Below are 44,943 nucleotides of genomic sequence, written 5' to 3' on the forward strand. Positions count from 1 at the left end.
TGCTTGCATAGAATCTTTCCATTCATCAATAAAGAAAGAAGAAATTTATAGAAATAAATACCGAACCTTTGAAGAAGCTAATGTTGCTATTTTTAAGTATATTGAAGGTTGGTATAACAGAAGAAGACTGCACTCTTCTATTAATTACATGACTCCAGAACAATGTGAATTATTAGCTAGAAGTACAGCATAAAAAAGTTTGACTTTTTGTGTCCAAAATATTGACATAAGACCAATGATATTTCTTTTCTCTCATCGGCTGTTCCTCCAGTTCTTAAATATTTTCCTGATTATCTTAACATCTTCTTCTGTATCGGAAGATATAAATATATGTACGTTCTGAAATGCCGCTTTGATACGCTGTGCATATTCGGGTTCCGCTTCGTTTGGATTCATCGGCAACTTAATGAGTTTGATTCTACGTTGTTTACAGAGATGTTCCTTTAGTATGTCTATCTTCTCCGAGTCCGTATTCACTTGAATGGCAACCTGCTCCAGTGGGATATATACATCAAGTGGAATGCCGAATAACCTGTCAGAGCCAAGTTCAACTTTCAATCCTTTCAAATTGGCATAATAACTGATTGCAAGAGCCGGGAACAACGACAGATACTCCTGCTCACATATTCTGCACCCTTTTCCGAGAACAGTACGCTCGTTTATCTTCATACTCCAAGAATGACCGTATCTGCATTTCCACCACGCTCTCTTTGCCGAATTTCTTGAAACTTCCGTCGGCTTCAACTTATTTAATTCATAATCCCATTCTGTCAGAAGCTGCTTATCCGTCGTAGCCAAATCATTGTATCCGGCAAGTACTTCTCTCTCTGCACAAACAGGGCAGACCGTTCCTTTCACACGGGCATTGATAACCGACTTCCACTCGTTACCGCATCTCTTGCAATGCCACCATACATTTTTCCTCGACTTTGCATTGACTTCATCCGGTTGCAGAGGATAGTTTTTCTCTGACCATTCTTTGGCTATCTGTGGGTGTGTACTTTTTAGGTCATTCTTGCCTTTTATAAATATATAGCCACTGCAACAGGGGCATTTACTACCACCAGAACGAGTAGAGATAAGCGTATTCCACTCATAACCGCAGGTCTTACACTTCCACCAAGCCTTACTGTTTGCAAAGGCTGTTACCATTGTAGGCAGCAACGGAAGATTTCTGTCAGACCATTCAGCAGCAATATCGGGATACTGTGAAGCAAGGTCATTGAATCCGGCAAGGACTTTATTATGTGAGCAGTATGGACAGCCTGTGCCGTTTACCGTTCTGCTTTTAACGCTTGCTTCCCATTCGTGTCCGTGTTTACATTTCCAAATAATCTTCTTATGAGAAGCGACAGATACCTCGGTAGGCTTTAATTTGTTCTTTTTAGACCACTCCTGAGCCAACAGGGGCTTCAATGTGGCTAAATCATTGATACCCTCTATTACTCTCGCTCCTGAGCATATCGGGCATTTCTCGCCCTTTGAACGAGCTTTGACGCTCGTTTCCCACTCGTGTCCGCAAGCACCTTTCCACCACACTCTTTTATTTGAACCGAAGGTTATCTTATCCGGCGTTAGCGGTAAGTTCTTCTCTGACCATTCAGGAATAAGCTCCGGATGAACGCTTGCTAAACTGCCCGTCATAGTACAACCACCCCTTCCTTTGTGATTATCCCAATTATATTGAGAAAATCGGGATTGGTGTAGTTTGCGAATAATAAGAAAGACCTTGGGAGAAAATATCTCTCAAGGTCAATAAGTGATTCCTCAGTTAGAATTTTATCTTTCCTGTCGGGCAATAAGAGTGGTTACACTATAATAAATCATCACTAAACCCGCACTTAAAATTGCCCCGCCAATAATATCAGTAATCCAATGAACACCGGATATCAACCTGCCAATTACCATAAAAGCAGTAAATGCAATTAAAGCAAAGGCAAATGCTCTTTTCATTTTTGTATTTCTAATTCTACTGTTTAGCTGCATAACAGCTGTCGGCATAACACACATAACAAGCAAGGTTGTCGATGATGGATACGAAGCTTCAAGAAAACCGTTAATCAATACCGGGCGGTAATTGACAACATAAAATTCAAAAAACAAATATGCCGCCATTACAACAATATAGAATGCTCCCAACACCAAAATACTGGAATCGACCTTGAATAAGCTTTTTCTTTTAATAAGCTGTATAAGTCCAAGCAACGCAAATCCCAAAATAAAGCAAAGCGGTATCAGTCCTAACCAGTCCGTAACGGTATATATTGCCATATGCACACCTGTCAGGCTGTGGATAAAGCCGTTCAAGGTTGCAAATCCAACAGAAGAGTTTTGTGGCCCGATGGGCTGAACATCAATAAGGCTTATTGCCACTGTCCACAAAATAAATAACACTACCATTGCTATTCCTGAAAGCAATACTTTTTGACTTTTTTCTTTTTTCATTTTTATCAATCCTTTGCCATAATTATTTGGCTTTCGCCTGTTTACAATATAGGTGGAATGAATAAAAATGAAAAGAATTTCACCGTCACATTGGCGACACGCTTCGTATCATCGCCATTTTATCAGCATCAGAGACTTTATCGCCAAGAAAACAAAAGTGAAAAAGGCTGCATAAGGTTGAAGTGTTATCATAAATTCTATTGTAGCAACTGTGCTTAACACAATGGATATTTGATGTTTGTGTTTCAACCAAAACACTGCTTCATAATTTTGTAGAGCGAGAAGCAAAACACCTGTAAGTACAATTCCAAATACAATAATTAAATACGGTATTTTGATATACTGCGGGGTACCTGTCAGCGAAAGTAAAGATACCTCTTTTATAATCTCATCACCCTTTTGTCCAAAGAAAGGCAGAAACAGAAACATAATCAAACTGCAATCGAGTAAACCAAACACTAAGTCTCTTGTATGTTTTTCCTTTTGCTTATTATCCTCGTCAGCAATTTTAAGTATTTCTTCACCGGACAATAACTCATCTATTGACACTGAAAAAAACTTTGAAATTGCTTTTAATGACTCGATATTGGGAACTCCTCTGCCGGATTCCCACTTAGAAATTGCAGTGCGAGACACAAATAACGCTTCCGCAAGTTCTTCCTGCGTGAGTCCTTTTTCTTTCCTCAACTCTTGTAATTTTTCACTTAATTCCATAATAAACATTCCTTTTGCACTCAGATACGAATGTATCCTTTATTAGAAATGGGCAATCCCACTATGGGACTGCCCATTCATTCCGTAAATTATGCGATTTTTTAGTCTCTGCACCGTTTTTAGCACCGATTGGTGTAAATTTGGTGTTTTGTAGCAAAATATTTTTGATGGGCTCGAAACCCTTGATTTTACTGGGTTTATTAGTTCAGACTCTTCATCGTAGGGAATAATAATACGTCTCTTATTGATGATGAATCAGTTAAGAACATAATAAGTCTATCTATACCAATTCCAAGACCACCTGTTGGAGGCATTCCTGTTTCTAATGCACTCATGAATTCTTCATCAATAACATAAGCTTCATCATCGCCTAATTCTCTTGATTTAGCTTGTTGTTCAAATCTTTGTCTTTGTACTATAGGGTCATTAAGTTCTGAATATGCATTACATAATTCTCTACCAAATACAAATCCTTCGAATCTCTCAGTGAACATTTCATTTCCTCTCTTTTTCTTAGTAAGAGGTGAATTTTCTACTGGATAATCACAAACAAATGTTGGTTGAATCATCTTTTCTTCACAGAATTCTTCATATAGTCCATTTAATACTTCACCTTTAGTTACTGTATCTAATGGCTTAGGGAATTCTAAGTGCTTTTCTTTAGCTATTGTTTGAGCTTCTTCATCTGTTGCAATACTATCAAAATCTACTCCAGCATATTCTTTAACTGCATCAACCATAGTTATTCTTCTCCATGGTGGCTTAAAGTCTATTTCAGTTCCTTGATAAGTAACCTTAGTAGTACCATTAACCTTTTCACATACATATGCTACCATGTTTTCTGTTATTTCCATCATATCATTGTAATCTGCATATGCTTCATATAATTCTATTGCTGTAAATTCAGGATTATGTCTTACATCCATTCCTTCATTTCTGAAGTTTCTTCCCATTTCATATACCTTTTCAAAGCCTGCAACTATTAATCTCTTTAAATAAAGTTCAGTAGCTATTCTTAAGTACATATCCATATCTAAAGTATTATGATGTGTTATAAATGGTCTTGCTGCAGCACCACCAGCTATAGCTCCTAGAATTGGAGTTTCTACTTCTAAGAATCCTCTTTCATCTAGGAATTCTCTAATTCCTCTTATTATTTGGCTTCTCTTAATAAAAGTTTCTTTTACTTCTGGATTAGTAATTATATCTACTTCTCTTTGTCTATATCTTAAATCTGGATCTTTTAATCCATGCCATTTCTCTGGTAATGGCTTAAGTGATTTACATACTAATTCAAATTCTTTAACCTTTACTGATATCTCTCCAGTTTTTGTCTTAAAAACTGTTCCTGTTGCAGCAACTATATCTCCTATATCATATGCTTTGTATTGCTTTAAGTTATCTTCTCCAACTTCATCTATCTTAATGAATAATTGCATTTTTCCATCTCTATCATATATATCTGAGAATACAACTTTTCCTTGACCTCTTTTAGACATAATTCTACCAGCAACTGTTACAACGTTGCCTTCTAATTCTTCATAATTTGCTTTTACTTGTGCAGAAGTATGAGTTCTATTAACCTTATATACATCAAAAGGGTCTTTACCTTCCTTTTGTAATTCTGCTAATTTGTCTCTTCTTAACTGCTCTTGTTCATTATACTTAGATTCCAACTCTTCTATACTGATTTCTTCAGTTGACATTACTATACCTCCAATTATGCTCTTCTAACATCTAATATTTCAAATTTACTTGTTCCATCTGGAACTGCTATCTCTACAATATCTCCTACCTTTTTACCTATTAAACCACTTCCAACTGGTGATTCGTTTGATATCTTAAAATTCATTGGGTCAGCTTCTGCAGAACCAACTATTGTATATTCAACTTCTTCATCAAAATCATAGTCTTTTACTCTTACAACTGATCCTACTGATACTTTACCAGCTTCTATTTCTGAATCATCTACTACTGTAGCATTCTTAAGCATATTTTCTATTTGAAGTATTCTACCTTCTGTAAATGCTTGCTCATTCTTAGCTTCATCATATTCTGAGTTTTCACTTAAATCACCATATCCTAAAGCTACTTTTATCTTCTCTGTAACTTCTTTTCTTTTAGTTGTTTTAAGATATTCTAATTCTTCTTCTAATTTTTTTACACCTTCGTAAGTCATTACGTATTTTTTTGCATCGCTCATACTTTATTCCCCTTTAACAAACCTAGTTTTCTTATTTAAAATTCGTAAAATCATTTAAATAATTATAAATCAGCCACCTTAATATGTCAATAAACTATATTATTCATACTGAATTTATAATATGTTTTATTTTCTTGAAAGTTCATCTTTATAACTCATTAATAGGTCTAAAACTTCCTTGCTGCTATCTATTGTATTCATTATACCTCGAATCTCAGTACATTTAGGTAATCCCTTTATATACCAAGAGGCATGTTTCCTCATTTCTCTTACTGCCTTGTATTCACCATCATATTTAATTGCTAATTCATAATGACGCATACACATAGCTACTCTCTCTGCTGCAGATACTTCCACTAATTCTCTGCCATTTAATGCATCTTGTATATCTCTAAAAATCCATGGATTACCCATACTACCTCTTGCGACCATTATTCCATCGCAATTAGTTAGTTTAGTCAACTCTATTGCATCTTTTGGTGAAAATACATCACCATTACCTATTACTGGCATAGAAACTGTTTCTTTTACTCTTCTTATTATATCCCAATCTGCCTTACCTTCATACATCTGCTTTCTAGTTCTTCCATGAATAGCTATAGCATCAGCTCCTGCATTCTCCATCCATTTTGCAAACTCTACTGCATCTATACTATTTTCATCAAAAGCTTTTCGGAACTTAACAGTTACTGGTTTAGTAGAAACTTTCTTGAGTTTCCTTACTATCTCTGCCGCAAGTGCTGGTTCTTTCATAAGTGCAGATCCTTCACCATTTTTTACAATCTTAGGAGCAGGACATCCCATATTAACATCTATTATGCATATATCATCTCTGGCATTAAAATGTTTCTCTACTACTTCTGCCATTATCTTAGGTTCTCTACCAAATATCTGAACAGCTACAGGTTTTTCCTCTTCTGCTATTCTTAATAGTTTCTTAGTATTATCACTTTCATAATATAACGCTTTTGAACTAACCATCTCAGTATAAACCAGACCACAACCCATCTCTTTACACAAACCTCTAAAAGAAATATCTGTAACACCTGCCATAGGTGCTAAAAAAACATTGTTGTCAAAAACGAGATTGCCTATTTTCATATATTATTGCTCCTTGTTTTTATAATATAGTATCTTTAATCCTTCAAGGGTTAATTCAGGATCTACAGCATCTATTGCATCAGTTTCTTTTGCAATTAACTTAGCTAATCCTCCTGTAGCAAGAACAAATGGTTCTTCAGAACCTTTAGCCATCATCTCTTGTTTAAACTTTTTAACAATGTATTCAACCTGACCTATATATCCATATAAAATTCCAGCTTGCATACTTGATATAGTACTTTTACAAATTATGTTACTTGGATATTCTAGTTCAATTCTAGGTAACTTTGCTGCTCTCTCGAATAATGCTTCTGAAGAAATTTTTATTCCTGGGACTATACAACCGCCTAAATAATCTCCCTTTGCAGTTATAGAACAAAAAGTTGTTGCTGTTCCAAAATCTATAACTATTAATGATTTTTTGTATATCTCATATGCTGCTACTGCATTAACTATCCTGTCTGCCCCTACTTCTTTAGGATTATCATATTTTATATTTATTCCTGTCTTTATTCCTGGCCCCACTATTATTGGTTCCATCCTAAAACACTTTCTAATCATATTCTCTAAAGAATGCATAATGTTAGGCACAACAGATGATATAATTATTCCCTTTACTTCCCTAGCATCTAATTTTGAATTTGCAAATAACTGCATAATCTGAATTCCATATTCATCAGATGTCTTTTGTGCATCTGTAGATATTCTCCAGCTTGCAATGTATTTATCCCCTTTATGGACTCCTAATACTATATTAGTATTCCCAACATCCACAAGTAAAATCATAAAAGCACCACCTTAATAAAATTAAAAGCAGCCATACACAGCTGCCTTTACGTATACGTTAATTTTTACATTATAATTTTACCAACTAGGTCTATTTTGTCAAGTTATATAGTGGTATTTTTTAATTAGAAAAGACCTACTATTTCACCATTTTCTAATATATCCATTCTATTAGCAGCTGGAACCTTTGGTAATCCAGGCATTGTCATTACATTTCCTGTTAATACAACTATAAATCCAGCACCATTTGATACTCTAACTTCTTGAACAGTTATATCAAATCCAGTTGGTCTTGCCAATAATTGAGGATTATCTGATAATGAATATTGAGTTTTAGCCATACATATTGGTAATTTATCTAAATTAAATTTTTCTAATTCTGCTATTTGTTTATTTGCAGCTACACTATATTGTACTCCATCTGCACCATAGATTTCTTTTGCAATTGTAGCAATTTTATCTTTTATTGAATCTTGTTCGCTATATAATACTTTGAAGTTAGATTTTTCATTACTTAATATATCTTCTACCATATCAGCTAATTCTAATCCACCTTCGCCGCCTTTTTCCCATACTTCAGATAATGCAACTTTAACTCCAAGTTTTGCACAGAAATCTTTTATGTATGCAATTTCTTCATCGCTATCTGATAAGAATTTGTTTATTGCAACAACTACTGGCACATTATATTTTTTAATATTTTCTATTTGCTTTTCTAGATTAGTTATTCCTTTTGCTAATGCATCTACATTTGGTGTATTTAAATCTGCTTTAGCAACACCACCATGATGTTTTAATGCTCTTATTGTTGCAACTATAACAACACAATCAGGATTTAAGTTTCCATATCTACATTTTATATCTAAGAATTTTTCAGCACCAAGATCTGCACCAAATCCACCTTCGGTTATAGCTATATCTCCTAATTTTAATGCTAACTTAGTAGCTAATATTGAATTACATCCATGTGCTATATTAGCAAATGGTCCTCCATGAATTATTGCTGGTGTATTTTCTAATGTTTGAACTAAGTTTGGTTTTATTGCATCCTTCATTAATAATGCCATAGCACCTTGTACTTCTAATTGTTTTGCATATACTGGGTTTCCATCTAAATCATATGCAATTAATATATTACCCATTCTTTCTTTTAAATCAGTAAGACTTGTTGCTAAACATAATATAGCCATTATTTCTGATGCAACTGTTATCATGAATCCATCTTCTCTAACGAATCCATTTGCCTTTCCACCCATTCCAACAACTATATGTCTTAATGATCTATCATTCATATCCATAACTCTCTTGAATATAATTCTTCTAGAATCTATCCTTAAAGTATTTCCTTGGTGTATATGATTATCTATTGCTGCACATAATAAATTGTTTGCTGAAGTAATTGCATGCATATCACCAGTAAAATGTAAATTTATATCTTCCATAGGTACAACTTGTGAATATCCACCTCCAGCAGCACCACCTTTTACTCCAAATACTGGTCCTAGAGAAGGTTCTCTTAATGCAATAACTGCTTTCTTACCTTTTCTGCATAACGCTTGACCAAGACCTACAGTTACTGTAGATTTTCCTTCACCAGCTGGTGTAGGATTAATAGCTGTTACAAGCACTAACTTACCATCTTTTTTATCCTTATATTTATCCATTACATCTAAGGATATTTTGCATTTATACTTACCATATAATTCTATGTCATCATCATGTAAGTCTAATTTTTCTGCAATGTTTACTATAGGTTCCATTTTTGCTTCTTGAGCTATTTGAATATCACTTTTCATGTTGTACAACTCCCTTTTCCTCGATAAATGTATTTTTGCAATCTGTAATTTGCAATTAAAATTATATCATTATTATCAATTTTTTCAAATACCTATTATTTTGCAAAAAGCCATATTTTACAACAATATGTTTATAGTAAAATATATCCAAGATACTTGTCCACGCCTTCAAACCAAATATAATTTCCTAGAAGCGTAAAAAAAGTCTCATTTAATAAAATGAGACATTTAATTCTATGCAGCATCGAATATTTGTATAAATTCTTCTCTATCTATTTTCTCTTTTTCTAATAAAGCTTGTGCTACTGCATGTAATTTATTAATATTATCTTTTAATAATTGTTCTGCCTTAGAGTAAGCTTCATCTATGAATCTTTTAACTTCCTTATCTATCTCAGCGCCAATCTCTTCACTAAAGTTACGTCCTCTTCCAAGATCTCTTCCAAGGAATACTTCATTTTGATCAGTTCCATAAGATATAGTACCTAATGTATCACTCATACCATATTCCATTACCATACTTCTAGCTATAGCACTAGCTCTATCTATATCATTCTTGGCACCTGTACTTATATCTCCTAATATAATTTGTTCAGCAACTCTTCCACCAAGCAATCCTACCATTTCATCTTTTAACTTAGATTTAGATGCATAAGATCTATCTTCTTCTGGAAGATTCATAGTATATCCACCAGCTCTACCTCTTGGGATTATAGAGATCTCATGAACTGGATCTGCATTTGGTAGTAAATTCATTACAACTGCATGCCCTGCTTCATGATAAGCTGTTAATTTTCTTTCTTTTTCGCTTATTACCTTACTCTTCTTTTCAGGTCCTGCTATAACTCTTGTAATAGCTTCTTCCATCTCTTGCATTGATATTTCTTTTTTGTTTCTTCTTACTGCAAGTAATGCAGCTTCATTAGCTAAATTTTCTAAATCTGCTCCACTAAATCCAGGTGTTCTCTTTGCTAATACTTTTAAATCTACATCTTCTGTTAAAGGTTTCTTTCTAGTATGAACTTTTAATATCTCTTCTCTACCCTTAACATCAGGTGCACCTACCACTATCTGTCTATCAAATCTACCTGGTCTTAATAACGCAGGATCTAATATATCTGGCCTGTTAGTTGCAGCAATCATAATAATTCCTTCATTAACTCCAAATCCATCCATTTCAACAAGTAATTGATTCAATGTCTGTTCTCTTTCATCATGACCACCACCAAGTCCAGCTCCTCTTTGTCTACCTACTGCATCTATTTCATCAATAAATACTATACATTGTCCGCTTTTCTTAGCTTCTTGGAACAAATCTCTAACTCTCGATGCACCTACACCAACAAACATTTCAACAAAATCAGAACCAGATATACTAAAGAATGGTACTCCAGCTTCTCCAGATATAGCTTTAGCAAGTAAAGTTTTACCTGTTCCAGGAGGCCCTACTAATAAAACTCCTTTAGGGATTCTAGCCCCCATCTCTATATATTTAGATGGCGTCTTCAAGAAATCAACAATCTCCTCTAATTCTGCTTTTTCCTCATCAGCTCCAGCAACATCCTTAAATGTTACCTTTTGAGAATCAGGTGTAGTTAATTTTGCTTTGCTCTTACCAAAGTTCATGACACTCCTACCACTGCCACCACCTTGCGATTGTTGAGTAAAAATAAATAAAAATACCAAAAATAAAATAATTAGTATTACTATAGGTATAATACTTAACCAAGCACTAGCATTAGAAGGTGCTGAATATTGGATTGTTACATCATCCTTTGCATTATCAAACATCATGTCACTAACGACATCTGCTGGTACATAAGATGTAAATGATTTATCATCATTAGTAACACCCTCAATTATCATCTTATCCTCTTTAACTACAACTTTTTTTATTTCATCATCATTCCACATTTGTTGGAATTTACTATAAGGAATAACTTCTGACTTTCCATCTGAAAGCCACATAGCAACTCCACTCAATACCATAACTAATATTAAAACTATATATATAGCAGTATTAGTTCCTTTTTTCATTATACGGCCCCCTCTCTCTTGCATACTTTAAATTTTACCATACGTCTTTTTTTTATACAATGATTGTTGTAATTTACTATTTCTCATATACTTCTCTTTTTAATATACCTATATAAGGTAAATTTCTGTATTTCTCATCATAATCCAAACCATATCCTACTAAGAATTCATTTGGCACTTCATATCCATAATACTTAACATCTACTTGTTCAACTCTTCTAGATGGTTTATTCAATAATGTTGCTATTTCTATGCTATTAGGATTTCTCTTATTTAGAATTTGTACTAAATGGCTTAATGTTATTCCACTATCAACTATATCTTCAACTATAAGAACATTTCTACCTTCTATGTTAGTAATATCTTTTAATATTTGTACTTCTCCTGATGATTCAGTGCCATTACCATAACTTGAAACAGACATAAAATCAATATTACAATGTATTGATATGTTTCTAACCAAGTCAGCAGCAAATATTGCTGAACCTTTTAATATAACTACAACAAGCAAATCTTTTCCAGCATAATCTTTACTTATTTTTTCTCCAATTTCTTTTACTTTTTCTCCTATTGCTTCTTCTGAATATAATACTCTTTCAATATCGTTTTTCATTTTATAATTCCTTTCTGTATTCTATTTTTAAGATTCTTTTTGTCTTCTGCGTTATCTTAAACTTATCTGAAACTTTCACTCCTACAACCCAAGCTATATCATCATCAATCTGAACTATAGGAATAGTATCTCTAATATCCTTAGGTATCTTCATGTCTATAAAAATATCTTTTAACTTTTTAGTTCCTTTTAAACCTATAGGATTAATTCTATCTCCTTGTTTTCTATATCTAACAACTATAGCATTAACTATTTTATCATAATCTAAATACTTTATTAAGTTATTTTGAAAATTATATTGTTCATTATTATTATTATTCAATACATCAAAACTTATTATACCCTCAGCAAAATATAAAGTCTTTTTATCAATTTCTTCTTTTTTTATTAATATACTGTCCTTCTCAATATTGTTTTCGTCAACTCTTTTAGCGACCTTTAAATCTCCATATATATTAGTAACAACAATGTTTTTTGGCAAATCTATCTTCTTACCAGTTGACCCTTCTGCTAATTCAACTACTTGATTAACATGTATAGATTCTATATCATATTTATCTCCAGTAAGTTCCTTTATCACTTTTCTTATAACTCTCTTATATAATGACTTATGAAGTTTAAATACTTCTTCAGTTATAATATAATAATCATTTTCCTTTCTACAGAACTCCTTAAAACATTTATCCACTTGTTCTTGAATATACTCACTATCTTCTTGCAATAAGATACTCATTCTATTTATAGCCTCTACTATTTCTGCATTAAAGTTCTCTCTTATATAAGGTAATATGTCTAATCTTATTTTATTTCTATTATATATTCTTTCATAATTAGTTTTATCTATTCTAGGCTTAAGATTATTAATTGTACAATATTCTTCTATTTCCTCTCTCTTCATAAATAATATCGGTCTTATATATATACCTTCTCTTTTTACAGGTATTCCACCTAAACCTTCCAAGCCTGTTCCTCTCATTATTCTCATTAATATAGTTTCCGCTTGATCATTAGCATTATGTGCTGTTGCTACCTTATTAAATTGTTTTTTATTCATGATTTCCTTAAAGAAATTATATCTAATTTCTCTACCTCCCGTTTCGGAGGATAATCCATTATCAGCACAATACTTGTTAACATCTATTCTTTTACTATAAAACTCTATCCCTAACCTCTTACATTCTTCACCACAGAATCTCTCATCTTCATCAGCTTCTACTCCTCGTATCATATGATTAATATGTGCTGCTACCAATTTAATTTTCAATTCATCTTTTACACTATTTAATAAATGAAGCAAACACATTGAATCTGGCCCTCCAGATAAAGCTATTACAATTCCATCTCCAGAACTTATAAGATTATTTTTATATATAAAATCTAAAAATCTTTTCTTTAACATATCATTATTTCTTCCTTCTATTTTTAGTATCATAAATTATATTGTACATTTCTTAATTATAAAATTAAAGGGCTTTTAAAACTATTTAGTTTTAACGCCCTATTTTTTAATATAACATAGATACTTTAGAAACAACAACTGTCATATCATCTCGTGATATATTTCCACTTAATTCTTTTGCAGTTTTTAGTATATCTTCAGCTAATTTTTTAGGGTCCTTAGTTGAATTTAACAAATAATTTTCAATCCAAGAACTGCTTCCAAAAATTTTTTTACTAACGTCTAATATTCCATCACTAATATTAATTATCAAATCATCACTTTTCAATTTCACCTTCACAGGATCTGCTTCAAATTCATCAACCACACCAAATGGTGGCATACTTGATGATATTACCTTAACTTGTTTTCCTCTCTTAATAAAAGTAGGTGCTGCGCCAACTTTTATAAATTCACATCCACCAGTATATAAATTTAACAAACTTAAATCTAATGTAGAATATCTTTCAGTTTCCTCTAAATGCATGTTCATTATTGAATTAACCATATTTACAGAAGTTTCACAGTCAAATCCTGATTCAAAAAATCTCTCTATTATCTCAACTGTCATTCCACTTTCTAAACTAGCAATTCGTCCTGTTCCCATTCCATCACTTATTACAACCATATAGTTGCCATCTTTCGTTTTCCCAAAACTATAAGTATCTCCCATATACTCTTCTCCATCCTTTGCAGAAACAGCACCATAGGATATTACCTTATATTTAGGCATTTCTTTAAGCACTAATATATTTATATTATTTTCTACATCATATCTACATGATTCTGATGATATACACATAGGAATAGCTATCACATTATTTATTAATTCTATTATATCTTTATCAGGAACAGAATCTTTTACATTATGTTTAAATGTAATCTTTACAACTACTCTACCATTAGAATCTCTATAACAAAAAATACTCTTATACTTTATTGACTTTCTGTCAAATGCTTTTCTAATTATTCTTTCAAAATCACCACATATCATTAATTCTCGTTTAAAGTCATCTAACATTTTATCTATAGATAATGATATTTTCTCTATATGTTCTGATAACAAAAGTCTCCCTGTATCTAATGCTTTCTTCTTTATATCGTCTCTTATATCATTATTAATAAGATTGTCTGCATTTCTAATAAGTTCTATCTTCTGCAAACAATTCTTCTCAAGATGTCTAGGAAATCCACTTTTTCCGCTCTTACTATTTTCTATTACTACCTCAAATGCTTTATAGGTATCATCAAAATTTTTTTTCCAACAATAATCAGATCTATCACACCTACTACATACTCTATCGCCTAAATTCTCTATTAGCAATTCGTTTTTTGATAAGTCATTTATATTGTTACTATTACTCATACTATGCAATACATTCGCTATAGTAATAAGTGAAACTCCCAATCCCTTAACTTTATCTGAAAATTCTTCTTTTAACTCGTTTATCTCAAATTGACTTAATTTCACACGTTTCTTATCCATACTAACTTCAACTTCTATGGCTTCAAACACTCTTTTAGGTATAAGCCAAAAAATAATTATAGATATTACTGCTTCTATAATTGCTACTTTATTAAAATCATCAATATATATGTGTGATGATAAATACACTATAAGATAACTTATGCATATACATGTCTTGCCTAATTCTTTGAATATTCCAGATACTAATCCCAATATAGAAAAGATACCTATACTAGTAAATATATCATTATTACACCCACCTAATATCAATCCTATTATGCTACCAATTAATGTTCCATATAGGGTTCCTCCAGTATAAGCAAATATAATAACCATTGCATTTGCCAATATAAGTCTTATCGATATTCCATATATTGCAATTTCACCTATTCCACATACCATCATGCACATTATTATTCCAACACTCATCAATTCTTCCGTTGACAATAAATATCCATCATTGAATTCTTTTATAGCATCATACACGTATCTAGCAATATAATACGTTGGTATGATTATAAGCCCATTTACTATTGCCAATACCCCACTTATTCTTATTGTATAATGTTGATATATCATCTCATATAGAAAATATCCAACAATAACAATTGCAAAATAAATGTATTCCTTATTAAGTTTTTTACTTCTACAAAAAATAAGATTGTATAAAAGCAATAATGTTGTAATTAGTAGTGCTAAATACTGTTCTTCTATATGACTCCATATTGATATATATCCTATCTGTACTCCTAAATAACTTAAAAAAGCCAATTCTTTATTCCACTTCAGCAAAATAGCCATAAACATAGCTATTCCTAAAGGAGCAATCCCACGACTTTCTGTAATATCTAGATAGATAACAACTCTGCTAATTAAAAAGCTACTAATTAGCACTAAACATATCATTGCGATTTTCTTCTTTAGATTTAATTCTTCTATCCCTTGTTTATTTTTTTGATCAACAACTGCATTTAAATGATATTGCATATAATCCTCCTATATCACTAATATCAACTAAATTATAGCATTGTAAATATGCAATTATTGTCATTTAAAGTTCTTTTTAATTTAAATCGTAAGACAAATACCCCTCTTTTATTTTATTGTATGACAAGAATCAAAAAAAAGAGTTGTAATACAATTACAACTCTTTTGGTGCCGAAGACCGGAATCGAACCGGTACGGTGTTTAACCACCGCAGGATTTTAAGTCCTGTGCGTCTGCCAGTTCCGCCACTTCGGCACGTATGGTAGCGGAAATAGGACTTGAACCTACGACACTTCGGGTATGAACCGAATGCTCTAGCCAGCTGAGCTATTCCGCCTTATTTATGGTTGCGGGGGCAGGACTTGAACCTACGACCTTCGGGTTATGAGCCCGACGAGCTACCAACTGCTCCACCCCGCGTTATTATCTTATTATAAAATATGGTGCCGAAGACCGGAATCGAACCGGTACGGTGTTTAACCACCGCAGGATTTTAAGTCCTGTGCGTCTGCCAGTTCCGCCACTTCGGCACACATGGTAGCGGAAATAGGACTTGAACCTACGACACTTCGGGTATGAACCGAATGCTCTAGCCAGCTGAGCTATTCCGCCTTATTATGGTTGCGGGGGCAGGACTTGAACCTACGACCTTCGGGTTATGAGCCCGACGAGCTACCAACTGCTCCACCCCGCGTTATTATCTTATTAAAAAAAATATGGTGCCGAAGACCGGAATCGAACCGGTACGGTGTTTAACCACCGCAGGATTTTAAGTCCTGTGCGTCTGCCAGTTCCGCCACTTCGGCACACCCTATAAAACTCGTCACCTCTCAGCGACAAAATTAATTATATAGCATGATTAATTTACTGTCAACAACTTTTTTTAATTTTTTTTATTATTGCCTTTTCATTTTCTATAATGCCTATATTCTAGTAGTTATATACTGCTTTAAAGCCCTATAATTTCCTGTAGAAAAAAATAGTAGCCTCATATAAGACTACTATTAATTCTATGCTCTATTCTTACTATTTCTAGCTTTGAATTCTTGATGTTTCTTTACATCTTGCATCTTTTCTTCACTATCTTTTAAAAACTTTGATATTTTATCTTCAAAATTAACAGATGAAGCAGATTTCTTTTCAGAACCCCAATCAAATTCTGCTGGTTTTGCTGATTTCTTTTGAACATTAGCTTGCTTAATAGATAAGCTAATTTTACCATTATCATCTATAGATATAACCTTTACTTTAACTTTGTCATTTTCACTTAAGTGCTCTCTTATATCTTTTACAAATGAATCTGCCACTTCTGATATGTGTACTAATCCTGTCTTTCCTTCTACTTCCACAAATGCTCCAAAATTTGTGATGTTAACTACTGTTCCTTCTAATATGTTTCCTGCCGCCAAGGTCATGTTTAAACGACTCCTCCTTAAATATATATATATTATTTGTTATTAAAATTATAACCTTAATTCTTATGAATTTGAATCATTTTTTTTATTAAGAACAGACCATTCACCTGGTTTTATCATATTAAGTTTCTCTCTTGCTAATTTTTCTATATATTCACCAGTTGCAATCATATTTTTCTGCTCTTTATATCGTTGATTTTCTTGTTTTATCTCTTCAAGTTGTTCTTTTCTTTGCTTTTGTTCTTTTTCAATTCTATTTATAGCTCGCTCTTGACGAATAAAGCCAATAATAAAAATCATAGACAGTACTAAGATTATTAAATTCTTAAGTTTAACCCTTCTCTTCATCCATAGCACCTCATATTCTATATTCATATTCTCATAAATACATTTTAAACACAATAGGTATTTTATTCAAGTAGTTTTTTAATTAGTTATTTTTTTATTTTCAACTTATTCATAATTATCCTCATAGGATACATTAACCATTTAGACAATACTCTTAAGCTAAATCCTAATCCATTAAAAAATTTCATTTCAACCTTAATTAACTTAGGACTTATAAAAAATAAATATATACTAACGCTAATACCAATTAAAATATAAATATAAAATCCTAAAAATGCATAATTAGTATATAACAAAAAGAGAAAGATACTTATAGCTGCCAAAATAGAAAACAATATATCTTCTATTGCACTTATTAACTTCGGTACTTTATTTCCTCTGATAATTCTATATAAATCAAACATAGCCCCCAACAATATCCCTGCTAAAACAGCATATAAAATAATATCTAGCTGAACTTTTAATTCTAATGGCATACTCAGTTCACCTATCTAAATAATTTATTGAAGAAATTTTCTTTATTTTTTATAACTTCTTTGTCATTATATATCATACTATTTATATTGCCATCTATTATAACATCACCATTTTGAACGTCTAATTTATTAATCTTAAGTTTGCTACCTTTAATATCTAAATTTCCTTCTATTGTAATAAGTGATATCTTTTCATCATTATATGTCAGTACTTCTTGAACGCCTGTCAGAACTATCTTTTTTCTATTTTCTAATGTTAAATTACATTTTTTTATCTGTTCCATAAGTCAAACCTCTTTCATAATATCTCTTTAAGATATTATGAAAGAATACTTATGGTTATTCTATTATTGTATACATTTCTTTTGCATCTTCTTTTCTAACATGTTCAGCTATATTTATTATCTTAGCTTTTATTGTCTTACTTGCAAAAGCTATTTCGATTATATCATTTTCTTTAACCTCTGTAGATGCTTTAGCTACTTTCCCATTTATTGTAACTCTACCATTTTCACAAGCCTCTTTGGCTACTGTTCTTCTTTTTATTATTCTTGATACTTTTAAATATTTATCTAATCTCAAAGATAACTCTCCTTGCAAACATTATTGTATGTAACTTTTTAAATTACTATTCTAAATTCTATATGTAAACATTCATAACAAATATATTATACTTCATAAATGTTAAATAAAAACCCGAGTATTCTCGGGTTCTCAATAATTATTACTTGTTAACTTTTTCTTTTAATTCTTTTCCAGCTTTGAATACAGGAACTGTTGCAGCTGGTATTGGAATAGGTTCTTTAGTTCTTGGATTTCTTCCTTCTCTAGCAGCTCTTTCTCTAGTTTCAAAAGTACCAAACCCTACTAATTGAACTTTTTCACCATTTTCTAATGCTGTAGAAACGCTTTCTATAAATGCCTTTAATGCTACTTCAGCATCCTTTTTTGTAATATTTGCTTTTTCAGCCATACTAGCGATTAATTCTGATTTATTCACTATAAACATCCTCCTTAAAAGTACAGTTAATAATAACTGTTTAATAGCTTTTTATGTACTATACTACATTACTTTATTATATAATTACTTATTAATATAGTCTATAAATTTTTACACTTATTTATATGTTTTAATTATAATTCACATAAAATTAACAATACCTCTTTATAAACCCAGTAATTATGCTAAAAAACAATGTTCTGATAGCTTTAGTTAATAGTATTCTCCACAAATTCTAAAATTCCTTTTATTTTAACTTATTTTTCTTTATTTTTTACTTGTTTCCATAAGAAATTCTTCTCTTGTAAATCCAGACTCACAAAGTCACTGTTATTCTTAGCAGCAAGTTCCTCCATACGCTTAATTCTGTTTATGAATTTCTCTATAGATTCATTGAGTGCTTCCTCTGCATCGATATCCAAGTAACGAGACAAATTGACACAACTGAAGAATAGATCACCTACCTCTTCTTGTATTCTGCCCTTGTTCTCAGAATTATATACCTCAATAACTTCATTTAATTCTTCTTTTACTTTTTCAATCATTTCATTAAAATCTTCCATATCAAAGCCAATCTTATGTGCTTTTTTTTGAATTTTGTTAGCCCTTATTAATGCAGGTAAGGCTTTTGCTACTGAATCTAATTCTTGAGAAAAGCTCTGTATATGCTTTTCTTTTCTCTTAAGTTCATCCCAGTTATTTAAAACATCATCTACATTCTCTGCTTTTTTATCTGTGAAAACATGGGGGTGTCTGTATATCATCTTATTACATATTCCTTCTATTATATCGTATAGATTATAATATCCCTCTTCTTTCTCTATAGCTGCATGAAATACCACTTGAAGTAATACATCTCCAAGTTCTTCGATCATTCCTTCCATATCACCTTTTTCTATAGCATCTAAGACTTCATAACTCTCTTCTACAATTGCTTTTCTAATAGATTCATGTGTCTGTTCCATATCCCATGGGCAGCCATTCTCACCTCGCAAAATATCTATTATATCAACTAAATCATATATATCCTTTTTGCCACCTTGCAAATTTTTAGGGATATATATAGATGTCATTTCATCAAATTCTTCTTGCATATCTAGTTCATATAATTTTATAGACTTAATAACTTCTCTATCAGCTATTCCTATAGATTTACAAAAGTAAATATCTGCTTCATCTTCATAATATTCTAATAATTTAATCTTAACTTCTGAAGCAATTAACTGATTCTGTACCTCCATTATTATTGTTCCTATTCTTTTATCAAATATTTGCTTATCTATTTCAAAGACATCTATTACCTTTAAGCCTTCTTGCATATCAAGTTGCAATCTTTCAGTAATAGCATCAACAAAACTACTTGCTGCAATTATTTGATATTCTATATTAACTTCATCACATTTTTGAATTAAATTTGTTACTGACTTTTCACCTATTAAAGGATGTCCAGGAACTGCATATACTATATCTTTGTTAGAAGCTTCTTCTAAAACTTTATCTGCAATAGTCATATATAGCTCTTCAAAATCTTCTATATCATCATATAAATAATCGTAAGTTTTATATGATATATTCTTTTCCTGTAGATATTCAGCCATAGGATGATGATCTGTTCTCAAATAAATATTATTATTATTTTCTAACACTTCTAATGCTCCTATTGTTAAAGCTCTATAATCTCCTGGTCCCAACCCAACTATATATATCATCACATTTCTCCAATCTTTTATTTTTTTATTTTCTTTCTTATATCGTCTACCGTAAATACTTTAAACAGTATTATAGCCAATAAATATATTATAGCACCTGTTCCTATTGATAGTAAGCAAGATAAATTATTGTTTGCTGTGCATCTATATAGATAATTAAAAGAAAATACCACAAAAAATATCATCACAGTTCCTGAATACATTATCTTCATTAAATTGTTGTATAAATTTAATTTTATATTTAGTTTTGCTTTAATTAACAATATATTAATTATACTTACACATATATAAGCAACTATAGTTCCTATAACAGCTCCATATACATTAACACTCTCTAATGGAACTAAGATATTAGTTATTATGACTTTTATAATACATCCAATAATCAAACTAAAAATAGGTTTCATATATTCCCCTATTCCTTGCATTATTGATGTTGTTGTTTGAGTTAATACTATAAATGGTATAGATATTGCAAGATACCTAAGTATACTGCCTCCTCCAGCTCTTCCTGGGAAAATCATATTAAGTATTGGCGTAGCCAAATAAAATAAGCCTAAAAAAGAAGGAATAGATATTAAAACTGATAACTTTATTACCATGTCAATCTTTTCTTGTAATTCTTGCTTCCTCTTCAACATATAAACCTCTGCAACTATCGGAATTAAAGAGGTACAAATAGCCATAGATAGTGTAAGTGGAATATTAACAATAACTGAAGCTTTACCTGTTAATTGAGAATATAATATAGTTGCTTCTCTACTAGAGAAACCTGCTTCTAATAGTTTCTTAGGTACTATTATAGAATCAATCAAATTCATTATTGTACCTACTGAAGCCCCTACAGATATAGGTATTGCTATTCTAATTATCTTGTCTAAAATTTTACTATCGCTTTTAACTTTCTCTATACCTAAAGACCTTTTAGTTTTAAGAAATTTTAGAAGTAAATATATAAGTGCACATAGTCCACCTGCTGCTGCTCCAAGTGCAGCTCCACCCGCTGAATACTCAATTCCTCTTGGTAAAAAAAGAATTGCTAATCCAACACCAACTACAACTCGTCCTATTTGTTCTAATATCTGTGATATTGCAGAAGGAGTCATATTCTGATATCCCTGAAAAAAGCCCCTAAACACTGTCAAAAAAGATATTATAGCCGGAGCAATGGATATCCCTATCAATGAATAATATGATTTTTCATCCCATCTTAAAAAACTTATTATCTGTTTCGAAAACAAGAATAAAACCATTGAAGTCCCTATACCCAAAATAGCCATTAACTTGCTTGCTTCTTTTATTACTGTAAAATTACCTTCATAATCTGAAAGTACATTATTCTCTGATATAAGTTTAGATATAGCAACTGGTATTCCTGATGCTACTGCTACAAAAAACATATAAAGCGGGTAAGACATTTGATAATACCCTACCCCTTCATCGCCTATCAACATAATTAATGGCCACCTAAAGAAAAGTCCTAAAAATCTAGTTATTATTCCTGCTATACCTAATATCAAACTTCCTTTAATCAAAGATTGCTTATTCATATAACTCCTCCAAATCAAAGTATATATGTTATCTTTATTTATAATTTGGAGGTATTATTCTAAGACTCCATTTGTTTTCCTAAGAAATTAGATGCTATATCTAATAATTTTTTCTCTGTTTCTCCACACTTACTTGTTTCATCCTTGGAAAAAATCACTATAGCACCTATAGCATCTCCACTAGCTATAATAGGAGCTACTACTTGTGATGAATACAATGTTTTAACATCATCACCTTCCTCGTCATGAATCAAAGGAATAACATTATCTGTTAGTACCAATGTACTTCTACCATCCATAGCTTCTTCTAATGAATTACTTACCTTTCTCTCATAATACTCTTTCTTGCTACCACCACTTATACATATAACTTCATCTCTATCACATACTATAACAATATTACCTGTAACATGATTAATACTCTCTGCATATTCCTTAGAGAATTCAGCAAGTTCACTAATAGGCGAGTATTTCTTCAATATAACTCCTCCATCCCTATCTGTAAAAATTTCTAAAGGATCCCCCTCTCTAATCCTCAAAGTTCTCCTTATCTCTTTAGGAATAACAACTCTTCCTAAATCATCTATTCTTCTAACAATTCCTGTAGCTTTCATTCTTATATTTTCCTCCTTAAGTTAAATATTTATTTGTCAGTAATATTATTTGATATATTAGAAATTTTATACACTTATAGAGGAACAAAAATCAAAATAAAATTTAATATATTTGCCTATAAAAAAATAAGTTAGCATTTAAAATGTTGTACTGTATAAACTTTAGTAAATTTACAACATTTAGCCAACTTAATTTTTTATATTTATAAATACTTAATAAAACTATGCTATTTATGAAACCCTATAATGTAAGTTATATTATAGTCTATCATTATATATTTTTATATCTAATTCTTTTTGATATTTATTAACTTTTTCTTTATAAACACTATCTCTTTTTTGAGATTTTAATTCTTTTATAATATCATCTTTTACATCATTTAAAGGTAATGTAGTTGCTTCAGAATATACTTTTGTATTAATAAGTAAATGCCAACCGAAATTAGTTTGTATAGGTTCTGATAATTGATTCTCAGGTAAATTCTTGAATCCATTTATTAAATTAGAAACTAAACTATCATTATCTTCAAATTCTTGATATCCTAAATCTTCAACTACTGTATCATCTTTAAACTTATCCATAGCTGCAACTTCTTCAAAGCTTTTCCCATTTAATATCAATTCCCTAGCTTCCTTTGCATCTTCTTCACCAGTAACATCTGATTTAAATACTATCTGTTTAACGTAAGCTCCTGGTTTTACTTCATATTGAGATTTATACGCATTATAATAATCTTTTATCTCTGCATCAGATACTTCAATATCGCCTACCATAGCATCTTTTATTTTTTCTATCTTATATTGTTTCTTTAAATACTTCTTGAAACTCTTATCTGTATATCCATAAGATTTTATATATTCATCAAACGAATACTCACTACCTAGCTTTTCAGTAAAATCCTCAATTGTTTGTTCTACATATTTATTCATATCTTCTTTATCAAATTTTACTTTAAACTTATCTTGTAGCTCTAACACAACTTCATCTAATACCAAACTATTTAATACACTTTCTTTTTGTTTCTGAAGTTCGTCTCCCATTTTCTCTTCATAATTCTTACCATATTGTTGTATATATGTTTGTATATCATGATACATAGCTTGATTTACATCTGCATTAGTTATCTTTTTATCTTCTACCTCTGCTACTACTTTTTTATCCTTTGAATCATTTGATTTCTTCACGAAACTACATCCAACTAATGATGAACCAATTAATATAGCCACTAATAAAGTCTTTAACACTTTACTTCTTTTCATACTTATTCCCCCAAACCTATAAAAACGTTTTCTTATATACCTAGTATACCATATTTTTTATACATTCCTATATTACCTTTGAACTATCCGCCTAACAAATGATATTTCATAAATACAAATAAAAAGAAGCAAATGTCTATACGCATTTGCTTCTTTTTAAAATAATTATAATCTATCTTCGTAAGTTTTAACTTTTAATTCTTTTTTGTATTTCTTCATTTTACTTTTATATTTATTTTGTTGTTTTGTATTTAATAAAGAACTCTTTATATCATCTTTCACTTCATCATAAGTCTTAGTTACTTCTTCTTTTTGTATTCCTGTTGCAATTATTAAATGCCATCCAAAGCTTGATTTAACTGGTTCTGATACTTTACCTTCTTCTAAGTCTTGTATTCCTGCCATAAAATCAGAATCATAAGATGTACTGTCATATTCAACATAACCTAAATCTTCTGATTTACACTTATCCTTGTATTCATCCATAGCTGCAATTTCGTCGAATGTTTTTCCTTGTAAAACTAACTCTCTAGCAGCCTTTGCATCTGATTCTCCTGTTGTTTCATCTGTAAATACTATATGAGTTATATTAGCTCCTGGTTTAGTAACATAAGATGATTGATTTTTTTCATAATATTTTTTAACTTCATCATCTGTAACTTTTACATCCTTAACCATAGCTTCAGATACTTTATTTAACTTAAGTTGCTCTTTAACATATTTCTTATACGCTTCTTCTGATTTATATCCAGCTTTCTTTAATTCTTTTAAAAATTCCTTTTCATCATCATAATTAGACTTAGCTTCTTCTATTTTTTCATTTGCATCTTTTTCTAAATCTTCATCTGAATAATCAATATCAAAGTCTTTCATTTTTTGTCTTAATACTTCTTGTTCAACTAATGATTCTAGAGTACTTTGTCTGTAAGACTTAAGAGTTTCTATAACATCTTCATTATTTTCATAATCATCTCCATATTGCTCTTTCATGTAATCAAGAGTACTAGCTAATTGCTTATCTACATCCCCTCTTGTTATCTTAACATCACCTACTTTAGCTAACACTGTCTTTGCAATAGCTTCTGGTGTTTTTTCTATCATATTACATCCTGCTAATGAAAATAACATTATAGAACTTATTATAGCTGCTATACTTTTTCTTATCCTCTTCACTTTTCTCCCTCGCTTTTCATTCTTTATTCTAAAAAATAACATAGGTATAGTATATCAATAATAACCTCTTTTTTCAATTTATATTTAATTTACTAACCTTTTTCATGCTCATAACTGAGTAAAAATTCTTTTATCTATAAAATCATCTCTATTTTAATTACTCATGCATTATGACAATTTTTAGTTTATCTATTTATTATATAGTTTCTTAGATATAAAAAAGAAAGGCTACCTATACTTAAGTAACCTTTCTATCTTAAAAATTATAGTCTATCCTTGTAAGTTTTAACTCCAATTTCTTTTTTGTATTTCTTTAATTTTTTAGTGTATTCTTCACTCTTCTTTTCATTTAAAACAGTTGACTTTACTTCATCTTTTACTTCATCTAATGATTGAGTAACAGATTCTGAATTAATATTACTTGTTAATATTAAATGCCATCCGTATGAAGTTTGAACTGGTTCTGAAACTTGACCTTCTGGCAAATTCTTGAACCCATCAACAAATTCACTTACTAATGATGTATTATTTTCAAAATCTTGATGTCCTAGATCTTCGTATTTACATTTATCCTTGTATTCATCCATAGCAGCAATCTCTTCAAATGTTTTTCCTTGTAATACTAATTCTCTAGCAGCTTTAGCATCAGCTTCTCCTGTTGATGAATCTGTAAATACTATATGAGTTACATAAGCACCAGGATTTAAAGTATATGAATCTTTGTTTTTATCATAATATTTTTGAATATCGTCATCAGTTACTTTAACATCTTTAACCATAGCTTCTGCTATACGAGAAAGCTTAGCTTGTTTTTCCCAATACTTCTTAAATTCTTTTTCATTTTTGTATCCGTATGATTTGATAAATTCTAAGAATTTATCATTATCTGTATAATATTGTTTATAATAACTAACTGATTCATCAGCTTCTTCTTCTATTTCTTCTTTAGTGTATTTAACTTTAAGATCATCCTTCTTAGCCATTAAAACTTTTTCTGCAACTAAACTGTCTATAGCTTGCTCTCTTAATTGTTTTAATTGATCTTTTATATCATCATTGTTCTCATAATCATCGCCATAATAAGACTTGTATGAATTCAAAGTATATGTTAATAACTTATCTACGTCATCTCTTGTTATTTTCTCACCATCAACTTTTGCAAGAACTGTCTTACCTTTTGATTCTTCTGTTCTTTTTACAAAATCACAACCTGCTAATGTAAATAACATTACGCTTGTTAATGCAATAGATACTAATCTTTTTATTTTTCTCAAAATTTTTCCCTCATTTCTATTTTGTTGCTAGTTTTTCACACACAAACAGTATAACAATATTTTTTTATTATTTCAAATAAATAAGTTTGTTATACATAATTTTATTCTTTATTTGTTATATAGTCAATTATTTCTTTTAAAAACTTAAGTTCATCTTCTTTCTTTTTATCTTGAACCTTTACTATAAATATTGGTTTTTGTCCAAATTGTAATACAATATCATTTTTGTATTTTTGTAATAACTTTGCATAGACAGCTTTATAGCCTTTATCCCCTTCTTTGAATCTAAAGCTTACAGTTTCATTATCTTCTTTTATATCTTCAACCAAAATAGAATTTGCTTTACCTTTTATATAAGCAATATCCATAAGATTAATAACCGTTGTAGGAATATCAGAATATCTATCTTCTAATTCTCCCTTTACTTCTTCATAATCTTCAATATTTTCTATTGCCGCAATCTTCTTATATACTTCTATCTTCTGTAATTCGTCTTCTATATAACTAGATGGAATGTATGCATCAAGTTTAAGTTCAATAGTAGTTTCAATAGGTTCATTCTCTATATCACCTTTTATAAGCTTAACTGCATCTTCTAGCATTCTGCAATATAAATCATATCCAACTGTAGCCATATGTCCATGTTGTGCAGAACCCATTATATTACCTGCGCCTCTTATTTCTAGATCTCTCATAGCAATCTTAAATCCAGAACCTAATTCAGTAAAATCTTTTAATGCTTTTAATCTCTTTTCAGCAACTTCTGTAAGTACTTTATCTTTAGTATATAAAAGATACGCATATGCTATTCTATTTGAACGCCCTACTCTTCCTCTTAATTGATACAATTGTGATAGTCCCATCTTGTCTGCATCTAAAATAATTATTGTGTTTACATTTTGTATATCTATACCTGTTTCAATTATTGTAGTACAAACTAAAACATTTGATTCTTTTGCCATAAAAGATATCATTTCTTTTTCTAATTCCCTCTCTGTCATCTGTCCATGTGCTATAGATACTTTGCTTTCAGGAACTAAATTCTGAATATATGCAGCTATTTTAGCTATATTTTCAACTCTATTATATACAAAATAAACTTGCCCATCTCTAGATATTTCTCTCAGAATAGCATCTCTAATAAGTTGATCATTCTGTTCAACAACATAAGTTTGAATTGGATATCTTTCTTCAGGTGGAGTTTCTATTACTGATATATCTCTAACACCTGTTAGAGACATATGCAAAGTTCTCGGAATAGGTGTTGCACTTAGTGTCAATACATCTATATTTTTACTTAAACTTTTTATCTTTTCCTTTTGTGCTACTCCAAATCTCTGCTCTTCATCTATAACTAATAATCCTAAATCTTTAAACACAATATCTTTTGATACTAGCTTATGAGTTCCTATCAGTATATCAATATTTCCTTCTTTTAATTTTTGAAGTGTTTGTTTTTGTTCCTTTGCTGTTCTAAACCTACTAATCATATCTATGTTAACAGCGAAATCTGAAAATCTCTTTTTCATAGTTTTATAATGTTGCTCTGCTAGAATTGTAGTTGGTACTAAAAAGGCAACTTGCTTTCCATCCATTACTGCCTTAAATGCTGCTCTTACAGCAACTTCTGTCTTACCATATCCAACATCTCCACATAATAATCTATCCATAACCTTATCAGATTCCATATCTTTCTTTATATCTTCTATAGATGATATTTGGTCTGGTGTTTCTTCATAAGGAAATTCATCTTCAAACTGTCTCTGCCATTCAGTATCCTTTTTGAATTTATGACCTTTTATAGCACTTCTTTCTGCATATAGTTTTACTAATTCCTGAGCAATTTGGTTAACTGAATTTTTTACTTTCGACTTAGCTTTCTGCCATTCATTTCCACCTAATTTGTTAATCTTTGGTGACTTTCCTTCACTACCTATATATTTTTGTATCATATCTAATTGTTCAACTGGAACATATAGTTTATCATCTTTGTCATAAACTATATCTAGATAATCCCTTTTGGTTCCACCAACTTCTATCTGCTTTATCCCTTTATATATACCTATTCCATGATTAACATGTACTACATAATCTCCAGGTTTTAATTCTGTAAAACTTTTTATCTTAGACACACCTTTTTTAGTGCCTTTTTTCTTAGTTAATTTTCTTTTAGCTTCTCCAAATACTTCTTTATCTGATATTATACAGACCTTTAATTCATCACATTCAAAGCCCTTTAATAAATTCCCAAAAGTTATAACTACTTGCCCATCTTCTATATTGTCTATTTTATCACTATAAAAACTCTCTATTCCTCTATCTCTTAATGTAGAAACTAATCTTTCACCTCTGACTCTAGTTCCTGATAAAATTAAGATTTTATAATTTTTTTCTTTTTTGCTTCTTATATCTTCTATCAATAAATCTAATTGACCTTGATAATTACTTAAGCTAATGCCCCTTAATTCAACTATATTATTAGTTTTCAAAAAAGTATTATTACTTTCTATCTCTTCAAGAACTAAATTGGCATTAGCTGTTATACAATCAATTAATTCTTCTTTATCTATAGCTAACTTAACTTGGGATGGAAGAATATCCCCTCTTTCTAAGAATATCGAACTATTCTCTGAAAATTCTAGATACGTACTATCTATTTTGCCTTTACATCTAACCTTACTATCTATAACATAAGTGTAATCCTTTAAATAATCAAAAAGAGTTTCTTTTTCCTCATATATTAAAGGAAGATAGCTATCTATTGTTTCAAAAGTTCTTGTTTCTCTAAGAGTTTCTAAATTTTTATTTACAGTTTGCCTTAATTTGGATTTTCTCTCTATATCTTTTATATTTTTAGATACTTCATCTAACTCTTTTGATATTCTATCTATAGCCTTTTCTATTATAGAATCATCTGTTATTATCTCTTTTGCTGGGAATATATCTATAGATTTTACCTTATCTATACTTCTCTGAGAAGTTACATTGAATGTTCTTATAGAATCTATCTCATCACCAAATAATTCTATTCTATATGGATAAATAGAATCCGCTGGGTATACATCTAATATTCCCCCTCTTAATGCAAATTCTCCTTTTCCTTCAACCATATCCACTCGTTCATATCCTGCTTCTAATAATACTTTGGCTAATTCCTTTAATTCTATCTGTTGTTCTAACTTTATCTTAATCTTATGACTTTTGTATAACTTTATAGGAGTATAATACGGAACAAAAGCTTCAACTGTTGTTACTATTATTTTTTTCTTTTTATTTAAAATCTCCTTTATTACTTTTAATCTTTCCCATCGCAAATCACCTGAAATAGCATCTATGTTATAGAACACCATTTCTTTAGATGGAAGATAAAATACATTAGTGCAGAACAAATTAAGGTCCTCATATATATTCTTTGCCTCTATATCATTATCGGCAATTACAACTAACGACCCTTTAGTTTCTTCATATATACTGCTTAACAAATAACTCTTAGACGAATCTGATAATCCTTGAACTTCAAAAAGTTTCTGCTTATCTATATACGATAAAATCTTTAAAAACTTTTCATTATTCACTAAGGGCTGCATTAACCCTCCTAATCTCATTCATGTAACCTCCTTTACAAATTATAAAGCTGCATTAAATCCATTAAATTTATTCATTGCTTCTTTTGAGCTAGAACTTATTATAGTTTCAGTTGAAGATAAAACTACATCTAAAACCTTATCTAATATTTCATTTTCTTCTGAAGAGAACTTTCCTAAAACATGTTTAATCAAATCCCCTTTAGGCTTACCTACTCCGACCTTGATTCTAGGAAAAACCTCTGTGCCTAATTGTGCAATTATATTCTTAATTCCATTATGCCCACCTGCACTACCTTTATCACGAATACGTAATTTTCCAACATCTAAGCTTATATCATCATATATAACAACCATTTCATCTGTAGTTAACTTATAAAAGTCCATTAATGGTTTAATTGCTTCTCCACTGAGATTCATATACGTCATAGGTTTAAATAATATGACTTTTTCATTTTCTATGAATCCTTCACCGTACATACCTTTAAATTTTTCCCTATTTATCTCTATATTATACTTATTAGCTATTCTATCAATTGATGCAAAGCCAATATTATGTCTTGTATTGTTGTATTCATCACCTGGATTTCCCAATCCTACTATTAAGAACATTTTATTATCTCCTTCTATTTTGTTGTAATTTAAAATTGAGAATGTTTAATTAAACATTCTCAACTTTCATTCATATTTAATTGTATTGTTTTTTCTTGCAATTGTCTATATATAACACATTCTATAACATCTTTTGATTCATTTTCCTTAAATGCAGTATAGACATCATACATATTAGAAACTGGTTTATTTTCTATTGATACAATAATATCAGTTGCATGCAATCCTGACTTTTCAGCTATACTATTTTTTTCTATACTTTCTACATATACGCCTTTAAAAGAGTTTTCTCCAGATTCAGAAACAGCACGACCTTGTATTCCTATATCACTATCTTTATTAATCATCTCTAGTATTTGCTTTATTCCAACACAACAATACAACCCATTATCATTATATTTATTACTTAGGCTCTTACTTGCAATCCCTATTAATTTCCCTTCAATATCACACAATATACCACCTGTGTTATCGTTATTAATGATAGCATTTGTTCTTATAAGAGAAATTGAATCATTAATCTTTATTTGAGAAGTAACTATTCCATTTGATATCATACTAGTATCATTTTGAATTTTATTTTTTCCTACTATAAGCACATTCTCTCCATTAATTATGTCACGTTCTTGATAATCTATTGGTTCTAATGTATCATCTTGAACTTTTAGAAGTGCAATATCTAAATCTTCATCATAAACCATTATAGTTGCTTGTAATGTTTTAACTTTTTTATTATATATTGATACATATATATTATTAGAATCCTTTAAAGGAGAATAATTAGTAATTATATATCCATCCTCACTTATAATTATTCCAGTAATATTTTTCGATTCATCATTTAAATCATCACTAGATGAAACTGTTACTAAATGTTTAGATACTTTTTCACTAATATCAGTATACATATTACCTATATTTTGTTCTTCATTAGCTTGTTCTATATTATTCTTTTCTTTATTTTTATCTAAATCATCTTTATTATTGTTTATAATAAATTTAGTAACTATCCCCACCAAAGCTATAATTCCTATTATAATTACAATAGTTATCACTTTATAGAAATTTTTTCTTAAGGGCTTACTTTCTATATTTAGCCTATCATTATCATTTTGGCTATTATCTTTCATGTATCCTCCACTTCTATACAACTAAACTTTTGCAAGAGTAAAAGTAAATACTACTCCTTCTCTTTCATTTCTTACCCACACATCTTCTTTGTGTTGAGTCATAATCAATCTAACTATTGGAAGTCCTAATCCAGTGCTTTCCTTGTTAGTTCTAGATTTATCTGACTTATAGAATCTATCCCATATATGTGCCATTTCTTCTTCAGTCATCTTAGATCCTTTATTATAAACTGCTACATGAACCTTAGGTCCTTTTATTCTAGTACTTACACTTATTATTCCTTCTTCTCCACCATATTTTATTGCATTATCTAATAGATTAGTTAATACTTGCATTATTCTATCACTATCTGCATACACATATAAATGTTCATTTTCAAGTGATGCATTAATATGAATACCTTTGTCTTTTACTTTGCTTTCAATATTTAGCAAACACCTTTTAACCAAAGCATTTATATCAACTTCCATTATAGTTAACTTAAACTTACCAACTTCCATTGATGATATATCTAATAAGTCATTTACTAATCTAGATAATCTATTAATTTCATCATAAACTAATTTCAAGTAATAATTTTCTTTATCTTTTGGGATAACTCCATCTAACATTCCTGCTATAAATCCCTTCATAGAAGTAATAGGTGATCTAAGTTCATGAGATACATTTGATATAAAATCTCTTCTATTTGTATCAACTGCTTCTAGAGACTCAGCCATTAAATTGAACGATCTTCCAAGTTCTCCTATTTCATCATTAGATTTTACTTGAATTCTATTAGTCACTTCGCCTCTTGCTAATTTATTTGCAACTAAATAAATCTCTTTTAACGGATTAACTAATTGCTTTTTAGTTAAATAATTAGCACCTGCTACAGCTAAAACAAGAGTTACCAAAGTAGATATCCAAATTATTTTATACACCTTAAATAAATAGCCATTCATAACAGAATCAGAAGGCATATATATAATTGCTCCCCAATACTTATCACTTTTAAAAATAGGCTTTAAATAAGCTTCTTTTGATGAATCACCTGTTTTAACTTCTCCATCTTTTACAATTTCATTGTTTTGTAGTTTTGAGGCATACTGCTCATCTATAGATATTTTAGTTTTAGACATTTCTTTTTTTATCTCTTTTGAACCTGCATAAACAAATTCAATATTGTCACAAACTAATACATCTGTATCCATAACATCCTTTACATTATCAAGAATCAATTGAAGACTTTTATATGAGCTTTCACCTTCAACAAGAGATGTATTTACCAAATCAGTAATTATTTCTCCTTGCTTTTCTAATTTATCATAGAAATATGATGAATATATGCTTCTAAAGGCAAATGTTAAAATAATTGATGATGCTACTAAAATAATTGCTAATATAGCTGTAAAATTAGTTATTATCTTATATAGCAAACTATTCTTGTTCATCTACTTCACCTCAAATTTATATCCAACACCCCATACAGTTTCTAACTGCCAGTTGTCTCCACCATTTATTTTTTCTCTTAATCTCTTTATATGAACATCTACTGTTCTTGAATCTCCAGGGTAATCATATCCCCATACTTCACATAATAATTGTTCTCTTGTAAAAACTTTGTTCTTATTACATGCTAAATAATATAATAAATCAAATTCTTTTGGTGGCATTTTTATTTCTTGACCTTTATAAACAACATTGTATGAACTAGCATCAATAACTAAATCATTAAAATGTAATATATCTTCATTTGAACTTTCAACTGAATACCTTCTCATTACAGCCTTAACTCTTGCTAATAATTCCTTTGGTTCAAAAGGTTTTACCACATAATCATCAGCTCCTAATTCTAATGCTAAAACTTTATCAAATGTATCACCCTTTGCAGTTAACATTATTACTGGTGTTGCTGAGTCCTTTCTTATCCACTTTAAGACATCTATACCATCTATGTTTGGAAGCATCATATCTAAAAGAACTAAATCCGGCTTACATTCTGCAAATAAATCTTGTGCTGCCTTACCATCATTAGCTATTCTAGTATCATATCCCGAACTTTTTAGATACATATCTATTACTTCACAAATATTTGTATCATCGTCAACAATTAGTACTACTCCTAAATTTCCTTCCATAATTCCCTAACACTCCATTTCCTTTATTTTCTTCTTTCTACAATTATATAATATAAATTTATCACTTTTTTCATAGTTTTTATACAGTTTTAAATAAATTGTTACAATTTATTCATCATGTACCACATATCGTTCACATTTGTAGTAATTAATTATACTATACCATACATCCTTAATATTTTTCTATGCAAAAAAAGATGGTTACTAAAAATGTAACCATCTTTTATGTAAATATATTAGCCTTCGAATAATTTACTAATTGCTTCGTCGTAATATATTCTCTTAATTGCTTCTGCAAATATTGGTGCTACTGAAATAGAAGTAACTTTATCTTTATCAACATCTTCTGGTAATGTTAATGTATTTAACATTACTAATTCTTCAATTGCTGAATTTTCTATTCTCTCAAATGCTGGTCCTGAAAGAACTCCGTGTGTACAACAAGCACTAACTGATTTAGCTCCTAAATCTTTTAATGCATTAGCTGCATTACATATAGTTCCTGCTGTATCAATCATATCATCTACAAGAATACATCTCTTGCCTTCTACTTCTCCAATTATATTCATTATTTCTGAAACATTTGCTCTAGGTCTTCTCTTATCTATTATAGCTATTGGTGCATGTAAACTATCAGCAAACTTTCTAGCTCTTGTTACACTTCCTAAGTCTGGTGATACAACAACTACATCATCTTGATCTGCATATCCTTTTTCTACAAAGTGTTTAGCTAATATTGGTGATCCTAATAAGTGATCAACTGGAATATTGAAGTATCCTTGAATTTGAGCAGCATGTAAATCCATTGTTAATACTCTGTCTGCACCTGCTGCAGTTAATAAGTCAGCAACTAATTTAGCTGTAATTGGATCTCTTGACTTAGCCTTTCTGTCTTGTCTTGCATATCCGTAATAAGGGATTACGGCAGTTATTCTACCTGCTGATGCTCTCTTAAATGCATCTATCATTATTAATAGTTCCATTAAATTGTTATTAACTGGTGCTCCAGTTGACTGAACTAAGAATACGTCAGTTCCTCTAACACTTTCATTAATATCTACACTAATTTCCCCATCACTGAAAGTTCCTACTTTAGCATCTCCAACTGGAAGACCTAATAAACTTGCTATTTCTTTAGCTAATTCTGGGTGTGAATTCCCTGTAAATATTTTTATCTTTTTACCATGGGATAACATAAATATGAAGACCTCCTTAAATCTTTTAAAAGTATATTTTTGTGGTATAAATCTATATTATTATTTCATTAAACCCTTTTTCTCTACCCAACCTTCAATGTTTGTCTGTCTAGCTCTAGCTATAGCTAAATCACCTTTCTTCACCTCTGATGTTATAGTTGAGCCGGCTGCAATATAGGTATTATCTTCAACAACTACTGGAGAAACCAAATTAGTATTACATCCTATAAAGCTATTATTACCGATTATTGTTTTATGTTTTTCTTTTCCATCGTAGTTAACAACTACTGTTCCACAACCAAAGTTGCAATTACTACCGACTTCAGCATCACCTATATATGTTAAATGTGAAACTTTAGTTCCATCTGCTATACTACTTTTCTTAATTTCTACAAAATCTCCTATTCTAACACTGTTACCAATAGTAGATTCAGGTCTTATATATGCAAATGGTCCTACTGTAGTATTATTACCTATCGTACTATCTAATATTACTGATGCTTGTATCTCAGCACCTTCCTTTATTATACTATCCTTAATTCTGCAATTTTGCAATATCAAACAATTATCTTCAATTGTAGTTTTTCCTTCAATAATATTATTAGGATAAATAATTGTATCTTTTCCTATAGTAACATCTATGCCTATATAAGTTGTTTTAGGGTCAATAAGTGTTACTCCATTCTCTAAATGTTTTTTATTGATTCTTTTTCTAAGAATTTCTTCTGCTTCAGCTAATTGAATTCTAGAATTTACACCTATTGTATCTTCATAATCTGTTACAACAGCTCCTATTTTTTTATCTTGAGATTTTAATATTCCTATTACATCTGTAAGATAATATTCTCCTTGATTATTATTATTAGATAATTTATCTAATGCACTTAATAAATCTTGAATATTGAAACAATACATTCCTGCATTCATTTCATTTATCTTAAGCTGCTCTTCTGTACAATCCTTATGTTCAACAATTTCTTTTACTCCAACATCGTCTCTAATAATTCTACCGTATCCTGTTGGATCATCTACAAATGCTGTAAGTAAAGTTGCTGAATTATTGTTCTCTATATGTTCATCAAATAGTCTCTCTATAGTCTCTACCTTAGTTAATGGAGAATCTCCTGAAAAAACTGCCACAACTCCAGTTTTTCCCTTTAAGAATTCCTTAGCAGCTTTAACTGCATCTCCAGTTCCAAGTTGTTCTTTCTGTAATGAATATGAAACATTTCTATCTTCTGTGCTTGCTTTAACTAGCTCAGCACCTTTTCCTATAATCAAGTTTATATCTTGAATTCCAGCTGTTCTAATGTTATCTATAACATGTTTAACCATCTCTTTGCCACATACTTTGTGTAAAACTTTAGGCATGTCAGATTTTATTCTCTTACCTTGCCCTGCTGCTAATATCAAAGCACATTTATACATCAAATCACCTCGTGAAATTTAATGGTATTATATTTTTCTAAAAATGTATTTTAAAAAGAATAATTCCTTATAATATTATATTGGAAAGGGGTATTTATTTCAACCATAACTTAATTTAAGGCAAAAAAATAAAAGGAAGGTAATCTTCCTTTTATTATTCTTCTGAACTTGTTTCAGCACTTGATTCTTCAATCTTTGCTTCTTCATAAGCTGATAGAATAGATGCTTGTATCTTTTCTCTAGTCTCAGTATTAATTGGATGTGCAATATCCTTAAATTCACCATCTGGTGTCTTTCTACTAGGCATTGCTATAAACAATCCATTTTGACCTTCAATTACTTTAATATCATGTACAACAAATTCATTGTCAAAAGTAACAGAAACGATAGCCTTCATCTTTCCATCAGTAGCTATTTTTCTGATTCTAACGTCTGTGATTTGCATTTCACTCCACCTCCAGTTGCTTTATGTATTAAAAGTTCTCCACGTATTGTCAAATTCCTTCTTTTTTTAAGTATTTTTTTATAATTTTTTCTGTTTTTCTTTAATTATCCAAAAATATAGGATTATTTGAATAATTTTGACGGCTCAATATCAATTTTCATGTCAGAATCAACAGATCTTAATTCAACAATTGATACATATTCATCTATAAGTTTCTTTTTTACTTCTTTATTATCAATTAATACACCTATTCCTATTAATTCACTATTGAATTCTTTTAATAATTCTTTTATTCCAAGTGCAGTTCCTCCACCTTTCATAAAATCATCTATAAATATACAACGGCTATTTGCTTTCATAGAACGCTTAGATAAAGACATCTGTTGAAGCTTACCACTTGTTCCAGATACATAATTAATTGTCATTGTTGCCCCTTCTGTAACTTGTGCATCTCTTCTTGCTATAACTAACTGCACGCCTAAATTTCTAGCTACTTCATAAGCAAGAGGTATTCCTTTTGTTTCTACTGTAATTATATAATCAATATCTTCCTTCTCAAAACATGAAGATAAAATTACTCCAGCTTTACTTATAATATCTGGATTATACATAACATCAGTCATATATATAAAATTTCCTGCTATAACTCTTTTACTATCTTTTATTAATGTGCATAATTCCTCAGCAAATTTTTTACCATTATTATTACTTATCTTATGAACATATCTTATTCCACCTGTAGCACCAGCTATTGTTTCAACACTTCCTAGCTCTAATTTCTCTAAAATCTCACGAACTATAACAATATCTTCACTAATAGTGGATTTTGCAGCATTTAATAAAGATGCAAATTGACTAAGCCCTATTATCTTGTTAGGGTTCTCTGTTAATATCTTTGTTATAGCTACTACCCTACTGTTTCTATTTAACTTCTCCATAAATAAACCACCTATTTAAACACGAACTTTTTTTATTATTTTTTTTCTAATATTCATATTTTATTCTATTCCTTGTGGTTTTTCAATTATATATTTTTAACTTTTTCTTATGTTAATGTGTTCAAATCTAAAAAAATGTATATAATTAAAATGTAGAATTAAAACTCATTGAAAAGGGGATGTTATCTTGTCGTTTGATTTTATAAAAGATAAACATATGAAAATCCACTTTATTGGTATCGGTGGTATCAGCATGAGCGGTCTTGCTGCTGTGCTATTAAATAATGGATATACTGTTTCAGGTTCTGATTTTAAAGATTCTGAAATTATAAAGGCACTTAAGAATATGGGAGCTGAAATATACATTGGACATGATGCTAGTAATCTAAAGAATGTAGATTTAGTAGTATATACTGCTGCAATTCCTGCAGATAATCCTGAACTAGTAGCTGCAAAAGAACAAAATATTCAACTTATGGATAGAGCTGAGTTCCTAGGTTTGATAATGAAGGGTCATAAATATAATGTTGCTGTATCTGGAACTCATGGTAAAACAACAACTACTTCTATGATATCTTATATGACTATGGAAGCTGAATTAGACCCTACTATATTAGTAGGTGGTGAAGTAGACCTTATAAACGGAAATTATAGAATAGGAAAAAGTGATTACTTCATTACTGAAGCATGTGAATACAAAGAATCATTCCTTAAGTTCTTCCCATACATAGGAATAATTTTAAATATTGATGCTGATCATCTAGATTATTATAGAGATATAGATCATATTACAGAAACTTTCACTAAATTCTCTAAACTCATTCCACAAGATGGATATCTTATAGGTTTTGGTGGAGATAAACGAGTAAAGAAAATCTTAGACTCAGTATCTTGCAACACAATATCTTATGGTTTTGATAATGAAGATTTAGTAGCTAAAAATATATCTTATAATTCTAGAGGTTGTGCTTCATTTACAGTTGTAAAAGACAATTCTGAATTATTTTCAGTAGAATTATCTAACCCTGGTAAGCATAACATTTTAAATGCATTAGCTGCAATTGCTGTAGGATTAATATTCAAGATTCCTACTGAGATAATTTCAAGAAGTTTATTAGACTGCAAAGGTGCTCATAAACGTTTTGAATTTAAAGGAACATTTAATGGAGCAACAGTTATTGACGATTATGCTCACCATCCTGCTGAAATAAAAGCAACACTTAATACAGCTAATAAACTAAAGCATAATAAGATATATTGTATATTCCAGCCTCATACTTATACTAGAACTAAAACATTATTCGATGAATTCACAACTGCATTTAATGAAGCTGATGAATTAATTCTTATGGATATATACGCAGCTCGTGAAAAAGATACTGGATTAGTTTCATCAGATGAACTAGGAGATGCTATAAGAAAAACTGGTGTAAAATGTATCAACGTTCATTCACATGATGAAGCAGCAAATTATATAAAAGAACATGCTAACAAAGACGATATTGTATTAACAGTAGGTGCTGGTGATGTAGTTCTTGTTGCAGATAAGCTTTTAAAATAATTAAACTTTTATTGAAATTTTTACCGATAACTTATTTACTAGTTATCGGTACTTTTATATACTTTAATTATAAATAACTTTTTAGAGGTGATTTTTTATGGATTTACTTACAAGAATATTAAAAGCAAAAGAATATATTTTAAATCAAAGCAAATACACTCCATCTATAGGTCTAATATTAGGTTCTGGTCTAGGTTCTCTTGCTGATTCTATTGAAAATCCCGAATTCTTTTCTTATAGTGATATCCCTGGATTCCCAGTATCAACTGTAGAAGGACATAAAGGTAGACTTGTTATAGGAACTTTACAAGATAAAACTGTTATTGCTATGGATGGAAGATTTCATTATTATGAAGGATATAATATGGCTGAAGTCACAATTCCAATAAGAGTTATGAAACTATTAGGAATAAAAACATTAATAGTTACTAATGCAGCTGGTGCTGTTAATACTTCTTTTGTTCCTGGAGATTTAATGATAATTACTGACCATATCAATCTTTCTGGTGCTAATCCACTAATAGGTAAAAACCTTGATGATTTTGGCCCTAGATTTCCAGATATGACAACAGCTTATGATCCTGCCTTGAAAAATATTGCTCTTACTTCAGCTTCCTCATTAGGTATTGATATTAAACAAGGCGTCTATATGATGATGAGCGGCCCAACATACGAAACTCCAGCTGAAATAAGAATGGCTCGAATATTAGGAGCTGATGCCATAGGAATGTCTACTATTCCTGAAGTAATAATTGCTAATCACTGCAACATTAATGTTTTGGGAATATCTTGTCTTACTAATATGGCTGCTGGAATACTAGATAAACCTCTAGCTCATTCAGAAGTTATAGAAACATCTAACAGAGTAAAAACTAACTTCATAAAATTAATGAATACTATACTTAAAAATATTTAAACAAGTGCTACAATAAATATATACACTTTATAAGGAGGTTTTTTAATGAAATTAGCTATTATATCAGATATACACGGAAACATATACTCTCTTATGAGAGTTTTAGAAGATATAGATGACCAAAAGGTTGACTGTACAATTTGTCTTGGAGATCTCGTAGGATATGGTCCTCATCCAAACGAAACCATATCTCTTATAAAAAGAAAAAATATATTATGTATAAAAGGTAATTATGATGCTTCCGTTGTAAATAATGCCTTTTCATATATTAGAGAAACATCCATTAATTCTTTTTCTCTTCCTTGGACTGTAGAAGAATTACGTGCAATAAACAGATACTATCTAGATAACCTTCCAACATCCCTTTCTCTAGAATTCAATAACAAAAAAATTAAATTTGTTCATGGTAGCCCTAACGCAATAAATGAATATATGCATGAAGATAATGAAAATAACGAAGAAATAATGAAAAACTTACAAGAAGATATTCTTGTATGTGCTCATACTCACATTCCTTATGCCAAATATTATGGTGATAAATTACTTATTAATGATGGTAGTGTTGGAAAACCAAAACATGGACGTCCAACTTCTACATATTGTGTTTTAGATATACATAACGATGGAACTGTTACTTATAATTTTAGAGAAGTGGAATACGATGTAAAAGGTATAATGAAAGACATGGAAATGTTAAAATTCCCATCATCACTTATAAGAAGTTATGAGACTGGTCTTGAATAAAACAAAGATTAAAATAGAATAGATTTTGTAGGAGAACATTAAAATTCTCCCACAAAATCTATTCAGTAATTTTATTTGCTTATATATTTTTCTATTTCATCACAGAAATCATCTTTTAATGATTCTTCTTTAAATGCATCTATAGGAATTACTAATCCTTTGTTGTCTTTAAATACAATATATATAGAATCTTTATTTTTAACTACCTTATCTACATAATTCCATGAATAGTCAGTTTCAGTGAATTTACCTTTAACCTTTAATCCATCCTCTAAAACTTCAACAGATATTAAAGTTTTATCATCAATTTCATATTCTTTAAGCATATCTTCGAAGTTTTCTCTTCTAACAACTCCTGTTAATAACTTTATTAATAAAACTATTAATATTCCAATAAAAAGTGGTAACAGTATAATAATTATATCTTCTCTCTCTATCTTATTATGTGCTATCATTAATCCACTTTTAGATATACCTATTATTATAGATATTAATAATCCTATAGGAATCCATATTATATTTCTTATTAATCTATATTTTTTTATTGATTTTTGATTATTTAGATAGTATTTGTAGAATTCAAATAACTTATCAATATTATTTTTATATTTTAACTTCATATTCTTTTCCTCCACATATTATTCATTGACATTCTTAGATGTTTTTTCAGTAATTATTCTTATAAACTCTTGTTTTTGATTATCATCTGAAAATGCTGTAGTAGGAAAAGTCAAATCTTCTTGTCCTTTTATCTTGATATCAATAAATTTCTTTCTTACAATAACATCCTTTACTCCTTGCATTTTTATATGCTTAGTAAAATTATTATCTCTTACAACTATCTCACAATCATCTAATTCAATTGTCTTCTGTCCTTCAAGACTAAAAGAAAGCTTCTCTATCTCTTTATAAATCACTGCTGACTTAAGCTTCCAATATAACATAGGAACTACTATAATCCACAATATTCCGCATACTATATATACAAGTAATACTGCACTCATAGAATCTCTCATAGAACCATATACATCTACTTCATTATTATATGTTAATAAACATAACATTCCAAAAAAAGCAGCTACAAGAAGACACATAAATATGCACTTAAGTATATGTTTTCTACTATAATATATCTTCATTAAAGCCATATCAGCATATGTTTCTTTAGTATTGTCATAACTTATCTTCATATTATTCCCCCTATATATTCACACACAAATATATTATATAAACGTTTTCCAATATTATTATACAAAAAAGCTATGATTATTTCTACTAAATTATCATAGCTTTATTGTATCCCTTTATTCTTCTAACACTCCAACTTGAGTACAATCTTCTAGTAATTCTCTATTATCTTCATAATAACTTTTAATATTATCAATTGTATCCTCTACACTATCTGGAAGTTTATTAGATACATCATATACCTTGCCTTCTATATCTATATATAGAGGTGTGCCATCTACTCCATTATACTTCTGCACTTCTTCTGCAGTAAATGTATCATAATCCCTAAAACTCCTATAAGTTCTATAACTATCTGCACTTGTATCTTCATTATCTTCTTTAATATATTCCATATCTAACAATATAGCCTCTAAATCCTCTACTGTTTCCTTGATATCTTCAATAACCTTTTCATTATTATTCCTAAATGAATTATCTATCAACCTACCTTTTAATGTATTTAACTTATCTAATTTTCTTTCTAATATTTTTGTTCCTTTCATTTAACTACTCCTATTAAATAAATCTATATATAGTCTATGCTTTATTTTCTAAAATGTTATTATAAATATTTGCTTTTGTAAGTAAAGTATTGTAAAATCAAAATATATGTTATACAGACTATGAAGAGAAGAGTAAGTTATAAAGGTAGTCTTAGCGAGTGAGGGATGGTGTAAGCCTTGTACGATATTTATATCTGAAGAACATCTTGGAGTCTCTAACCGAACGTATTCTTTTTTATAGAATATCAGTAGACTTAGACGTTGCTAGTACGTTACAACTAGAGCATATTTATTATATGTTATGTAGAGAGGCTATTTTTATAGCAATTTAGGTGGTACCGCGAAATTATTCATTCGTCCTATTTTTTTAGGAACGAATTTTTTTTTACTTATTATTTTTTAGGAGGATTATTTATGAACACTTTAGTAAAATCTCTATATAGAGAAACTGATAAATATTTATCACAAGATATTTCGATTTCTGGTTGGATTAGAACTCTTAGAGCTTCTAATGCCTTTGGATTTATCGAAGTAAATGATGGTTCTTTCTTTAAAAATGTTCAAGTAGTTTTTAGTAATGAATTATCTAACTTTAAAGAAATTTCCAAATTACCAATAAGCTCATCTATAACAGTAAATGGTACACTTGTTGCAACACCAGATGCAAAACAACCATTTGAAATTCAAGCAAAAGAAGTAATTCTAGAAGGTATGTCTGATTCTGATTACCCTCTACAAAAGAAAAGACACTCTTTTGAATATTTAAGAACTATTGCTCACTTAAGACCTAGAAGTAATGCTTTTTCAGCAGTATTTAGAGTTCGTTCAGTTGCAGCTTATGCAATACATAAGTTCTTCCAAGATAGAGGATTTGTTTATACAAACACTCCAATATTAACTGGTAGTGACTGTGAAGGTGCTGGAGAAATGTTTAGAGTAACTACTTTACCTCTAGAAAATATTCCTAAAAATGACGAAGGAAAAGTAGATTATAAACAAGATTTCTTTGGTAAAGAAACAAATCTTACTGTATCAGGACAATTAAATGGTGAGTGTTTTGCATTAGCATTTAGAAATATCTATACTTTTGGACCTACATTTAGAGCAGAAAATTCTAATACAGCTAGACATGCAGCTGAATTCTGGATGGTAGAACCAGAAATAGCTTTTGCAGATTTAGAAGATGACATGGAATTAGCAGAAGATATGCTAAAATATGTTATGCAATATGTTATAGATGAATGTCCTGAAGAAATGGCTTTCTTTAATCAATTCGTTGACAAAGGACTATTAGATAGATTAAATCATGTTATTACTTCTGACTTCGGAAGAATAACTTATACTGAAGCTGTTGAAATTCTTAAAAACTGTGGAAGAAAATTTGAATATCCTGTTGAATGGGGTATAGATCTTCAAACTGAACATGAAAGATATCTTACTGAAGAACACTTTAAGAGACCAGTATTTGTAACTGATTATCCAAAAGATATTAAAGCATTCTATATGAGAATAAATGACGATAATAAAACAGTTGCTGCTGCTGACTGCTTAGTACCTGGAATTGGAGAAATTATAGGTGGTAGTCAAAGAGAAGAAAGACTTGATGTATTAAAAGCTAGAATGGCTGAATTAGGTCTTAAAGAAGAAGATTACTGGTGGTACTTAGAATTAAGAAAGTACGGACAAACAAAACATTCAGGTTTTGGTTTAGGTTTCGAAAGATTAATTATGTACTTAACTGGAATGAGCAATATCAGAGACGTATTACCATTCCCTAGAACTACAGGACAATCTGATTTCTAATGATTAGTATCAATGTATTATATGTTTAAGTAAATAATATCATCAAGTATTTACTAATATAAAAAAAGAGTAAAGGTCCCTAAATGCTATAAACTTGCTAAAGCTCAGACAGTATAGCATTTTTAATGGGATCTTTACTTTTTTATTATAAGAATAACAACCAAAATATTACTTAATAAATTTGTAACAAAATAATTAGCACTCACCACTTGACAGTGCTAACAAGTAGTGGTATAACGTAGTTAGAACAAAGGAAGGGAACAATAAATAGGATATAAAAAATCCTATAAGTTCTTGAAACATCCCGGTTCCAGAAAAACAAGGT

General features: G+C 30.1%; 41 protein-coding genes, 7 tRNA genes and 1 other annotated feature. Of the genes, 5 read left to right on the top strand and 43 right to left on the bottom strand.

Annotated features, from left to right (window positions below):
- Nucleotides 1-193: IS3 family transposase (locus KQI77_RS00730; protein WP_216387434.1), on the top strand; the 193-nt coding region annotated here is incomplete at its 5' end.
- Nucleotides 194-252: 59 nt separating this feature from the next.
- Here the strand turns inward: KQI77_RS00730 and KQI77_RS00735 are convergent.
- The 40 genes from KQI77_RS00735 to purR form a co-directional block, all read right to left on the bottom strand.
- Nucleotides 253-1,644 carry a zinc-ribbon domain-containing protein gene (locus tag KQI77_RS00735; protein ID WP_216387435.1) on the bottom strand — a complete coding sequence of 464 codons (1,392 nt, stop codon included), beginning with the start codon at nucleotides 1,642-1,644 and terminating at the stop codon, nucleotides 253-255.
- A 135-nt stretch (nucleotides 1,645-1,779) separates the two neighbouring features.
- The gene (locus tag KQI77_RS00740) at nucleotides 1,780-2,445 is read right to left on the bottom strand and encodes a phosphatase PAP2 family protein (protein ID WP_022156502.1); all 666 of its coding nucleotides are present in this window, start codon (nucleotides 2,443-2,445) and stop codon (nucleotides 1,780-1,782) included.
- A 108-nt stretch (nucleotides 2,446-2,553) separates the two neighbouring features.
- Complete coding sequence (locus tag KQI77_RS00745; RefSeq protein ID WP_003525258.1) at nucleotides 2,554-3,159, bottom strand: helix-turn-helix domain-containing protein; 606 nt, start codon at nucleotides 3,157-3,159, stop codon at nucleotides 2,554-2,556.
- A gap of 200 nt (nucleotides 3,160-3,359) precedes the next feature.
- Nucleotides 3,360-4,865 carry a lysine--tRNA ligase gene (gene lysS, locus KQI77_RS00750; RefSeq protein WP_216387436.1) on the bottom strand — a complete coding sequence of 502 codons (1,506 nt, stop codon included), beginning with the start codon at nucleotides 4,863-4,865 and terminating at the stop codon, nucleotides 3,360-3,362.
- A gap of 14 nt (nucleotides 4,866-4,879) precedes the next feature.
- Complete coding sequence (greA, locus tag KQI77_RS00755; protein ID WP_216387437.1) at nucleotides 4,880-5,362, bottom strand: transcription elongation factor GreA; 483 nt, start codon at nucleotides 5,360-5,362, stop codon at nucleotides 4,880-4,882.
- 126 nt (nucleotides 5,363-5,488) lie between these two features.
- Nucleotides 5,489-6,463, bottom strand: a complete 975-nt coding sequence (dusB, locus tag KQI77_RS00760; protein ID WP_216387438.1) for a tRNA dihydrouridine synthase DusB — start codon at nucleotides 6,461-6,463, stop codon at nucleotides 5,489-5,491.
- 3 nt (nucleotides 6,464-6,466) lie between these two features.
- Complete coding sequence (locus tag KQI77_RS00765; protein ID WP_216387439.1) at nucleotides 6,467-7,249, bottom strand: type III pantothenate kinase; 783 nt, start codon at nucleotides 7,247-7,249, stop codon at nucleotides 6,467-6,469.
- A gap of 125 nt (nucleotides 7,250-7,374) precedes the next feature.
- A complete protein-coding gene (locus tag KQI77_RS00770) occupies nucleotides 7,375-9,045 on the bottom strand; it encodes a formate--tetrahydrofolate ligase (protein ID WP_216387440.1) in 1,671 nt (556 codons plus the stop codon).
- Nucleotides 9,046-9,279: 234 nt separating this feature from the next.
- Nucleotides 9,280-11,082 carry an ATP-dependent zinc metalloprotease FtsH gene (ftsH, locus tag KQI77_RS00775; RefSeq protein ID WP_216387441.1) on the bottom strand — a complete coding sequence of 601 codons (1,803 nt, stop codon included), beginning with the start codon at nucleotides 11,080-11,082 and terminating at the stop codon, nucleotides 9,280-9,282.
- A gap of 76 nt (nucleotides 11,083-11,158) precedes the next feature.
- Nucleotides 11,159-11,695, bottom strand: a complete 537-nt coding sequence (gene hpt, locus KQI77_RS00780) for a hypoxanthine phosphoribosyltransferase (RefSeq protein WP_216387442.1) — start codon at nucleotides 11,693-11,695, stop codon at nucleotides 11,159-11,161.
- A 1-nt stretch (nucleotide 11,696) separates the two neighbouring features.
- Complete coding sequence (gene tilS, locus KQI77_RS00785) at nucleotides 11,697-13,094, bottom strand: tRNA lysidine(34) synthetase TilS (RefSeq protein WP_216387443.1); 1,398 nt, start codon at nucleotides 13,092-13,094, stop codon at nucleotides 11,697-11,699.
- 106 nt (nucleotides 13,095-13,200) lie between these two features.
- Nucleotides 13,201-15,588, bottom strand: a complete 2,388-nt coding sequence (spoIIE, locus tag KQI77_RS00790; RefSeq protein WP_216387444.1) for a stage II sporulation protein E — start codon at nucleotides 15,586-15,588, stop codon at nucleotides 13,201-13,203.
- Nucleotides 15,589-15,754: 166 nt separating this feature from the next.
- A tRNA-Leu gene (locus tag KQI77_RS00795) sits at nucleotides 15,755-15,843 on the bottom strand.
- A 5-nt stretch (nucleotides 15,844-15,848) separates the two neighbouring features.
- A tRNA-Met gene (locus tag KQI77_RS00800) sits at nucleotides 15,849-15,925 on the bottom strand.
- A gap of 7 nt (nucleotides 15,926-15,932) precedes the next feature.
- A tRNA-Met gene (locus KQI77_RS00805) sits at nucleotides 15,933-16,008 on the bottom strand.
- A gap of 21 nt (nucleotides 16,009-16,029) precedes the next feature.
- Nucleotides 16,030-16,118 (bottom strand) — tRNA-Leu (locus tag KQI77_RS00810).
- 5 nt (nucleotides 16,119-16,123) lie between these two features.
- Nucleotides 16,124-16,200: transfer RNA gene (locus KQI77_RS00815), tRNA-Met, on the bottom strand.
- A 6-nt stretch (nucleotides 16,201-16,206) separates the two neighbouring features.
- A tRNA-Met gene (locus KQI77_RS00820) sits at nucleotides 16,207-16,282 on the bottom strand.
- A 23-nt stretch (nucleotides 16,283-16,305) separates the two neighbouring features.
- Nucleotides 16,306-16,394, bottom strand: a tRNA-Leu gene (locus KQI77_RS00825).
- Between the two features lie 204 nt (nucleotides 16,395-16,598).
- The gene (locus KQI77_RS00830; RefSeq protein WP_216387445.1) at nucleotides 16,599-17,003 is read right to left on the bottom strand and encodes a S1 domain-containing RNA-binding protein; all 405 of its coding nucleotides are present in this window, start codon (nucleotides 17,001-17,003) and stop codon (nucleotides 16,599-16,601) included.
- 63 nt (nucleotides 17,004-17,066) lie between these two features.
- Nucleotides 17,067-17,351 carry a septum formation initiator family protein gene (locus tag KQI77_RS00835; protein ID WP_216387446.1) on the bottom strand — a complete coding sequence of 95 codons (285 nt, stop codon included), beginning with the start codon at nucleotides 17,349-17,351 and terminating at the stop codon, nucleotides 17,067-17,069.
- Nucleotides 17,352-17,437: 86 nt separating this feature from the next.
- Complete coding sequence (gene yabQ / locus KQI77_RS00840) at nucleotides 17,438-17,827, bottom strand: spore cortex biosynthesis protein YabQ (protein ID WP_216387447.1); 390 nt, start codon at nucleotides 17,825-17,827, stop codon at nucleotides 17,438-17,440.
- Between the two features lie 11 nt (nucleotides 17,828-17,838).
- Nucleotides 17,839-18,111 carry a sporulation protein YabP gene (gene yabP / locus KQI77_RS00845; RefSeq protein ID WP_216387448.1) on the bottom strand — a complete coding sequence of 91 codons (273 nt, stop codon included), beginning with the start codon at nucleotides 18,109-18,111 and terminating at the stop codon, nucleotides 17,839-17,841.
- Nucleotides 18,112-18,166: 55 nt separating this feature from the next.
- The gene (locus KQI77_RS00850) at nucleotides 18,167-18,409 is read right to left on the bottom strand and encodes an RNA-binding S4 domain-containing protein (RefSeq protein ID WP_216387449.1); all 243 of its coding nucleotides are present in this window, start codon (nucleotides 18,407-18,409) and stop codon (nucleotides 18,167-18,169) included.
- Between the two features lie 142 nt (nucleotides 18,410-18,551).
- Nucleotides 18,552-18,827, bottom strand: coding sequence for an HU family DNA-binding protein (locus KQI77_RS00855; protein WP_216387450.1), 276 nt, complete (start codon nucleotides 18,825-18,827; stop codon nucleotides 18,552-18,554).
- Nucleotides 18,828-19,084: 257 nt separating this feature from the next.
- Nucleotides 19,085-20,536 carry a nucleoside triphosphate pyrophosphohydrolase gene (gene mazG / locus KQI77_RS00860; RefSeq protein WP_216387451.1) on the bottom strand — a complete coding sequence of 484 codons (1,452 nt, stop codon included), beginning with the start codon at nucleotides 20,534-20,536 and terminating at the stop codon, nucleotides 19,085-19,087.
- Between the two features lie 17 nt (nucleotides 20,537-20,553).
- The gene (locus KQI77_RS00865; protein ID WP_216387452.1) at nucleotides 20,554-22,086 is read right to left on the bottom strand and encodes a polysaccharide biosynthesis protein; all 1,533 of its coding nucleotides are present in this window, start codon (nucleotides 22,084-22,086) and stop codon (nucleotides 20,554-20,556) included.
- Nucleotides 22,087-22,145: 59 nt separating this feature from the next.
- A complete protein-coding gene (gene spoVT, locus KQI77_RS00870; RefSeq protein ID WP_253289288.1) occupies nucleotides 22,146-22,700 on the bottom strand; it encodes a stage V sporulation protein T in 555 nt (184 codons plus the stop codon).
- A 258-nt stretch (nucleotides 22,701-22,958) separates the two neighbouring features.
- Nucleotides 22,959-23,960 (bottom strand): SurA N-terminal domain-containing protein, encoded by a 1,002-nt coding sequence (locus KQI77_RS00875; protein WP_216387453.1) that lies wholly within the window; start codon nucleotides 23,958-23,960, stop codon nucleotides 22,959-22,961.
- 165 nt (nucleotides 23,961-24,125) lie between these two features.
- A complete protein-coding gene (locus KQI77_RS00880) occupies nucleotides 24,126-25,133 on the bottom strand; it encodes a peptidylprolyl isomerase (RefSeq protein WP_216387454.1) in 1,008 nt (335 codons plus the stop codon).
- A 263-nt stretch (nucleotides 25,134-25,396) separates the two neighbouring features.
- Nucleotides 25,397-26,407 carry a peptidyl-prolyl cis-trans isomerase gene (locus tag KQI77_RS00885; RefSeq protein WP_216387455.1) on the bottom strand — a complete coding sequence of 337 codons (1,011 nt, stop codon included), beginning with the start codon at nucleotides 26,405-26,407 and terminating at the stop codon, nucleotides 25,397-25,399.
- A 101-nt stretch (nucleotides 26,408-26,508) separates the two neighbouring features.
- A complete protein-coding gene (gene mfd / locus KQI77_RS00890; protein WP_216387456.1) occupies nucleotides 26,509-30,012 on the bottom strand; it encodes a transcription-repair coupling factor in 3,504 nt (1,167 codons plus the stop codon).
- Between the two features lie 21 nt (nucleotides 30,013-30,033).
- Nucleotides 30,034-30,603, bottom strand: a complete 570-nt coding sequence (gene pth / locus KQI77_RS00895) for an aminoacyl-tRNA hydrolase (protein WP_216387457.1) — start codon at nucleotides 30,601-30,603, stop codon at nucleotides 30,034-30,036.
- A gap of 59 nt (nucleotides 30,604-30,662) precedes the next feature.
- Complete coding sequence (locus KQI77_RS00900; RefSeq protein ID WP_216387458.1) at nucleotides 30,663-31,733, bottom strand: S1C family serine protease; 1,071 nt, start codon at nucleotides 31,731-31,733, stop codon at nucleotides 30,663-30,665.
- 21 nt (nucleotides 31,734-31,754) lie between these two features.
- Nucleotides 31,755-33,167 carry a cell wall metabolism sensor histidine kinase WalK gene (locus tag KQI77_RS00905; protein ID WP_216387459.1) on the bottom strand — a complete coding sequence of 471 codons (1,413 nt, stop codon included), beginning with the start codon at nucleotides 33,165-33,167 and terminating at the stop codon, nucleotides 31,755-31,757.
- A complete protein-coding gene (locus KQI77_RS00910; RefSeq protein ID WP_216387460.1) occupies nucleotides 33,168-33,854 on the bottom strand; it encodes a response regulator transcription factor in 687 nt (228 codons plus the stop codon).
- Nucleotides 33,855-34,090: 236 nt separating this feature from the next.
- Nucleotides 34,091-35,050: a ribose-phosphate diphosphokinase gene (locus KQI77_RS00915; RefSeq protein WP_216387461.1), complete on the bottom strand. Its 960-nt coding sequence runs from the start codon at nucleotides 35,048-35,050 to the stop codon at nucleotides 34,091-34,093.
- 60 nt (nucleotides 35,051-35,110) lie between these two features.
- Nucleotides 35,111-36,478, bottom strand: coding sequence for a bifunctional UDP-N-acetylglucosamine diphosphorylase/glucosamine-1-phosphate N-acetyltransferase GlmU (gene glmU / locus KQI77_RS00920; RefSeq protein WP_216387462.1), 1,368 nt, complete (start codon nucleotides 36,476-36,478; stop codon nucleotides 35,111-35,113).
- A gap of 154 nt (nucleotides 36,479-36,632) precedes the next feature.
- Complete coding sequence (gene spoVG, locus KQI77_RS00925) at nucleotides 36,633-36,923, bottom strand: septation regulator SpoVG (protein ID WP_216387463.1); 291 nt, start codon at nucleotides 36,921-36,923, stop codon at nucleotides 36,633-36,635.
- Between the two features lie 122 nt (nucleotides 36,924-37,045).
- Nucleotides 37,046-37,861, bottom strand: coding sequence for a pur operon repressor (purR, locus tag KQI77_RS00930; RefSeq protein WP_216387464.1), 816 nt, complete (start codon nucleotides 37,859-37,861; stop codon nucleotides 37,046-37,048).
- 187 nt (nucleotides 37,862-38,048) lie between these two features.
- Between purR and murC the strand changes: the two genes are divergently transcribed.
- The 3 genes from murC to KQI77_RS00945 all read left to right on the top strand — a co-directional run bounded on the left by murC (nucleotide 38,049) and on the right by KQI77_RS00945 (nucleotide 41,082).
- Entirely contained in the window at nucleotides 38,049-39,422 is a 1,374-nt protein-coding gene (gene murC, locus KQI77_RS00935) for a UDP-N-acetylmuramate--L-alanine ligase (protein WP_216387465.1), read from the top strand.
- Nucleotides 39,423-39,519: 97 nt separating this feature from the next.
- Entirely contained in the window at nucleotides 39,520-40,338 is an 819-nt protein-coding gene (locus KQI77_RS00940) for a purine-nucleoside phosphorylase (RefSeq protein ID WP_216387466.1), read from the top strand.
- A gap of 45 nt (nucleotides 40,339-40,383) precedes the next feature.
- Nucleotides 40,384-41,082: a metallophosphoesterase gene (locus tag KQI77_RS00945; protein WP_216387467.1), complete on the top strand. Its 699-nt coding sequence runs from the start codon at nucleotides 40,384-40,386 to the stop codon at nucleotides 41,080-41,082.
- Nucleotides 41,083-41,153: 71 nt separating this feature from the next.
- On the opposite strand, the gene KQI77_RS00950 is transcribed toward KQI77_RS00945, so the two are convergent.
- The 3 genes from KQI77_RS00950 to KQI77_RS00960 form a co-directional block, all read right to left on the bottom strand.
- On the bottom strand, nucleotides 41,154-41,702 hold the full coding sequence (locus KQI77_RS00950; RefSeq protein WP_216387468.1) for a YcxB family protein: 549 nt from the start codon (nucleotides 41,700-41,702) through the stop codon (nucleotides 41,154-41,156).
- 18 nt (nucleotides 41,703-41,720) lie between these two features.
- Nucleotides 41,721-42,272 (bottom strand): hypothetical protein, encoded by a 552-nt coding sequence (locus KQI77_RS00955; RefSeq protein ID WP_216387469.1) that lies wholly within the window; start codon nucleotides 42,270-42,272, stop codon nucleotides 41,721-41,723.
- 114 nt (nucleotides 42,273-42,386) lie between these two features.
- Nucleotides 42,387-42,815: a hypothetical protein gene (locus KQI77_RS00960; protein ID WP_216387470.1), complete on the bottom strand. Its 429-nt coding sequence runs from the start codon at nucleotides 42,813-42,815 to the stop codon at nucleotides 42,387-42,389.
- A 111-nt stretch (nucleotides 42,816-42,926) separates the two neighbouring features.
- Nucleotides 42,927-43,180: a binding site (T-box leader), on the top strand.
- Between the two features lie 49 nt (nucleotides 43,181-43,229).
- Here KQI77_RS00960 and asnS point away from each other — a divergent pair.
- Nucleotides 43,230-44,618, top strand: a complete 1,389-nt coding sequence (asnS, locus tag KQI77_RS00965) for an asparagine--tRNA ligase (RefSeq protein WP_216387471.1) — start codon at nucleotides 43,230-43,232, stop codon at nucleotides 44,616-44,618.
- The last annotated feature ends 325 nt before the right edge of the window (nucleotides 44,619-44,943 follow it).

Origin of the sequence: Clostridium sp. MSJ-8 (genome assembly GCF_018918325.1) — a bacterium.
Taxonomy (GTDB): domain Bacteria; phylum Bacillota; class Clostridia; order Clostridiales; family Clostridiaceae; genus Clostridium.

Excerpts from the sequence above, each read along its gene's own strand:
- KQI77_RS00735 (WP_216387435.1), bottom strand. The coding sequence starts at position 1,644 with ATGACGGGCAGTTTAGCAAGCGTTCATCCGGAGCTTATTCCTGAATGG.
- KQI77_RS00740 (WP_022156502.1), bottom strand. The coding sequence starts at position 2,445 with ATGAAAAAAGAAAAAAGTCAAAAAGTATTGCTTTCAGGAATAGCAATG.
- KQI77_RS00745 (WP_003525258.1), bottom strand. The coding sequence starts at position 3,159 with ATGGAATTAAGTGAAAAATTACAAGAGTTGAGGAAAGAAAAAGGACTC.
- lysS (WP_216387436.1), bottom strand. The coding sequence starts at position 4,865 with ATGTCAACTGAAGAAATCAGTATAGAAGAGTTGGAATCTAAGTATAAT.
- greA (WP_216387437.1), bottom strand. The coding sequence starts at position 5,362 with ATGAGCGATGCAAAAAAATACGTAATGACTTACGAAGGTGTAAAAAAA.
- dusB (WP_216387438.1), bottom strand. The coding sequence starts at position 6,463 with ATGAAAATAGGCAATCTCGTTTTTGACAACAATGTTTTTTTAGCACCT.
- KQI77_RS00765 (WP_216387439.1), bottom strand. The coding sequence starts at position 7,249 with ATGATTTTACTTGTGGATGTTGGGAATACTAATATAGTATTAGGAGTC.
- KQI77_RS00770 (WP_216387440.1), bottom strand. The coding sequence starts at position 9,045 with ATGAAAAGTGATATTCAAATAGCTCAAGAAGCAAAAATGGAACCTATA.
- ftsH (WP_216387441.1), bottom strand. The coding sequence starts at position 11,082 with ATGAAAAAAGGAACTAATACTGCTATATATATAGTTTTAATATTAGTT.
- hpt (WP_216387442.1), bottom strand. The coding sequence starts at position 11,695 with ATGAAAAACGATATTGAAAGAGTATTATATTCAGAAGAAGCAATAGGA.
- tilS (WP_216387443.1), bottom strand. The coding sequence starts at position 13,094 with ATGTTAAAGAAAAGATTTTTAGATTTTATATATAAAAATAATCTTATA.
- spoIIE (WP_216387444.1), bottom strand. The coding sequence starts at position 15,588 with ATGCAATATCATTTAAATGCAGTTGTTGATCAAAAAAATAAACAAGGG.
- KQI77_RS00830 (WP_216387445.1), bottom strand. The coding sequence starts at position 17,003 with ATGACCTTGGCGGCAGGAAACATATTAGAAGGAACAGTAGTTAACATC.
- KQI77_RS00835 (WP_216387446.1), bottom strand. The coding sequence starts at position 17,351 with ATGAAGAGAAGGGTTAAACTTAAGAATTTAATAATCTTAGTACTGTCT.
- yabQ (WP_216387447.1), bottom strand. The coding sequence starts at position 17,827 with ATGCCATTAGAATTAAAAGTTCAGCTAGATATTATTTTATATGCTGTT.
- yabP (WP_216387448.1), bottom strand. The coding sequence starts at position 18,111 with ATGGAACAGATAAAAAAATGTAATTTAACATTAGAAAATAGAAAAAAG.
- mazG (WP_216387451.1), bottom strand. The coding sequence starts at position 20,536 with ATGATATATATAGTTGGGTTGGGACCAGGAGATTATAGAGCTTTAACA.
- KQI77_RS00865 (WP_216387452.1), bottom strand. The coding sequence starts at position 22,086 with ATGAATAAGCAATCTTTGATTAAAGGAAGTTTGATATTAGGTATAGCA.
- spoVT (WP_253289288.1), bottom strand. The coding sequence starts at position 22,700 with ATGAAAGCTACAGGAATTGTTAGAAGAATAGATGATTTAGGAAGAGTT.
- KQI77_RS00875 (WP_216387453.1), bottom strand. The coding sequence starts at position 23,960 with ATGAAAAGAAGTAAAGTGTTAAAGACTTTATTAGTGGCTATATTAATT.
- mfd (WP_216387456.1), bottom strand. The coding sequence starts at position 30,012 with ATGAGATTAGGAGGGTTAATGCAGCCCTTAGTGAATAATGAAAAGTTT.
- pth (WP_216387457.1), bottom strand. The coding sequence starts at position 30,603 with ATGTTCTTAATAGTAGGATTGGGAAATCCAGGTGATGAATACAACAAT.
- KQI77_RS00900 (WP_216387458.1), bottom strand. The coding sequence starts at position 31,733 with ATGAAAGATAATAGCCAAAATGATAATGATAGGCTAAATATAGAAAGT.
- KQI77_RS00905 (WP_216387459.1), bottom strand. The coding sequence starts at position 33,167 with ATGAACAAGAATAGTTTGCTATATAAGATAATAACTAATTTTACAGCT.
- KQI77_RS00910 (WP_216387460.1), bottom strand. The coding sequence starts at position 33,854 with ATGGAAGGAAATTTAGGAGTAGTACTAATTGTTGACGATGATACAAAT.
- KQI77_RS00915 (WP_216387461.1), bottom strand. The coding sequence starts at position 35,050 with ATGTTATCCCATGGTAAAAAGATAAAAATATTTACAGGGAATTCACAC.
- glmU (WP_216387462.1), bottom strand. The coding sequence starts at position 36,478 with ATGTATAAATGTGCTTTGATATTAGCAGCAGGGCAAGGTAAGAGAATA.
- spoVG (WP_216387463.1), bottom strand. The coding sequence starts at position 36,923 with ATGCAAATCACAGACGTTAGAATCAGAAAAATAGCTACTGATGGAAAG.
- purR (WP_216387464.1), bottom strand. The coding sequence starts at position 37,861 with ATGGAGAAGTTAAATAGAAACAGTAGGGTAGTAGCTATAACAAAGATA.
- KQI77_RS00940 (WP_216387466.1), top strand. The coding sequence starts at position 39,520 with ATGGATTTACTTACAAGAATATTAAAAGCAAAAGAATATATTTTAAAT.
- KQI77_RS00945 (WP_216387467.1), top strand. The coding sequence starts at position 40,384 with ATGAAATTAGCTATTATATCAGATATACACGGAAACATATACTCTCTT.
- KQI77_RS00950 (WP_216387468.1), bottom strand. The coding sequence starts at position 41,702 with ATGAAGTTAAAATATAAAAATAATATTGATAAGTTATTTGAATTCTAC.
- KQI77_RS00955 (WP_216387469.1), bottom strand. The coding sequence starts at position 42,272 with ATGAAGATAAGTTATGACAATACTAAAGAAACATATGCTGATATGGCT.
- KQI77_RS00960 (WP_216387470.1), bottom strand. The coding sequence starts at position 42,815 with ATGAAAGGAACAAAAATATTAGAAAGAAAATTAGATAAGTTAAATACA.
- asnS (WP_216387471.1), top strand. The coding sequence starts at position 43,230 with ATGAACACTTTAGTAAAATCTCTATATAGAGAAACTGATAAATATTTA.